Source organism: Arthrobacter sp. TB 23, from assembly GCF_000294595.1.
In the GTDB taxonomy this organism is placed as follows: domain Bacteria; phylum Actinomycetota; class Actinomycetes; order Actinomycetales; family Micrococcaceae; genus Arthrobacter_D.
In genome coordinates this window covers 1-42,824 of the sequence record NZ_ALPM01000052.1, presented here as the reverse complement: position 1 = coordinate 42,824, position 42,824 = coordinate 1, and the positions used below count along the sequence as shown (strand labels likewise).

Sequence of the window (42,824 nt, the reverse complement as noted above, 5' to 3'; positions counted from 1 at the left end):
TTTTTGGTTACAACTTGAACAGTATATACCTGTATTGTGTTGTGTTTTTTGGTTCCTGTTGTTGGTTGGGAACCGCATAGTGGACGAAAGCAGCATATCTTTACACCATCCTTGGTGTGAACGTCTTTTGATGCCGTTCACGGGTGGTGTGTGTGGTGTAAGTTATCGGCTTATTAGTACCGGTCAGCTTCACAAGTCGTTAGTCCTTGCTTCCACGTCCGGCCTATCAACCCAGTGGTCTGGCTGGGGGCCTCTCACACAAATGTGTATGGAAATCTCATCTCGAAGCAGGCTTCCCGCTTAGATGCTTTCAGCGGTTATCCCATCCGAACGTAGCTAATCAGCGGTGCACTTGGCAGTACAACTGACACACCAGAGGTTCGTCCGTCCCGGTCCTCTCGTACTAAGGACAGCCCTTCTCAAATTTCCTGCGCGCGCAGCGGATAGGGACCGAACTGTCTCACGACGTTCTAAACCCAGCTCGCGTACCGCTTTAATGGGCGAACAGCCCAACCCTTGGGACCTACTCCAGCCCCAGGATGCGACGAGCCGACATCGAGGTGCCAAACCATGCCGTCGATATGGACTCTTGGGCAAGATCAGCCTGTTATCCCCGAGGTACCTTTTATCCGTTGAGCGACGGCCATTCCACAATGTACCGCCGGATCACTAGTCCCGACTTTCGTCCCTGCTTGAGATGTCTCTCTCACAGTCAAGCTCCCTTGTGCACTTACACTCGACACCTGATTGCCAACCAGGCTGAGGGAACCTTTGGGCGCCTCCGTTACTTTTTAGGAGGCAACCGCCCCAGTTAAACTACCCATCAGGCACTGTCCCTGACCCGGATTACGGGCCGAAGTTAGATATCCAGTATGACCAGAGTGGTATTTCAACGATGACTCCCCCTGAACTAGCGTCCAGGGTTCACAGTCTCCCACCTATCCTACACAAGCCACACCGAACACCAATACCAAACTATAGTGAAGGTCTCGGGGTCTTTCCGTCCTGCTGCGCGTAACGAGCATCTTTACTCGTAGTGCAATTTCGCCGAGCTTATGGTTGAGACAGCGGGGAAGTCGTTACTCCATTCGTGCAGGTCGGAACTTACCCGACAAGGAATTTCGCTACCTTAGGATGGTTATAGTTACCACCGCCGTTTACTGGGGCTTAAATTCCCAGCTTCGCACCCCGAAGGGCACTAACCGGTCCTCTTAACCTTCCAGCACCGGGCAGGAGTCAGTCCGTATACATCGTCTTGCGACTTCGCACGGACCTGTGTTTTTAGTAAACAGTCGCTTCCCCCTGGTCTCTGCGGCCCCACAACGCTCACAACAGCAAGTGTTGGTCACGGGTGAGGCCCCCCTTCTCCCGAAGTTACGGGGGCATTTTGCCGAGTTCCTTAACCATAATTCTCTCGATCGCCTTAGTATTCTCTACCTGATCACCTGTGTCGGTTTGGGGTACGGGCGGCTAAAACCTCGCGCCGATGCTTTTCTAGGCAGCATAGGATCACCGGATCCCCGCATAACGGGGCCCATCGGGTCTCAGAGACGGTATCCAAACCAGGACCACGGATTTGCCTATGGTCCCTCCTACATCCTTAGACCGGGGCAACCATCGCCCGGCCCGGCTACCTTCCTGCGTCACACCTGTTAATACGCTTACCTCCCAGGATCAGGTCCCGCGCTCCACCAAAAACCACGTCACCCCGAAGGGTGGGCAGTCAGGTATTGGGCGGTTAGTATCCCCTGCTCAGTATGGGCGGTTTTTCGCCGGTACGGGAATATCAACCCGTTGTCCATCGACTACGCCTGTCGGCCTCGCCTTAGGTCCCGACTTACCCAGGGCAGATTAGCTTGACCCTGGAACCCTTGATCATTCGGCGGACGGGTTTCTCACCCGTCTTTCGCTACTCATGCCTGCATTCTCACTCGTGTAGGCTCCACCGCTGGTTTACACCGCGACTTCACCGCCCACACGACGCTCCCCTACCACTCCAGACGCCTGAACTCAGGAGAACAAGTCTCCGGCTTAGCTAATATCTGAAATCCACAACTTCGGCGGTGTACTTGAGCCCCGCTACATTGTCGGCGCGGAATCACTTGACCAGTGAGCTATTACGCACTCTTTCAAGGATGGCTGCTTCTAAGCCAACCTCCTGGTTGTCTTCGCAACTCCACATCCTTTCCCACTTAGCACACGCTTAGGGGCCTTAGTTGGTGGTCTGGGCTGTTTCCCTCTCGACTATGAAGCTTATCCCCCACAGTCTCACTGCTGCGCTCTCACTTACCGGCATTCGGAGTTTGGCTGACGTCAGTAACCTTGTAGGGCCCATTAGCCATCCAGTAGCTCTACCTCCGGTAAGAAACACGCAACGCTGCACCTAAATGCATTTCGGGGAGAACCAGCTATCACGAAGTTTGATTGGCCTTTCACCCCTACCCACAGCTCATCCCCTCCATTTTCAACTGAAGTGGGTTCGGTCCTCCACGACGTCTTACCGTCGCTTCAACCTGGCCATGGGTAGATCACTTCGCTTCGGGTCTAGATCACGCCACTCACTCGCCCTATTCAGACTCGCTTTCGCTACGGCTTCCCCACACGGGTTAACCTCGCGACGTAACACTAACTCGCAGGCTCATTCTTCAAAAGGCACGCCATCACACCACCACCCCCGAAAGGATGGCAACGCTCTGACGGATTGTAGGCACACGGTTTCAGGTACTGTTTCACTCCCCTCCCGGGGTACTTTTCACCTTTCCCTCACGGTACTTGTCCGCTATCGGTCATCAAGGAGTATTTAGGCTTACCAGGTGGTCCTGGCAGATTCGCACGGGATTTCTCGGGCCCCGTACTACTTGGGATACTCTCCAAACGGCAGCACGCATTACGGTTACGGGACTTACACCCTCTCCGGCCGGCCTTTCAAGACCGTTCACCTATACGCCTGCACTCATTTCACTGATCCGGCAGAATCAGAACGGAAAGTCCCGCAACCCCAGTGATGCAACGCCCGCCGGCTATCACACACCACTGGTTTAGCCTCATCCGCGTTCGCTCGCCACTACTAACGGAATCACTATTGTTTTCTCTTCCTGTGGGTACTGAGATGTTTCACTTCCCCACGTTCCCTCCACGCACCCTATGTGTTCAGATGCGGGTCACCCGGTCCATCGCTGGCCAGGCGGGGTTTCCCCATTCGGAAATCCTGGGCTCACAGTCCGGTTATCGACTCCCCCAGGCTTATCGCAGATTCCCACGTCCTTCTTCGGCTCTTGATGCCAAGGCATCCACCGTGTGCCCTTAAAAACTTGACCACAAAAGATCAAAAAACATATCGAGAAAACCATGGCATCAAACTAAAAGTCTGAAACCAAGATTTTTTGAAATTGCTTCTTATTTTTAAGATGCTCTCGTCCACTATGCAGTTCTCAACCAACAACCCCACACCACCAACCAAAACCCCCAAACACGAGGATCCCGCTGCCATGGCAGGGAAAAACCAGAAACCCCAGCACCCCAACCCCCACAAACAACACCCCACCAACCCGACACGCCACAACGACGCACCAAACCAGCAGAACACTTGTCCACGACAATCAGAGCCCTGTTATTTCAGGACCCAACAGTGTGCCATACGATAACCCAATCACCACCAACCAGAACCATTTCCACACCACCAAAAGGCGATCGTACTCTGCAACCAGCCAGCGCCACCAGGCACCTATCCATTGATATTCCACCCTTGAGCAGCCCACCGCGGAACAAACGCCCGCGCAATAGGCCATACTCCTACGAACCCCACACCAACCACACAGGATCGGCGCGTCATTCGAGGTGCTCCTTAGAAAGGAGGTGATCCAGCCGCACCTTCCGGTACGGCTACCTTGTTACGACTTAGTCCCAATCGCCGGTCCCACCTTCGACAGCTCCCTCCCCACAAGGGGGTTAGGCCACCGGCTTCGGGTGTTACCAACTTTCGTGACTTGACGGGCGGTGTGTACAAGGCCCGGGAACGTATTCACCGCAGCGTTGCTGATCTGCGATTACTAGCGACTCCGACTTCATGAGGTCGAGTTGCAGACCTCAATCCGAACTGAGACCGGCTTTTTGGGATTAGCTCCACCTCACAGTATCGCAACCCTTTGTACCGGCCATTGTAGCATGCGTGAAGCCCAAGACATAAGGGGCATGATGATTTGACGTCGTCCCCACCTTCCTCCGAGTTGACCCCGGCAGTCTCCTATGAGTCCCCGCCATAACGCGCTGGCAACATAGAACGAGGGTTGCGCTCGTTGCGGGACTTAACCCAACATCTCACGACACGAGCTGACGACAACCATGCACCACCTGTAAACCGGCCGCAAGCGGCCAACACATCTCTGCGCTGTTCCAGTTCATGTCAAGCCTTGGTAAGGTTCTTCGCGTTGCATCGAATTAATCCGCATGCTCCGCCGCTTGTGCGGGCCCCCGTCAATTCCTTTGAGTTTTAGCCTTGCGGCCGTACTCCCCAGGCGGGGCACTTAATGCGTTAGCTACGGCGCGGAAAACGTGGAATGTCCCCCACACCTAGTGCCCAACGTTTACGGCATGGACTACCAGGGTATCTAATCCTGTTCGCTCCCCATGCTTTCGCTCCTCAGCGTCAGTTAATGCCCAGAGACCTGCCTTCGCCATCGGTGTTCCTCCTGATATCTGCGCATTTCACCGCTACACCAGGAATTCCAGTCTCCCCTACATCACTCTAGTCTGCCCGTACCCACCGCAGATCCGGAGTTAAGCCCCGGACTTTCACGGCAGACGCGACAAACCGCCTACGAGCTCTTTACGCCCAATAATTCCGGATAACGCTTGCGCCCTACGTATTACCGCGGCTGCTGGCACGTAGTTAGCCGGCGCTTCTTCTGCAGGTACCGTCACTTTCGCTTCTTCCCTACTGAAAGAGGTTTACAACCCGAAGGCCTTCATCCCCCACGCGGCGTCGCTGCATCAGGCTTGCGCCCATTGTGCAATATTCCCCACTGCTGCCTCCCGTAGGAGTCTGGGCCGTGTCTCAGTCCCAGTGTGGCCGTCCACCCTCTCAGGCCGGCTACCCGTCGTCGCCTTGGTAGGCCATTACCCCACCAACAAGCTGATAGGCCGCGAGTCCATCCAAAACCGCAATAAAGCTTTCCACCAACATGGCATGCGCCAGAAGGTCATATCCAGTATTAGACCCGGTTTCCCAGGCTTATCCCAGAGTCAAGGGCAGGTTACTCACGTGTTACTCACCCGTTCGCCACTAATCCCCCAGCAAGCTGGGATCATCGTTCGACTTGCATGTGTTAAGCACGCCGCCAGCGTTCATCCTGAGCCAGGATCAAACTCTCCGTAAATGCATTACAGACACGCACCCACCACCAGGAAAAACCAGTAAACAGGCACGCGCAAAATTCGAAACCAGCCAAAAACAACCACACAACACCACCGAGGTAGCATCATGCAGCCAAATTCAACCAATCAATAAAACAATCGGTATCAACAAACATGGCACACTATTGAGTTCTCAAACAACAGACACACCCGGCACCAAACAGAACCAAACAGTTCCATCATCGCTCCGGAGCAACTTTTCAAACTTACCGGCTGATCATTTTCAGGTCAAATCGGCTGATCTTCCAATCCCTGAGCCATACTGCGCTAGAGACGAACCGTAGTTCTGGTGGTTGTCAGCCGGTCAATTCCCTCGACCAGCGCGGATATAAACTCTAGCACCCTTCTGCCGAAGTTGTAAATCGCCCTCGGGGCCGGGTGCAAAATGCCCGGCCCCGCGCGGATCTAAGGCTTTTTTGGAGCCAAATACACGACGCCCAACGGTGGAACCCGCAGGTCAGCATAAGCAGGCTGCCCGCTGCATGGTCCTTCGACAGCTGTTACTCCGCCAAGGTTGCCAACACCTGAACCGCCAAACTCTTCAGCATCCGTGTTGAGCACCTCTTCCCAGTCCCCCGACCAGGGCAGCCCCACCCTGAATCCTTCATGGGGCGCTCCGGCGAAGTTAGCAATGCAAACCAGCGGATTGCCTTGGCCATCCCAGCGGATGAAGGACAGGGTGTTGCGGGCGCCGTCGTTCTCATCAATCCACTGGAACCCCGACGGATCGTTGTCCCGGACATATAGCGCCGGCGTGTTTCGATAGATCCCGTTCAGGGACCGCACCAAATGTTGGACGCCCTTGTGCGCAGGGGTGTCCGAAAGCCACCAGTCGAGACCGTACTGCTCCGACCATTCAGATTCCTGGGCGTACTCAGTGCCCATGAAGATCAGCTGCTTACCGGGGTGCGCCCACTGGAACGCCAGGTAGGCGCGTACGCTGGCGAGCTGCTGCCACCGGTCACCCGGCATCTTCCGCAGCAGCGATCCCTTACCGTGCACAACTTCGTCATGGCTGATCGGCAGCAGGAAGTTCTCGGTGTAGGCATACACCATGGAGAAGGTGGCCTTGCCGTGGTGGTAGCCACGGTTGACCGGGTCTTCAGCCATGTACTCCAACGAGTCATTCATCCAGCCCATGTTCCACTTCAGCCCGAATCCGAGGCCGCCTCCGCTGGTGGCGCGGGTAACCCCGGGGAAGGACGTCGATTCCTCGGCAATCATCACGACACCAGGCACCCGCTTGTAGGCGGTTGCATTGACCTCCTGAAGGAAATCAATCGCTTCAAGGTTTTCCCTGCCGCCCAGACGGTTCGGCGTCCATTGGCCTTCTTCGCGTGAGTAGTCCAAATAGAGCATCGATGCGACGGCGTCCACGCGCAGCCCGTCAATGTGGAATTCCTCTAGCCAGTAGAGGGCATTGGCGACCAGGAAGTTCCGTACTTCACGACGACCGAAGTCGAAGATCAGGGTTCCCCAATCGGGGTGCTCCCCAAGGAAGGGATCGCCGTGCTCGTAAAGGGTCCCGCCGTCGAACTTCGCCAACGCGAACTCATCCTTGGGGAAGTGCGCTGGAACCCAGTCCATGATGACGCCGATCCCGGCCTGGTGCAGTTTATCCACCAGATACTTGAAGTCGTCGGGGTGACCGAAGCGCGACGTCGGCGCATAGTACGAGGTCACCTGGTAACCCCAGGAGCCACCGAAGGGGTGTTCGGCGACAGGCATCATTTCAACGTGGGTGAAGCCCTGCCACTGAACATACTCGGTGAGCTGCTCGGCCAATTCCCGGTAGTCAAGACCCACCCGCCAGGAACCAAGGTGCACCTCGTAGACGCTCATGGGACCGTTGTGCGGATCTGCTGCCGCCCGCGCGGTCATCCATTCATCGTCCTGGAAGGTGTACCTCGACTCGACCACACGCGAGCCGGTGAGGGGCGGGATTTCAGTACCGCGGGCCATCGGGTCGGCCTTCTCACGCCAATGCCCGTCGCTGCCGAGGATCTCGAACTTGTACCGTGACCCCGCGACAGCCCCGGGAATGAAGATCTCCCAGAACCCCGAACTGCCCAGCGCACGCATCGCGTTGATTGAGCCGTCCCACCCATTGAAGTCCGCTTTGACGCGAACGGCCTGGGCATTGGGCGCCCAAACGGCGAAGCTGACGCCATTGATGTCGCCCAGCACGGATGTGTAGTGGCGGACGTGGGCGCCGAGCGCAGTCCACAGCGTTTCGTGCCGCCCCTCCGCCAGGAGGTGCATGTCGATTTCGCCCAGCGTGGGGAGGAACCGGTACGGATCATCGACAATCTGCGGCTCACCGTCGTACGTCACTTCGAGGCGGTAGTCCGGGACGTGCCCGGCGATCTCCGCTGCAAGGGTGCCAACCCAGATGCCGTTGTGTTCATGCTCCAATTCGACGCGACCGCTGCCGGTCACCACGGTGACGCGCTGCGCGAGACGTCGGAGGGTGCGGATAGTGACCAGCCCGTGCCCGTCGAGGTGTGCGCCCAGCACAGCATGCGGCTGGTGGTAGCGGCCCTCCGACACTGGTTGCAGGATGTCAATTGAATGTTCGATCCGCCCCGGTGAAGTGGTGACGGCGTCCGTACCGGCGACCGTGTCAGAACTAAAGACTGGATCAGAACCAACGACGGCGTCGACGGCCACTACCGGGTCCACGGGCCCCGCGGTTAGCGGCGGCGAAACGGCAGATGATGGCGTTTCCTGCGTGGCGCTGGTGGACCCGGTCAGGGCGCGGCGCACGTCACGGACCGGGATGTCGACCCAGTCCGGCCGGTTGCGTAGCTCGTAGACCACTTCGTACAGGGCCTTATCCAGCCACAGTGCGAGGAAGAGCGGATCTGCTGGGTCAACCAGCGTCCCGGTCTGGTCCTGGTAACCAGCCGCGAAAGCGGCACCCGCGGCTGCGGTCCACTGGTCGGCGTCGGCGGTCGCGGCGTCGTTGCCATGGGCTGCTGCCGCACCGGCATACTCGAGCGAACGCATCATCCCGACGACGTCGCGCAGCACCACATCGGGGACGCTGCGCTCCGCGGCGGGACGCAGTGGTTCGCCCTCAAAGTCGAGCACCAGCCAAGACCCGTCAGGTGCGTTGAGAACCTGTCCCAGATGGTAGTCGGCGTGGATGCGCTGAAGATCGGGGAGCGTCTTCACCTTGCGGACCCGCTCAATAACCTTGGCCACCTCGGACTCGAGCGGCCCGACGACGTCGTGTGCTTCCTGCCAGGCCCATTCGATGCGCTGCACCAGGGTCTCGATGAATTCGCCGCGTTCGACGTCGCTTGCTGCCCGGCTTCCGAACGCAGCGGCCAACTGCGCGTGGATACGCCCGGTCACCCGGCCCAGTTCGGACGCCTCCGCAGTGAAATCGGTGTTCGAAGCGGCCGCAACCGAGGCGGTCCGCCAGGCGTCGGTGCTGTTGTCGATGAAATCCCGCAGGACGCTGAGGTGACCGGTCAACCACTGCTTCTCCCCGGCTCCCGTGTCCTCCCAGCTGCCGGTGACCCACCCGAACGTGGTGGGCACATCGACGGATCCGGCATCGGTGAGCTTGGCGCTGACCTGAACGTCGGGGCTTTCCCCCGGTGCCAGCACCCGGAAGAATTTCACGATCATCGAGCCGGCCGGCGTACGCACCACGACAGAGGTGTTTGATTGTTCGCCCTTGAGAACGGTCAGCGGAAGTGGCTTGTCGAACCGTTTAGCCGAGGCGAACGATTCCATCGGGTAACCCCTGGTCCGGCCGTCCTCGGTGACACCGCCCGAGCGCATCAATTCAACCCAGGCCGTCACGAATACCGGGTCATGGGTGGCGTCGTAGATCCAGCGGTGCCCCAATTCGGTGTGCTCCGCCTCGCCGATCAGCGCATCTTCCGCGCCTTTCAAGGGTGCGTCGCGGTAGCTCAACGGGATCTGGACGATGTCCCTCCGGTGGCCGGAATCGACGGCAATCAGGTGAACGTCAAGGCCCACCGCACCGGCTGGATCCTCCAGCCGGATGCCGCCGACCCTTCGAAGTTCAAACTCGCGGCCTCTGGCAGGGAACCACCGCTGATTCGGTAGCCATGAAGTGAGGAGTTCTGGAAAGGTCGGCGTCAGTTTGGGCATTACTTTACGGCCTCCGGGGCTTGAATTATTGGCAGGGCTTCAGTAAGCGGTGAAGCAGTGTTTGAGCTGGCTGAGCGGAGACGGAGCCAGTAGAAATCGTGGCTTCCGAGCGTCAGGGTGAGTGCACCGTCGTCGCCGAAGGTCGGGAACGGCGTGCCACCGAAGAGGTCCCGCAGACCCCGTCCGGCATATTCCGGCAGGTTCAGCTGCGCGGCAACCGGGTGTTGCGACAGGTTGAACACGCACAACAGCACCTCTGGCTGCTCGCCTTCGGCATTATCGACCTCCACCTCACGGATGAAGGCCAGCACCGACTCAGCTTCGGTGGGCACGTTGCGGTACGAACCCAGGCCGAAGGCCGGGCGGGTCCGGCGCACTGCAAGCATCTGGCGCATCCAGTGCAGCAGCGAGCTTGAACTGGCCAGCTGTGCCTCAACGTTGACGTGGTTGTAGTGGTAGACCAGCGACTGGACGACGGGGAGGTAGAGCTTCCCGGGGTCAGCCGTCGAGAACCCGGCGTTACGGTCGGGGTTCCATTGCATGGGGGTCCGCGACGCGTCACGATCCTCAAGCCAGATGTTGTCGCCCATCCCGATTTCATCCCCGTAGTAGAGGAACGGGCTGCCAGGCAGGGACAGCAGCAGTGCGTGAATCAGTTCAACTTCGGCCCGCGAGTTGTCCAGGAGCGGCGACAGACGACGGCGGATACCGACGTTGGCACGCATCCTTGAGTCCGGCGCGTACCAACCGAGCATCGCTTCGCGTTCCTCGTTGGTGACCATTTCGAGGGTGAGCTCGTCATGATTCCTGAGGAAGGTACCCCACTGGGCGCCAGCGGGAATGTTCGGCGTTTCGGCCATCGTCTCGATGATTGGTCCGGCCTTCTGGTCCCGCAGGGCGTAGAAGAGCTTGGGCATGATCGGGAAGTGGAAGCACATGTGGCATTCCGGCCCCTCGGCGTCGCCGAAGTACTCGACAACCTCCTCGGGCAGCTGGTTTGCTTCGGCGACGATGATCCGGCCGGGATAGTTCTCGTCGACCATGGTGCGCAGGTCCTTGAGGAAGGCGTGGGTCTGCGGCAGGTTCTCGCAGTTGGTCCCTTCCTCCTCGAAGAGGTAAGGGATGGCATCCGCGCGGAAACCATCAATGCCCTGGTCCAGCCAGAACTTCACCACGTCGAAGAGCGCTTCGATAACCTTGGGGTTTTCGAAGTTCAGGTCCGGCTGGTGGGAGAAGAACCGGTGCCAGAAGAACTGCCGGCGGACGGGGTCGAAGGTCCAGTTGGACTCCTCGGTATCCACGAAGATGATCCGCGCGTCCTCGTACTTCTCGTCGGTGTCGCTCCAGACGTAGAAGTCGCCGTAGGGGCCGTCGGGGTCGTTTCGGGACTCCTCGAACCAGTGGTGCTTGTCCGAGGTGTGGTTCAGCGGCAGGTCGATGATGACGCGGACGCCGCGGGCGTGTGCCTCGGCGACCAGACGCTTGAAATCACTGATGGTGCCGAACTCATCGAGGACGTTGTAGTAGTCGGCGATGTCGTAGCCACCGTCGCGCAGGGGCGACTTGAAGAACGGTGGCAGCCACAGGCAATCGACGCCAAGCCACTGCAGATAATCCAGTTTGTCGATCAGTCCGGAGAAATCGCCAGAGCCATCGCCGTTCGCATCCGCGAACCCGCGCACCAGAACTTCGTAAAATACGGCCTTGCGGTACCAGTGTGGGTCATGCGCGAGACCGGGTGCGTTGAGTTGAAACGGGTTGGCCACTAGGGCTTCCTCCTGAGGTAAAGGATGTGTGCTGGTTCCACATGCGGATCCAGCCTGACGTAGTTGTGGGTGCCCCAGACCCAACTCTGGCCGGTGATGAGATCGTCCACCCAGAAGGTACCGTCCTCATTGCAGTCCTCGGGATCGAGGGACAGCGCATCGAGGTTCAGGGAGACTGTACTTTCCCTGGCCCCGTGCGGGTCAAGATTCACCACCACGATGATGGTGTCTTTGACTGTACTGTCGCCGCCGACGTTCTCCTTGTGCTTGGAGAACACCAGGGTTTCCGTGTCCGAGCTGTGGTGAATGGTCAGGTTCTCGAGATCGCCCAACGCCGGGTGGTCCCGTCGGATGTGGTTCAGCCTGGTGAGGTACGGCGCCAGACTCCTGCCTTCGGCTTCGGCGCGCTTGAAGTCGCGGGGTCGATACTCGAATTTCTCGTTGTCGATCGACTCCTCGGCACCGGGCCTGGCCACGTGTTCAAACAGTTCGTATCCGGCGTAGACACCCCAGAGTGGGCTGGCCATCGCTGCCAGGGCCGCCCGGATCTTGAAGCCCGCAGGTCCGCCGTACTGAAGGAACTCGGTGAGGATATCGGGGGTGTTGACGAAAAAGTTGGGGCGGAAATATGGCGCGCTGACCTTACTGACTTCGGTGAAATACTCTTCGAGCTCAGTTTTGGTGTTGCGCCAGGTGAAGTAGGTGTAGGACTGCTGGAAGCCGGCACGGCCCAGGGCGTGCATCATCGGCGGGCGGGTGAAAGCCTCGGCGAGGAAAACGACGTCGGGATGCTTCCGGTTGACTTCGCGGATCAGCCATTCCCAGAACACCACCGGTTTGGTGTGCGGGTTGTCGACGCGGAAAATCTTCACCCCGTGGCTGATCCACAGCAGGACGATCCTGAGGACTTCGCGGGAGAGGCCATCGGGATCGTTGTCGAAGTTGATCGGGTAGATGTCCTGGTACTTCTTCGGAGGGTTCTCCGCGTAGGCAATCGACCCATCCACCCGGGTGGTGAACCATTCTGGGTGTGAAGTGACCCAGGGATGGTCAGGGGAAGCCTGAAGCGCCAGGTCCAGCGCAATTTCAAGGTTCAGTTCGTTGGCCCGCGCCACGAAGACGTCGAAGTCATCGAAGGTGCCGAGGTCGGGGTGGATCGCGTCGTGGCCACCTTCAGCGGCGCCGATAGCCCAGGGCGACCCCGGGTCCTCGGGGCCAGCCGTCAGTGTGTTGTTGGGCCCCTTACGGTGGGTGCGCCCGATCGGGTGGATGGGCGGGAGGTAGACGACGTCGAATCCCATGTCAGCGACCGCGGGTAGCCGGTCGGCTGCGGTGACGAAGGTGCCGGAGGTCCACGCGCCCGACCCCGGCTCGTAGGTGGCGCCTTCGGACCGGGGGAAGAACTCGTACCAGGATGCACGTCCCGCAAGTTCGCGTTCGACCTTGATCGGATAAGGCTGGGATACGGTCACCAGGTCACGCAGGGGCTCCCGGCTGATGGCCGCGAGGATAGCCGCCGACTCACCTGCGGCAAGCCGCTCGTCGATCGGGAGCTCAGTGTCGGCGAGGACCCGTGCGGCCTCGGTGAAGACCACCGCGTCCTTCCTCTTACGGGTCGTCGCAGCGTTAGTGAACAGGGCTGCGCCCTCGGCGAGCATCAGCTCGACGTCGACTCCAGCCGCGATCTTCACCTCAGCGTTGTGGTGCCAGGTGCCGTACAGGTCACCCCACCCTTCGATGACGAAGGTGTAGTTGCCGACAGCTGGGGGGCGGAGGAGACCTTCATACCGGTCCAGCCCCTGGCCCACCGGCGCCAAGCGCACCCGCTGGACTTCCTTGCCTTTACCGGAGAGCAGGACCGCTGATACCCCAAGCTGGTCGTGCCCTTCCCGGAAGACTGTAGCGCCCACCGCAATATCTGATCCAGGGATCGCTTTGGAGGGGAAGGCCCCACCATCGACAACCGGAGAAATATTGGTAATTGGAATTCGTCCGTACCGCAGATCAGCCCTGTCTATCGGCTTCCTGGCGGTGCGTCCCTTACGTGGTGGCTCTATTGAAGTCGTCACACGTTAGACGTTAGCGAGTATTTGCCCAGATTGCTAAGGCGCGCGGACGTAACATCAGTGCTTTTTGCAGTCGAGTTGGGCGTCAACGCAAACGTTTACTCTCACTTGCTCTCATCGGAACCCTCCAGCGGTCCTACGCCGGGAAAAATACGCTAGCCTTTCCCGGGTGAAGGCAATCCGCAGATTTACAGTCCGTACCGTCCTCCCTGAAAGCATCGCCCCGTTGGGCAAGCTGGCAGGCAACTTGCGCTGGTCGTGGCATCTTCCGACCACCCGCTTATTCCACGATCTTGACCCAGCAGCCTGGGAGGCAAGCGGCCAGGACCCCGTCGCTTTCCTCGGCTCGGTGACCCGTGAGCAGCTCAGCCAACTCGCCGACAACGAGCGTCTCGTCGCGAGGATCCAGGAACTCGGCGACGACCTGGACCAGTACCTTTCCGAACCCCGCTGGTACCAGTCGCTCGGCGCCGACGCGCCCCGGTCCATCGCCTATTTCTCCCCCGAGTACGGCATCAGCGCCGTCCTCCCCCAGTACTCAGGTGGCCTCGGCATCCTCGCCGGCGACCACCTCAAAGCAGCCTCGGATCTTGGTGTCCCCCTGATCGGCGTCGGACTCCTTTACCAGGCCGGCTACTTCAAGCAGTCGCTGTCCCGCGATGCGTGGCAGCAGGAAACCTACCCGGTCCTCGATCCTGACGGCCTGCCGTTGACCCTGCTCCGCGAGGAGGACGGCACCCCGGCGAAGGTAGTCTTGCCGCTTCCCGCTGGACGCCAGCTGATCGCCCACATCTGGCGGGCCGACATCGGCCGCGTTCCGCTTCTGCTCCTTGACTCCAATGTCGCGGGCAATGACGAGGCCGCCCGCAATGTCACCGACCGGCTGTACGGCGGCGGTGGCGACCAGCGTCTGCAGCAGGAACTTCTGCTGGGCATGGGTGGCGTGAAAGCGCTGCGTATCTTTGAACGGCTGACCGGCACTCCGGCCCCCGAGGTGTTCCACACCAATGAGGGTCACGCCGGGTTCCTCGGCATCGAGCGCATCCGTGAACTGATGGATCCCTCGAGCGCGTCGCCGATGAGCTGGGAGGAAGCGCTCACCGCGGGCCGGTCCTGCACGGTGTTCACCACGCACACCCCGGTCCCCGCGGGAATCGACCGGTTCGAGAAATCCCAGATTGAGCACTTCTTCGACGCCGGTCTGGCACCGTCGGTTCCGACGGCGAAGGTCCTCACCCTTGGGGCCGAGAACTACGTTGACGGCGATCCGAACAAGTTCAACATGGCGGTAATGGGCCTGCGCCTGGCACAGCGCGCCAATGGCGTCGCCAAACTGCATGGCGTGGTCTCCCGTGGCATGTTCTCCGGGCTGTGGCCAGGATTCGACACCAGTGAGGTCCCCATCTCGTCGGTCACCAACGGTGTGCACGTGCCCACCTGGGTTGACCCGCTGATCGCAGACTTCGCCCGGGACCGTTTCGGCGCCGAGTCGGTCCTGGATCCCCAGTGGTCCAAGGTGTACGACGTGGAAGACTCCGATATCTGGGCGCTCCGCCGCCGCCTGCGCTCGAACCTGATCGACGACGTCCGTCAGCGGCTCCGCTCCTCCTGGAAGAAGCGTGGCGCGGCCGACGCCGAGCTGGCATGGACCAACAACGTACTCGATCCTGACGTGCTGACCATTGGTTTTGCCCGCCGGGTACCCACGTACAAGCGGTTGACCTTGATGCTCAGGGACCCGGCTCGACTCAAGGCCTTGCTGCTTCACCCGGACAACCCCATCCAGCTGGTCATCGCTGGCAAGTCCCACCCGGCTGATGAGCAGGGCAAGCGGATGATCCAGGATCTGGTCCGGTTCACTGACGACCCGGAGGTACGGCACCGGATCGTGTTCCTCCCGAACTACGACATCGCCATGGCACGCACCCTGTTCCCCGGCTGCGATGTCTGGTTGAACAACCCGTTGCGTCCGCTGGAGGCCTGCGGCACGTCGGGCATGAAGTCGGCCATCAACGGCGGCCTTAACCTGTCGGTTCTTGACGGCTGGTGGGATGAAATGTACGACGGCGACAACGGCTGGGCCATCCCCACGGCGAACAACGACGCGTCCCCCGAGGAACGCGACGACATTGAAGCCTCGGCCCTGTATGACCTTCTTGAGGAGCAGGTGGCTCCCCGGTTCTACAGCACGGTGCGTTCGGAGGGCGCCGGCGCTGCCGGACCGTCTGAGCTGTCCCATGATGGGGTGCCACACCAGTGGGTGGCCATGATCAAGCACACCATGGCCAACCTTGGCCCGGCCGTATCCGCTGAGCGGATGCTGCAGGACTACGTCAGCCACCTGTACCAGCCCGCCTGGCGTGCCGGTTGCCTGGCGGCTGAGTCGGACTACACGGCGGCCAAGCACACCGCCGCCTGGCGTTCACGGATCAACGACGGTTGGTCGGCTGTCCAGGTGGAGCACGTAGATTCGGTTGGCGTAGCCGAGGATCCACAGATCGGGGACCCGCTGACGGTCAACGCCTACGTCTCGCTTGGCGCGCTATCCCCCGACGACGTCGCCGTCGAGGTGGCTTACGGTCGGGCCCTGGACAATGACGAGCTCAGCGAGGTGGCCCTGGCCGACCTCGACGTGTCCGAGAACCTTGGCGCGGGACGGTACCTGTTCTCGGGTGGCGTCACGATCGACCACTCGGGGTCCTTCGGGTACACGGTGCGGGTGCTGCCCAAGCACGTTAGCCTGGCGTCGAAGTCCGAGCTCGGTCTGGTCGCCAACGCGTAGCAGCCCGCTCGGGCAATCACAGCTTGCAGGCTAACCGCCTGCTTAGCATCAGCGGCAGTCACACCAGAGTTTCCTGGGGTGGCTGCCGCTTTTGCGTGGCCGGCTAGACCCGGTAGACGCTGATCGAGTTGGCGGGGACGACGTCGGTCTCCCCAGAGCCGATTTGCGCCCCGCGCCGACGGTCCTGGTCCGCTGCGGTGGTGTAGCGCAGCTCGAACCTGGTGATGGAGGGAAGCCCGCTCTCCTGGAGTGACTCCCGCCTTGGCAGGGTGATCTTGGCGTCATCCCTGCTGCCGTTGATGACCACCAGGCCATCCAGGATGCCGTTGGGTGAGCCGAGGAGGAGCTGCACGATCCGGGAACCCTCGTCACGCCACTGCTCCTCAGTCATGGTGGTGCCGGCCGGGTTGAACCAGTGCAGGTAGGAGCTGTCGTCGCGGGCCGGATAGCTGTGCGGCTGGTGGGCCAGGAACTCCTTACGGATCCGGAGCAGGGAACGCGTGTGGTCGAGGAGGTGGCGTGCGTCGTCGTCGTGACCCCAATGCAGCCAGGCCAGCTCGTTGTCCTGGCAGTAGGCGTTGTTGTTGCCGCGCTGGGACCGCCCAAACTCGTCGCCGGCCGTGATCATGGGGACGCCGAGGGACAACAGGAGGGTGGCCATCAGGTTGCGGGAGGTCTGGGCCCGCGCCGCAATGATGCCTTCCTGGTCGGTGGGGCCTTCCATGCCGTGGTTGTAGCTGCGGTTGTCGTTGTGGCCGTCACGGTTCTCCTCCCCGTTGGCCTCATTGTGTTTGCGGCTGTACGAGGAGAGGTCAGCGAGGGTAAACCCGTCGTGGGCGGTGATCAGGTTGACGCTGGAAATGGACGTGCGTCCTGAAGGCCCGAACACATCGGCCGATCCACTCAGGCATCCAGCCAGGCGCGCCACCGATCCGGCGGCGCCGCCCGCCGCCAGGCTGGCCTGGTCGGTGAGCCAGAAGTCCCGGACCGTGTCCCGGAACCGGTCATTCCAGTCCGCCCAGCCCTGCGGGAAGTTGCCGGTCTGCCATCCGCCCATGCCAATATCCCAGGGTTCGGCGATGAGCTTCACACCGCGCAGCGCGCGGTCGGCGCCAACAGCGACCAGGAAGGGGTGACGTGGGGTGAAGGTGTGCGTTTCGTCCCGGGCCATCGACACTGCCAGGTCGAAGCGAAATCCGTCCACGTGGAATTCCTCCACCCAGTATCGCAACGAGTCCAGGGCCAGGGCGATGACCCGTGGGTGCGCGAAATTCAGGGTATTGCCGCAACCCGTGGTGTCCAGGTAGCGGCCGTGGTCGCCGTGCCGGTAATACTGCTCGTCGCCCAGTCCACGCCAGCTCAGCGCCGGAAGGTCTGGCGGACCCTCGGCCGTGTGGTTGTACACCACGTCGAGGATGACCTCGAGGCCAGCCTCGTGGAGCAGTTTGACCATGCCCTTGAACTCGTCCTGGACCGCCCGTGGGCCGGCGTTGCGGGCTGCCTCAGTCGCGTAGGAGGGGTGCGGGGCGAAGTACCCGAGGGTGTTGTAGCCCCAGTAGTTGGTCAGCCCGAGGGGCCCCAGATGGGGTTCGTCGATATGGAAGTGGACCGGCAGCAGTTCCACTGCGGTGATCCCTAGGGCCTTGAGGTAGCCGATCATGACCGGGTGTGCCAGGCCAGCATAGGTGCCGCGGAGCTCGACCGGAATGTCTGGGTGCAACTGGGTCAGCCCCTTGACATGCGCCTCATACACCACGGTGTCACGCCAGTGCGTGCGCGGTGGAGCCGAGGAACCCCAGTCGAATCCGCCGTCCTCGACGTAGACCGACCAGTACACCGGCCCATCGACGGTATCGACGGTGTCGATGGCCCGGGCGTAAGGATCCAGCAGCAGCTGACCTGTTTCCGGCTGGCCAGTTCCGGCCGGCCAGAAACCGTATCTCACAGAGTCGGCGAGCCCCTCCACTGCCCCGTGGTGCACCCCGTGGGTGTAATCGGTCAGGGGGACATCGTGCCAGCTGCCGTCCTGCGACTGGAAGTGCACTGCAAGCGCTGACACGCCGGGCGCGTACACCGCAACGTTCAGGTTGTGCGGCGCTCGGGACCGGTGTACGCCCAGGGGAAACTCACTGGACGGAGGGCTGATTTCGAGGGAGACGCTCATGATCTATGAATACCGTCCGTGCGACTGTCAGGCGGAGCGCTGGCGCGAGATCTCGTACAGGCTGATGCCCACAGCCATCGAGGCGTTCAACGATTCCATCGCCGAGTCAATGGGGATTGAAACGATCTGGTCGCAGTTCTCGCGCACCAACCGTGACAGGCCCTTACCTTCGGAGCCGACGACCAGGCACACTGGTTCGCGGCCAAGCGTCAGATCCGGGAGGGAGACGTCGCCGTCGCCGTCGAGGCCCAACACAAAGATGCCCTTCTCTTTGAACGTCTTGAGGGTTGAGTTCAGGTTTCCGGCCTTCGCCACTGGCACACGCACTGCGGCGCCAGCACTGGTCTTCCATGCTGATGCGGTCATCCCCACCGAGCGGCGCTCCGGAACGATGACGCCGTGGCCGCTGAACGCAGAGAGGGACCTGATGATCGCGCCGAGGTTGCGGGGGTCGGTGATGCCGTCCAGGGCGACGAACAACGGTGCGTTGTTGATGTGGCCCTTTTTCCATTTCTGGATGGTCTCGGTGGCCAGATCGACTGCGTCAGCGTATTCGTAGGGTGGGATCTGGAGCATGATGCCCTGGTGCACTGATCCGTCAGCCATCCGGTCCAGTTCGGTCTTGCCGGTTTCCATCAGCGGGATGCCGCGCTCGGTGGCGAGCTTCAGCGATTCGCGGATGCGCTCGTCCATCTCGATCCGGATGGCCACGTGCAATGCCTTGGCTGGGATGCCGGCGCGGAGCGACTCGACCACGGCGTTGCGTCCGGTGACCATCTCCTCGGTGCCCTTGCCGCGTGCGTTGCGGGCCGACCCCGGATTGCGGCTGCCGGAGTGCTTGGCTGCTGAGCGCTCGGCAAGCTGCTTGCTCTTGTGAGCCTTATGGTAAGGCCGGTCCTCCGCTTTTGGGGTGGGACCTTTACCCTCAAGCGCCTTGCGTCCTAGGCCGCCGGTTCCGCCCGAGGGGCCCTTCTTGCTCTTGCGCACAGCGCCGGGACGTCCGTGAGTGGCCATGGGGAAAACACCTTTGGGTAGAAGATTTGTCACCTCAGTTTACGCGGGGAACGCCGCAGACTTCACCGTCACCCGGGAGACGAAGCGATTGGTCAGTTTTTCAGGGTCCAGGCGGCACCGTCGGCGGTGTCCTCGATGACAATGCCAGCACTGGTGAGGGCGTCGCGGATGGCGTCGGCCTGCGCCCAGTCCTTCGTTTCGCGGGCAATCGTTCGCTGCAGCAGTTGCGATGTGATGAGGGTGTCCAGCGCCTTGTGCTCGGGACTGCGTGGGCCCTTGCCGGGGTCCTGAACATCGTCGAGTCCCAGAATTCCGGTCATGGTCATCACATCGACGAACGCCGTTCTGGTGGCTTCGCTGTCCCCGGCGGCCAGGGCAGTGTTACCGGCCCTCACGGTGTCGTGGAGGACCGCGAGTGCCTGGGGCACGTTGAGGTCGTCGTTCATTGCGGCGCTGAAGGCTTCCGGTGCACCGGGGGAAACGAACCCGAGCCCGTTCGGGAACTCCCGGGCGGCGGCCTTCGCCAGGAACCCGTCGATGCGCTCCACGGCGGCGCCCGCTTCCTGCAGGGAGGTGGGACGGTAGTCGAGCACCGACCGGTAGTGCGCCTGCCCCAGGTAGTACCTGACCACGCGGGGGCTGGCCAGTTCGAGCATGTCAGCCGGGCTCACCGTGTTGCCGATCGACTTGGACATCTTCTCGCCCTCGAAAGTGACCATGCCGTTGTGCATCCAGTACCTGGCAAACGTGTGGCCGGCGGCCTGCGACTGGGCCATCTCGTTTTCGTGGTGCGGGAACCGCAGGTCCAGGCCGCCGCCGTGGATGTCGAACTCGGTACCCAGGTACTTGGTGACCATCGCTGAGCATTCAAGGTGCCAGCCCGGCCGACCGGGTCCCCAGGGGCTGGGCCAGGCAGCGGTTTCGGGCTCGCCTTCCTTCCACCCCTTCCACAGGGCGAAGTCGCGCGGATCCCGTTTCCGGTTGACGAACTCAGGCTCGACATCCGTGGCGCTCTGCATGTCGTCGATGTTCTGCCGGGTCAGCGAGCCGTACCCTTTCCAGGATCGAACGTCGAAGTAGACGTCGCCCGACTCGTCGTTCGCCGGGTAGGCATGACCCCGATCGATCAGCAACTGGATCAACGAGTGCATTTCGGGGATGTGACCGGTGGCGCGTGGTTCGTAGGTCGGGCGGCGCACCCCGAGGGTGTCGTACGCCCGCTGGAATTCCAGTTCGTAGCGGTACGCCAGCGCCCACCACTGTTCGCCGCGTAACTGGGGCGGGAGGGCGTCGTCGTGCTCGGATTCCTGGGCGCGGGCCAGGATCTTGTCGTCGATATCGGTGACGTTGCGGACCGTGGTGACCCGGTAGCCGCTCGCGGTCAGCCAGCGGGAGAGCTGGTCGAATGCGATCGCCGACCGGATATGTCCTACGTGGGGCATCCCCTGCACTGTGGCACCGCAGTAGTACAGCCCTACCTCGCCCTGCTTGACGGGGACAAAGTCGCGGGTCTGGGCGGTTGCGGTGTCATAGAATCTCAGGCTCACCGCTCCAGATTAGCCGGTCGCGGTGGCTTGCTTCACCCTGCGGCCGATCTGGTGCCGTCCCCCACCCGGACGACGACGGCGGTCGCCACCGCGGCGATGCCCTCGCCTTTTCCGGTGAATCCGAGCCCGTCGGTGGTGGTTGCCGACACGCTGACGGGTCCGCCCATCGCGGCGCTGAGCACTGCTTCCGCCTCGGCCCGGCGGGGTGAGAACTTGGGCCGGTTCCCCACCAGCTGCACGGCAACGTTGCCGATCTCGAATCCGGCGCGACGCACAATCCGCGCGGCTTCGGTCAGCAGGCTGACCCCCGAAGCGCCGGCGAATTCGGGGCGATCGGTGCCGAAATGGGTGCCGAGGTCACCGACTCCCGCGGCGGAGAAGAGCGCGTCCGCGGCGGCGTGAGCCACGGCGTCGCCGTCGGAATGGCCGCTCAGACCACGTTCGCCGTCCCAGAGCAGACCCGCGAGCCACAGCGGCCGGGGTGCATCCACGGGGGCAAACGCGTGCACGTCAACGCCGATGCCGGTGCGGGGCAGGATCATGGTGTGGTCTTCCCTGTCGGGGTCTGGGCAAGAATTTCCGCGAGGAGGAGGTCCTGGGCAGTGGTCACTTTGAACGCGGCGTCCGCCCCCTCCACCACCCGTACCGGGATGCCCAGCCGTTCCATCAGCGTGGCATCGTCGGTCACTGCTGCCCCCGGTTGCTGGTGGGCGCGACGGAGGGTGTCCAGGTTGAAACCCTGGGGTGTCTGGACTGCGCGGAGAGTGTCGCGGGGTGGGGTGTCGATGACCAATCCGCAGTCGACAGTTTTGATGGTGTCGACCACGGGGATGACGGGAATCACCGCTTCGGCGCCGTCGCGTAATGCGGCGACCACCCGGCGGAAAACTATCGGCGGGGTGAGCGCGCGGGCGGCGTCATGGACCAGGACCAGGCCGATGCCTGATCCCAAACCTGAGAGGCCGGCCGCCACCGAATCGGGTCGTGAAGCGCCCCCGTCAACCACTCGCACGGGAGTCTCGGAGGAGACGCCGACGACGGCGGCGCGGAGCTCAAGGTCTCCGGCTGGGACGACCACGCAGATCTCGGCGGCGATCTCCGCGTCGAGAACCCCCTGGAGTGCGTGCTCGAGGATGCTCCGGCCAGCAAACTTCACCTGGGCTTTGGGAATGCCGCGGCCCAGCCTCTGTCCGGCGCCGCCGGCGACAATGATGACCCCGACCTGCGCGTGGGCGGATTCGAGCTGGGAACTGGTTTCTGACACCTGATTACCCTATGCCAGGACATGAAAAAGGGACCGCCCACCAGGGCGGCCCCTCAACAAACCCGGTTGTTAGACCGATTAGGAAGCTAGAACCTCATCAAGAACGCTTGCGGCCTTCTCTTCGTCGGTTTTCTCTGCGAGTGCCAGCTCGGAGATCAGAATCTGCCGCGCCTTGGCGAGCATCCTCTTCTCCCCTGCGGACAACCCACGGTCATGATCACGGCGCCACAGGTCGCGGACTACTTCCGCAACCTTGATCACGTCACCCGAGGCAAGCTTTTCAAGGTTTGCCTTGTAGCGGCGCGACCAGTTGGTTGGCTCTTCAGTGAACTCGGCCCGCAGCACATCGAACACATGCTGGAGACCCTCTTTGCCCACTACGTCGCGCACCCCAACGAGGTCTACGTTTTCTGCTGGAACTTCAATGGTTAGATCACCCTGCGCCACCTTGAGCTTGAGATACATTTTCTCTTCGCCCTTTATCACGCGCATCTTGATCTCTTCGATCTTCGCTGCGCCGTGGTGAGGATAAACTACTGTTTCGCCGACCTCAAAAACCATGTGGACTTTCCCCTTTCCCGCAGATCAGTTTATCACGAATTCGACACGCCCAAGGCGTGTTTTCGCAGGTCAGCCGGGACTTATGGAAATAGGTGGCTATGATTCGCCCCTTGACGAATGAGGCTTTAAGTGATCCACGTCGCTCTGAAAGAGTTGTCCGGGTGCTGCAGTGCTCCATCATCGGGCCGATTTTCCCGATAGGCTGTAGGGAGAGATTCAACTAGCTGTTCCCCCATGCTGATCGACCACCGTAGGAGTTTGCGCTGTGAAGAGTGACCGAATCAATCCCCTGCAGCACATCCGGGCGAAGCGAAGCCTGGCTGCCGGTGCGGCTCTGGTCGCTGTCCTTGGTGCCACCGGTTGCAGCGTGACGAGCGAGCAGGCCACCACCATCCAGTACGCAGCATCGGATGGAATCGTCGACGAGGTGGGCCCGCTTGAACTCCGCAACATCCTGATCATCACCTCCGAAGAAGGTGAACCGGGCACCATCCTCGGAACGGTGTTCAATCCCTCAGACTCAGCGGTGCAGCTCACCATCGAGGGCGAAAACTCGTCGGTCGACGTCACTGTCCCCGCTGAGGGCAAATGGGTCTTTGAAGACGAGACCACCGATGATGGAGTGCTCGAGGGCGTCAGCGAAATCCCCGGCGCCCTGGTAGATCTGAACTTTGTCGTCAACTCGGAGAGCGTCGAGCTGCGGGTGCCTGTCCTGGACGGGACCCTCGCGGAATACCGGGAGTACGTCCCGGGTGGTTACACCCCTGAGCCCACCCCAACGCCGGAAGAGACCGGCGAAGAGGAAGAGTAACCCTCAGGACTCGTATTTGTAGCCCAGGCCACGCACTGTCACCAGGTGGCTTGGGTTCGACGGGTCGGTTTCGATCTTTCCCCGGAGCCGTTTGACGTGCACGTCGAGGGTCTTGGTGTCGCCGACGTAGTCCGAACCCCAGACCCGATCAATGAGTTGGCCCCTGGTCAGCACCCTGCCCGCATTGCGCAGCAGCATCTCCAACAGTTCGAACTCTTTCAGCGGCATGGATACCGGATCACCGTTGACACTGACCGTGTGCCGTTCAATATCCATCCGCACGGGGCCCGACTGCACGGTGCTGGAAATAAGTTCTTCGGGTTCGGCCTGCCGGCGGAGGACAGCGCGAATCCTTGCCACGAGCTCACGGGACGAATAAGGCTTGGTGACGTAATCATCGGCGCCAAGCTCCAGGCCAACCACCTTGTCAATCTCGGCGTCCTTGGCGGTGAGCATGATGACCGGAACACTTGAACGCTGGCGCAGCTGCCGGCAGACCTCGGTGCCGGACTGGCCTGGTAGCTGCAGGTCAAGCAGCACCAGATCGGCGCCGGCCCGGTCGAATTCGACGATGGCTTCTATCCCGTCTCCCACCACCGCCACCTCGAACCCTTCCCTGCCGAGCAGATAGGACAGGGGGTCACTGAAGGACTCTTCGTCCTCCACGATCAGGATGCGGGTCAAACGCTCACTCCTTGTTCATGGGCGGAGGTTCCGCCCGGCTTCTCATCGGATTTTCCGCCTGGCTTACCCGGCGATTTGTCGCTTCGCCTGTCGCCGGAGACAACACGCTCCTCCGCCGTTTCGGCGTCGGCCTCCATTTCGGGGAGACGGACGGTGAAGGTACTACCCTGGCCGTTCTGGGACCAGACGGTCACCTCGCCACCGTGGTTCGAGACCACATGCTTGACGATACTGAGCCCCAGTCCGGTGCCCCCTGTCTGACGGGATCGGGCTGCGTCGATCCGATAGAACCGCTCGAACACCCGCTCCTGCTCCTCAGCGGTGATGCCGATTCCTTGATCGGTGACCGAGATTTCGGCGAGTCCGTCGCGGGACCGCAGACCGACCCCGACCCGGGTGCGCTCGGGTGAGTACCGGATGGCGTTGTCGATCAGGTTGCGGAAGGCGGTCATCAACAGATCCGGGTCGCCGTAGACGGGCTCGTTGATCCGCCCTCCCACCACAATGTCGATCTGCTTGCTTTCTGCCGGCAGCCGGTTTCGGTCCACCGCCTCGGCGATCACCGTGTTGATATCCACAGGGCGACCGCGCCGCACGACGTCGGCGCCCTGCAGCCGTGAGAGTTCGATGATGTCCTGGACCAGGGCCGACAACCGGGCCGATTCCTTGTGCATTCGGCGGGCGAACCGCCGGACCGCTTCCTGGTCTTCGGCCGCGTCGTCCAGGGCCTCAGCGAGCAGTGAAATGGCGCCAACGGGCGTCTTGAGCTCGTGTGACACGTTGGCCACGAAGTCGTTGCGGATTTCCTCGGTGCGGGTGATTTCCGTGCGGTCATCGGCGAGGATCAGGACGTACTCTTCGCCCAGTGAAGCCACCCGGGCGAGCACGATAATGGTGCCCTGCCCCAGCGGTCCGCGGGGTAGTTCAAGCTGTTTCTGCTCGATCACACCGTCCCGGCGCACCCGTGCCGTCAGTTCGAGCAGCTCGGCGTGGACCACCGTGTGGCCGCGCACCAGGCCGAAGGCGTACGCCGCAGGGCTGGCTCGCACCACACCGTCGATGGCATCCACCACCACATAAGCCCGGCCAATAATCGACAGCACCTCCGCTGCCCCTTCGGGAAGGGTCGGCTCGTCCACGAAGAGCAGGGAACGCCGCTGGATTTCGCTCAGCCTGAAGGCAGCCATGCCGAAGGTGCCCACGGCGACGCCCACCAGCCCAGCGATCAGAATAAGAAGAACGGGATCCACATGCCTAGCTTATGCGCACCTTTGGTGTGGGGTTGAGTCTTCCGGTGGCAATAGGGAAGTGGTTCAACTAACGTTCACTCAAAGGTGCATAACAGTTCATCACCAACTGAGAATGTGCTGTGTGGGACTGTGCATAGACGTACGCAGTCATCTCTATGGAAAGGATGCCTCCCGTGCGGAAGGTTTTTCAGGCAGAGCTTCACCAGATAGGTGAACAGCTCATCGAAATATCGCAGCTGGTTGCGAACGCGATGGACAAGGCAACCATCGCGTTTGAAACCGCTGACACCGAACTTGCCCAGGATGTGATCGCAGCCGACGCACGCATTGATTTCCTCCAGAACGACCTCGACGAGCGCGCGATCGACATTCTCGCCCTGCAGGGCCCGGTTGCGAGCGACCTGCGGATGATCGTGGGGGCGCTTCGAATGAGCGCCTCGCTGGAACGCATGGGGGATCTGGCCCGCCACGTGGCACAGCTTGCCCGGCTCCGGTACCCGGACCACGTAATTCCGGCGGCGATCCGACCCACCTTCGAGGAAATGGCCCAGCTGGATCAGCAGATCGCCATTAAGGTGAAGCATCTGCTGGAGACCCGCAACCTCCAGCTGAGCAACGAAATCTATGCCCACAATGCGCGGATCAACGAACTGCACGCTGGCGTGTTCAAGGCCCTCGCCTCACCCGAATGGGATGTTTCAGCTCCCATCACTGTCGATGTGACCCTGGCCAGCCGGTACTTCGAACGATTCGCCGATCATGGCGTCTCGGTTGCACGTAAGGTCACCTACCTGGTGACCGGTGAATGGCAGCCCAGCGCACCACTGATCTAAAACGACATATCGCCGGGTTAGCCCCCAGGCCTGAACGACGACGGCCGGCCCCGTGAGGGGGACCGGCCGTCGTCGTCGTTGGTTGACTGTTAGTGCTTGCCCTGGTTGGCGACGGCTTCAATCGCTGCGGCTGCGGCGTCAGCGTCGAGGTAGGTGCCGCCAGCCTTGACTGGCACCAGGTTTTCGTCCAGCTCGTAGATCAGCGGGATACCGGTGGGGATGTTCAGCGACGCGATGTCGGCGTCGCTGATGCCGTCGAGGTGCTTCACCAGCGCGCGCAGCGAATTTCCGTGAGCTGCGATGAGGACCGTCTTGCCCGCTTTGATGTCGGGGGCGATGTCAGATTCCCAGTATGGGAGGAACCGGTCGAGGACGTCCTTGAGACATTCGGTGCGGGGAACGGCGTCGCCGAGGTCCGCGTAGCGCGGGTCGTTGGCCTGGGAAAACTCGCTGCTGTCCTCGATGGGCGGCGGCGGGGTGTCATAGGAGCGTCGCCACTCCATGAACTGGGCTTCACCGAACTCGGCGAGCGTCTGCGCCTTGTCCTTGCCCTGCAGGGCTCCGTAGTGGCGTTCGTTGAGCCGCCAGTGGCGTTTGACGTCAATCCAGCTGCGGTCAGCGGCTTCGAGAGCGAGGTTGGCCGTGATGATGGCCCGCTTTTGCCGTGAGGTGTAAACGATGTCGGGGAGAAGCCCGGCCTCGACGAGCAGTTCACCGCCTCGGATGGCTTCGGCACGGCCCTGTTCGGTGAGCGGCACATCAACCCACCCGGTGAAGAGGTTTTTCTCGTTCCACTCACTTTGGCCGTGGCGGAGCAGGATCACTTTGTAGGAAGTCATGGGTTTAGTCTGCCGTATGGGAGGCTCAGGTTCATCCGTCGTGCACTTCTGTTACTGGCGGTGGGTTACCACGGGCCGTAGGGACCGCTGCCACCCCGCACCTCGGAGACGGCCGGTTTCACGTCTGCGAGGTAGACGCACGCCGCAATCACTGCGACGATCTGCAGCAGGCCGAAGAGCCCAGATGCGGTCACGAGGACCGTCAGCACGCCAACGGCGGCAGCTCCACCGGTCATCGCGGTCCAGAAGCCCTTGGTGCGCTTCATCGTGGCCTCAAAGTTCGCGGCGGGCCGCCTCACGCAATCGACAAGCGCCCAGATCTCAATACCAACCGCCACCAACCCGAGCGCCAGGTACAGATAATTCCGAATGTCATAAGCGATGTTCACGGGTCCAGCTTATCGGGTGGAGTCGTCGAGTTCTCCCAGCCCGGCCAGGGCCTGCTCCAGATCCGCCCACAGGTCCTCGGGGTTTTCGATCCCAACCGAGAGCCGCACCAGGGATTCCGGCACGGTCACCGGCTCGCCGGTCTGCCGCCGCCGTCGTTCGATCAATGATTCGACGCCACCCAGGGAAGTTGCTGGCAGCCACAGGCGCACCGCCGAGACCAGGGCCTCGGCTGCTGCCACATCTGCCAGTTCGATGCTGATAATTGAGCCGAAGCCGTTCAGCTGGTCGGCGGCGCGCTGGTGCCCGGGATCTTCGGGTAGTCCGGGGAACCGAACCCTGGTCAGAGCCGGGTGGTACTGGAGTTTGCGCGCAAGGTACAGGGCCGTGGCCTGGGACCGTTCAACCCGGAGGGCCAGCGTACGTAGCCCGCGGAGCGCCAGCCAGACCTCGAACGGTCCGGCAATGGCCCCATACAGGGTGCGGTGCTTGAGCAGTTTCGCCTGCAGATCAGGGTCGGAGGTGGCCAGGGCGCCCAGGACGACGTCGGAGTGACCGGCCAGATACTTGGTCACCGAGTGGAGCACGACGTCGGCGCCGAAGTCCAGGGGCCGGCAAACCAGCGGCGTGTTGAACGTGTTGTCAACCACCACCGTGACTCCAGCCTTTTTCGCGGCGCTGATGATGGTTCGCAGGTCGGCCACTTCGAGCATGGGGTTGGTGGGGCTCTCCAGCCAGAGCAGGTCAGTGCCGGCCAGGGCGGCGAGCACCTGGTCAGTGTCGGCGACGTCAACCGTCTGCACAGTGAACCGGCCGCGCGACGCCTCATCACCGGCGAGGCTGAGCGACCCGGCGTAGGCGTGGCGGGGCATGACAACGTTGCCGTCCGTCGGCACCAGCGACAACGCGGCAGCAGCAGCACCCAGGCCTGAGCTGAACACGAGGGCCGGCAGCGCCGCACCCTCGAGCTTGCCGAGGGCTTCCTCGAACGGGTCCCAGGTGGGGTTGGACATGCGGCCATAGATGCGGTCCCCCGCCGCTGGATCCACCGCCTCGTGGAAGGTAGAGGACAGCACGATCGGCGGGTTCACCGGGGCATCGTGCTCCCGCGGGGGGCGGCCGGCGGCCACCACTATCGTGTCCGGGGCGAGCTGGTGGTGATCGTGGTGGGTCATGGGTTCAGGGTAGTTGGCCGTGGCGACCGGGTGAAATGTGACCCGCTCCCCTGGGCCGGGTGACGGCCGGCAGGACAAGTGTGTCGGTGATCCTCGATAGGCTGGTCGGGTGAGTACACCATCCGCACGCCGCACGTCCGGGCTGTTCATTGCTTTCGAAGGCGGCGACGGCGCCGGCAAGTCCACCCAGGCGGGTCTGCTGGCCACCGCGCTGCAGAAACGCGGCCTTGAAGTGATACGCACCCGGGAACCTGGTGGCACGGTCATTGGGGAGAAACTCCGCTCTCTGGTCCTCGATCACGGTCAGGGCGACATTGATCCCCGGACCGAGGCCCTCATCTTCGCCGCGTCCAGGGCGGCGCACGTCCACCAGACGATCCTGCCCGCACTGGAGCGGGGCGCCGTCGTCGTCTGCGATCGATACATCGACTCCTCGGTGGCCTATCAGGGCGCCGGGCGCGGCCTGGGGACGGATAGCGTGCTGGAGGTCAACTTGTGGGCCGTCGAGGGGTTGCGCCCCGATCTCACGGTGCTGCTCGACGTCGACCCGTTGGAGGGGCGCGGACGCCGGATGCAGAACGGGGCTGAGGACCGGCTGGAATCCGAGCCGGACATTTTCCATGCGCTGATCCGCGGGGCGTTCCTCGAACGGGCGGCCGCCGACCCGGCCCAATATCTGGTGCTGCCGGCCCGGAACCCGGTCACTGACTTGGCGGACGCCATCCTCAAAGCAGTCGAGGAGCATCTGGCGTGAGCGTATGGACCTTCCTGATGGGTCAGGAGCCCGTGGTTGAGCAGCTCAAACGCGCCGCGTCTGCCGGTCAACCGAACCACGCCTGGCTGTTCACCGGTCCACCGGGATCGGGTCGGTCCAACGCCGCACGGGCATTCGCCGCCGCGCTGCTCTGCGACCGGGACGCATTGGACGAACGAGGTTGCGGGGAGTGCCGGGCATGCCGGACCGCCCTGGCAGGCTCGCACGCCGACATCACCAACGTCACCACCGAAAAAGTGACAATCAGCATTGATGAGGCGCGCGAACTGGTTCGTAAAGCACAGGACAAGCCGTCCACCGGCCGCTGGCGGGTCATCATCGTGGAGGACGCCGACCGGATGCAGGAGCGCAGCACCAATGTGCTGTTGAAGGCCATCGAAGAGCCGCCGCCCCGGACTATCTGGTTGCTGTGCGCGCCGAGCCCCGGCGACGTGCTGGTGACCATCAGATCCCGGTGCCGGGCCGTCAACCTGCGACTGCCGCCGGTGCAGGACGTGGCCGACCTGTTGGTCCGCCGCGACGGCATCGATCCGGCGACGGCGGAAGCCGCAGCGCGGGCAGCGCAAAGCCACATCGGCGTGGCCAAACGGCTCGCCACCGACGACGGCGCCCGGGACCGGCGGAACCAGATCGTGAGATTGCCGCTTGATCTGAAGAGCGTCGCCGGGGCAATGAAGGCGGCGGCGGATCTGGTGAAACTAGCCGAGGCCGAGGCGCAGAGCTCCTTCGAGCAGCGGGATGCCCAGGAGAAGGCCGCGCTGCTCGCTACCCTCGGCGCGCCCGAAAGCGGCACCCTGCCGCCGGCTATCCGGGGGCAGGTCAAGCGGTTGGAGGATGACCAGACCCGCAGGGCCAAGCGGTCGAAGAACGACTACTTTGACCGTGCGCTGACCGACCTGACGTCCTTCTACCGGGATGTGCTGATGCTGCAGGTTTCCAGCGGTCGCGATCTGGTGAACGAGCCGCTGCGCCCCGAGCTGGAGGCGTTCGCCCGGTCCGGGACACCTGAGGCGACACTGGTGCGGATTGAGGCCATCAACAAAGTGCGGGACCGGATCGTTAACACCAACGTTGCCCCGTTGCTTGCCATCGAGGCCATGGCAGTCAGCCTCCTCCCCGAAAAGGATTACACCGCGTGAGACGTTTTCCCCACCGTCGTCTGGCCTCAGCCGCCGTCGTCCTCTCCGGCGCGCTGGCGCTGTCCGGCTGCCAGCTGCTCTCCCCCGGGCCGGGCGATGGTCCGGAAACGGGGGTCGAATCAGTGAACCCCGAGGTCGTTGGGGATGTGCCCGCGGACCTTGAAAGCTTCTACACCCAGGAGGTGGCCTGGGAGCTGTGCGAGGAGACGTTCGCCTGCGCCACCGTCAAGGTCCCCCTGGATTACGCCGACCCTGCGCGCGACTCGATCAATATCGCCCTGATTCGCAGCGACGCCACGGGCGAATCCCAGGGTTCGGTGCTGGTCAATCCGGGCGGCCCGGGCGGGTCCGGCGTCAACATCGTCAAGGACGCACTGACGTACGTCACCAGCGACCGGTTGCGGGAGGCTTACGACGTCGTCGGCTTCGACCCCCGCGGGGTGGGGAAATCGTCGGCCGTCGACTGCCAGACCGACGAGGAGCGCGAAGCGGACAGGCTGGAATATCTGGAGCCGGAGATCTCCGACGAGGAAGCGTTTGAGACGCTCACCGCCGAAGCTGAGGACTTCGCCGCACAGTGCGCCGAACGAACCGGTGAACTGCTCGGGTACGTGGACACCGACAGCGCGGCCCGCGACCTGGACATTCTGCGTGCCGCCGTCGGCGACCAAGACCTCAACTACCTTGGGTTCTCCTATGGCACGGCACTTGGTGCTGCCTACGCCGAACTGTTCCCCGCCAACACCGGGCGACTGGTGCTGGACGGCGCAGTGGATCCGTCCTTGAGCAATGAAGAGATCACGCTGGGGCAGGCCCAGGCCTTCGAGACGGCGCTGCGCACCTATGTGGCTGACTGCCAGCTCTCCAGCGACTGCCCCCTTCCCGCCGGAATCGAGGAGGGCGTGGCAGTCATCCAGGACCTGTTCCGGTCGGTCGAGGAAAGCCCGATGACAGCCGCTGACGGCCGCCTGGTCACGATCGGCACCTTCTTCAGCGGCTTCATCCTGCCGTTATATGACAACAACAACTGGACCCTGCTCACCGGCGCGCTCGACCAGGCGCTGCAGGGCGACCCGTCCGCGATGCTGCAACTGGCGGACCTCGGTGCTGAACGCGAAGCAGACGGCAGCTACCTCACCAACAGCAACGCCGCATTCATCGCGATCAACTGCCTCGACTACCCGATGACCAATGACCCCGCGGAGTTGGCGGCCGACGCCGACGAACTAGCCGAGGCTTCGCCGACCTTCGGCCCCTATCTCGCCTACGGCGGGGTGACCTGCGACGCGTGGGAGTACGGGCCGGTGCTCGCGCCCGCTCCGGCGTCGGCCCCTGATGCCGCACCAATGCTGGTCATCGGCACCACCGGAGACCCCGCAACGCCCTACGACTGGTCGCTGGCGCTGGCGGATCAGCTCGAAACCTCAGTCCACGTCACCTGGGACGGCGAAGGTCACACCGCCTACGGTCGGGCCGGCGACTGCATCGAGGACCTCGTGGATGACTATTTCGTTGACGGCACGCTTCCCGAGGACGGCGTCAGCTGCGACTGATGCGCCCACCGTGGCTGCTTTTGACCTGCACGCGGCTGCTCTTATAGAGTTGACGCTTGTGGATTGGGCCGTGCTCACGCGCGTCTCCTGAAGCTTCAGCCTCCTTAGCTCAGTCGGTAGAGCGTCTCACTCGTAATGAGAAGGTCGCCAGTTCGACTCTGGCAGGAGGCTCCACTTCTTTAATCCGGTGAGCAACCCGGACACGCGTTAGCAACCTGGACACCGGTGAGGGAATTTCCCACACCGATGTCCAGGTTGCTTACCGGAGCGCGTGAAGCTAACGCGCCTGGCGGTTAGGCGAAGTCGGCAGTTGCCGGGTCCGCGCCGATACGCCCGTCGGCACCCTTATCGAGGGCGTTGATGGCGTCGATGTCCCCGGCGTCGAGCGTGACATCCAGGGCGTCCCAGTTCTCGACAATCCGAGACTCAGTGACTGACTTCGGGATCACCACGTTGCCGAGCGCGAGGTGCCAGGCCACGACAACCTGTGCCGGTGTGGCGTTGTGCTTGGAGGCGATCTCGACCAGGGCTGGGTCTTCGAGGAGCCCCTTGCCCGAACCCAGCGGCGACCAGGACTCGTGCAGGATGCCCTTCTCCTGATGGAAGGCCTTGAGCTCCGCCTGGTTGAAGAACGGGTGCGTCTCCACCTGGTTGATCACGGGAACGACTCCGGTTGCGTCGATGATCTCCTGAAGAGCCTCGACGGTGAAGTTCGACACCCCGATCGAAGTGACCCGCCCCTGCTTCTGCAGTTCGATCAGCGCCTTCCACGTATCAAGGTACTTACCCTGCTTCGGTTGCAGCCAATGGATCAGGTAAAGATCGAGCTTCTCCAGGCCAAGCTTCTCCATCGAGACGTCGAACGCCTTAAGCGTGCTCTCATAACCCTGGTCGGCGTTCCACAGCTTTGTGGTGATGAAAAGCTCGTCGCGGTCCAGACCGGAGGCAGCAATGGCCCGGCCGACACCCGCTTCGTTCTGGTAGGCGGCCGCCGTATCGATGTGGCGGTACCCGGCCTTGAAGGCGCGCCCGACGACGTCTTCCGCGGTTGCGTCGTCAACCTGCCATACGCCGTAGCCGAGCTGGGGGATGCTAACGCCATCGTGGAATGTGAGATTCGGTGAGGTAGTCATAAATGCCTTTCGCCGTGTGAATGAATGCGATGTCACTAAAGTGAACCGCTATCCACGCCGAATTATTTCGTCAGCACCCTTTTTATTGTCAGACGTTCAGGCTTGCCGCCAATTGACGTTCAGCTTCGGCAATATCTTCTTCGACCAGGTCGGCTCGCCTTTTCACGTTATCCAGGCCAGCAGATGCCAGCCCCCAGCGTTCGCCGTCGAGCCTCGCCATCGCGGCCGCCTCGGCCGTTGTCGCGAGGGAGTTTCCGGCCCTCGAAAGCGCCCTGTGTACTGGCGTGAGCGCGCCCGGGATGTCCAACCCCTGGCTGGGTGATGACGCCTGCGCGGTCACACAAATGGTGTGCACCCGTTCCAGCAGGGGCCCGAGCTCATTGGCCAGTCCGGCCAGCTGGTTATAGACCTCGTCGTCGGCCACGCCTTCAAGAATCTGGTGATACTGGTCCAGGCCGCGGCGGAAGCGGTCATGGGCACGCCGCCAGACGCCCGTGCCGAGCTCGGCATCGTCCTTGCGCCCTTGTCGGGCAGCGGAGAAGAATCCCATGGCGATCAGCGGCGCGCCAGTCTGGCTGGGGAATCGACGAACTCCAGGAGACGGGCCGGAGTGGTGTCTGTTTGAGCAAGACTCTGCTGTTTACTCATGGAATTATCGTCTCACGGTGCGCCACTGGGGAAGGCCCGGATGACTCCCCGTGGAGCTACCCCGGACTTCCTGCAGCCGAGGACCCGGCTAGTCGCCGACGATTTCCTGTGGTGACGACGACCGGTAGCATTGGTTCTCACGACGATCCAGCTCCTCGGTAATCTCCTCGAGTCGCCCCTCGGTCTCAGGGTCCGGTAGCCCATACCTGACGTATTCGGCGTCGAGTTCGCGATGAATCCTGCTGTTCAGGATCATCACCTCGGAGCTCTCCAACTGTGTCAGGTCGTCAGGGAACGCCTCATCGGGAGCGAGGCGGGTGGTGTCGGTCATGGGGGTCCTTCCAAGATGACTAAATACGAGGAGGCGCTGACAAAGCAGCAGGGCCAAACGGGTGACATCACCAGCTGGCCGGACGCAGGGCGGTCCTCACAGACGCGGAATTGCCGAGGGACAAGCCGTCTGAGAGATGCCCGCGGCGCGGGAGGATGTGGGTGTCTTGACCGGGGCCCGAAGGGGCAATCCGTGCAGCGTTAAGGCCATCGAAATCCTGTTTACGAGGAGAGGTTCCCGTGGCTGTCTGCTCAACCTGTCTATGACTATATCCCATCCCGACAAGACTGGGCGGCGCAGCTATTCAACACCGGATCGCCGACCAGAACCCGCCCGAGTCTCGCACCGATTAGAGTTGACTCCGTCAGGTGTGGGGTCGTTGAAGGACGCCAAGAAGTGGAGAACAGCATGTCAGAAGCCCAGCGGGTGGAGTCGGATATTCACAACGTTTTGCTGGACATGGTGATGGATAGCGACGACGTGAGCACTTTTCTCACCGGGCTCACCCAGCTGGCCGCGAAAACGCTGACGTCGAAGGCCTCCGGTGAGGTGCTGTGTGGGCTGACACTCCTCCGCCCCCGCACCATGGGGACGGTCGCCAGTAGCAGCGAGCTCGCCCGGAAGACCGACGAGATTCAGTACGCCTTCGACGACGGTCCGTGCCTGCGGGCCGCACGCGAAAACGTGACGGTCCACGTGCGCGATGTTCCCAATGACACCCGGTTCCCCGATTACCGGGACGCCGTCGCCGAGCACGGCATCCGCTCGGCGTTGGGGATACCCGTCCCCCTGGGCGGCGAGTCGCGGGCTGGTCTCGATTTCTATTCGACCGTGACCAACGCGTTCGACGACGACGCCGTCGCGGCCGCCGAAGCCTTTGCATTGGAAGCCTCCAAGTCCTTGCGGCTTGCGGTGCGGATGGCTCAGCTCAGCGATGCCAGCAAGCACCTCGAAGCCGCCATGCGGTCCCGCACGGTGATCGACCTTGCGGCAGGAATCATCATGGCCCAAAACCGGTGCTCGCAGGACGAGGCGGTTGAGATCCTGAAGTCCGCATCCAGTGCCCGCAACATCAAGTTGCGCGAAGTTGCCAGCGCGGTTGTGGCTTCGGCCAATCAGGCACCAACCACCACCCACTTCGAGAAGTAGCCTCCCGCTACAGAAATACACCGATCGTGCCCGCTGAGCGGGAAGGTCTAGACAGTCGGCGGATTCAAGTGGTCGTTTCATCCATCCCTGCTGATCAGTGGGGAGGAGCCACCGTGAGGAGAACTTTCCCGGTGTGTTCCCCGGAATCAAAGTACTGATGGGCTTCGACCGCACGCTCCAGCGGGAAGGTGCGGTCTACCATCGCCTTGACCTTGCCCGACTCGACAAGCGGCCAGACATGGTCCCGGACCGCCGCCATGATGGCAGTCTTCTCAGCCACTGGACGCCCACGCAGTGTGGTGCCGGCCACCGAAGCGCGCTTCGTCATCAGCGCACCAAGATTCAGCTCGGCCCTGGCACCGCCCTGCAAACCGATGATGACCAGGCGCCCCCCGACGGCGAGCGCCTGAACATTCTGCTCAAGGTACTTGGCGCCCACGACGTCGAGAATCACGTCCGCCCCTCGACCCGACGTGGCTGCGGCTACTTCAGCGACGAAGTCCTGCTCCCGATAGTTGATGCAGGTGACGGCGCCGAGGCCCCGTGCAACCTCGAGCTTTGCCGCCGATCCCGCAGTGACAAGCGGGATAGCCCCGAACGCAAGCGCCAGCTGGACGGCCATGGTTCCAATTCCGCCGGCGCCCCCATGGATCAACACCCGCTCGCCGGCTTGAAGGTGCGCGGTGAGGAACAGGTTCGAGTAGATAGTCGCCGCAACCTCCGGCAGGGCCGCAGCCGCTACCAGATCCATTCCCGACGGCGCACGAAGGACCTGACCGGCGGGGNGACCTGCTCCGCGTACCCGCCGCCGGACAGCAGCGCCACCACCTCATCACCCACCGAAAAACCGGACCCACCGGCGTCGGCAATCCTGCCCGAGACCTCCAGCCCGGGATACTCCGACGCACCCGGCGGCGGAGGGTAGAGTCCTTTGCGCTGCTGGACGTCCGCCCGGTTCAGCCCGGCGGCGACGACGTCGATCAGCAGCTCCCCCGGCCCTGCCTGGGGCGCAGCCACCTGCGACACACTGAGCACCTCTGGTGCGCCTGGTTCGGTGATTACTACTGCTCTCAAAAGGTCCTCCACTGGAACGGTTTTTTGGTTGAACTGGAAGCTACGTGAAAGACTACTCACTTGGGAAGGTTGTCCGAGCGGCCGATGGAGCTGGTCTTGAAAACCAGTGTGCGGTAACCCCGTACCAAGAGTTCGAATCTCTTACCTTCCGCCCGTAGAAAGTGTTGGCCCCGGTTTCATACCGGGGCCAACATTCGTTAACGCCTGACTCGCTTACCCTTCACTTTCCGCAACCTCTCGTTCACGATGGTCTGGTTGGCTCGAACGTGGCCCAAAAGGTCGGCTGGATCACATTCAGCACTTTTTTCGAGCCATCAGGCTCGTGTTCCACACACGGGCGGACTCACTCGCGGCTGTCATCAGCCAAAGTCAAGGAGATCTAGCGGATGAAACATTCGTCATGGAAGGGCGGGCTTGGTGCTGCGCTAACGATGGGGCTGCTCGCCTCGCCGGTAGCCGTGCTTCCCGCCTACGCGGCACCGAACGGCATCGTGATCAACGAGGCCTATGTGAACGGGGGAAGCGCCAATGCCCCGTATCTGAACAAGTTTGTTGAACTCCACAACACCACAGATCAGCCGGTGGACATCAGCGGCTGGTCCCTGCAGTACCGGTCCGCCAGTGGGTCCGCCGCACCAACCGGTGTTGCACCGCTGACCGGCACCATTCCGGCTAATGGCCATTACCTGGTCGGCGGATCCAGCAACGCCGACAACGGTGTCGCGCTGCCTGAGGTGGACGCGACGATAGGCGCCAGCTTCGCCGGGGGCGGCGGCACCCTGATCCTGTCGAATGACTCCGCGGCCCTGAATCCGCTGGCCACCGGTTCGGTGACCGGCAACCCTGCGATCGAAGACCTGTTGGGGTACGGGTCCTCGAACACGTTCGAAACAGCTGTTGCGCCCAAACCCGACAGCAACTCCGACCCCCGGTCATTGAATCGGACAGGCTTCGTCGACACCGACGACAACTCAGCCGACTTCACCCTCAGCGAGGCGGTCACACCGACGAACGCTGACGGCGAGACGGGCAGCTTTGAACCCGAACCGGAGCCAGAACCGCCGGTCGCCGGCGACGTTGTTCCCATCAACGAGATTCAGGGCACCGGAACTGCCACACCGCTGGCGGGTGAAACGGTCACCACCCGGGGCGTTGTTACCGCCGCCTATCCCACCGGTGGCATTGACGGCTACGTGATCCAGACAGAAGGCACCGGCGGCGAAGCGGGTGCCGCCTCTGACGGCATCTTCATTTACTCCCCAGGCACCGTCGCCGACGTCGCGATCGGTGACCATGTGGAGGTTACGGGTGAGGCCGGGGAGAACTTCGGTGTCACCCAGATCGAGGTAGTGGCCGGTGCGGCCACCGTGCTGACCGAGCCAGCCGAGGAGGTCAAGTCCCTCATCACGCCCTGGCCGGCAACCAACGCCGAGCGTGAAGTGCTGGAGAGCATGCTCGTCAGGCCGACCGGCGACTTCACCGTTACGGACAACTATGACCTGAACCGCTACGGCGAAATTGATCTGGCCTTCGGCACCGACGCCCTGGTTCAGCCCACCGAAATTGCCCCTCCCGGCACCCCGGAGAACGCGGCCGTTCAGGCAGACAACAGCGCCCGCGGAGTCACTCTCGACGACGGCGCCACGATCGACTTCGTCCGGAACATGGACCGCGCCCTGCCCTACCTGACGGTCGAGAATCCAGTCCGGGTCAACGGGTCAGCGACCTTTGTCTCCGACGTCATCGTCGACTTCGACTTCGGCGTATGGCGATTCCAGCCGGTGACACACCTCACCCCTGATAATGCCGATGAAGTTCAGCCAGTCACCTTCGCAGGCGAACGGCCGGCCACCCCAGTGGAAGTGGGCGGCGACATCAAGATTGCCTCGTTCAACGTGTTGAACTACTTCAGCACTACCGGTGATGAGCTGGCCGGGTGCACCTACTACAACGACCGCGCTGGCAACCCCATCACGGTCCGGGGCGGCTGTGACGCTCGCGGTGCTGCCAACACTGAAAGTCTTGAGCGCCAGGAAGCCAAGATCGTTGATGCGCTGACCAACCTTGACGCCGACATGGTCTCGCTGGAAGAAATCGAGAACTCGGCGGCCTTCGGCAAGGATCGTGACGAGGCGCTCGCTTCGTTGACCACGGCCCTGAACGAAGTTGAGCCGGGGGTCTGGGACTTCGTCCCCTCCCCCGCCGAGGTGCCCGCCAACGAAGACGTCATCCGCAACGCCTTCATTTACAAGCCCGCCGCGGTAGAGACCGTCGGTGATTCAGTCATCCTCGATGACGACGTCGCGTTCTCGAACGCCCGAAAGCCGCTAGCGCAAGCCTTCCAGGTCGCTGGCGGCGGCGAGTCGACGAAGTTCCTTGCGATCGTGAACCACTTCAAGTCGAAGGGCTCCGGTTCCGGGGAGAATGAAGACCAGGGCGACGGGCAGGGAGCTTCAAACCCTGACCGCGTAAAGCAGGCAGCAGCTCTCGTGGACTTCGCCGACACGATGCAGGCCGAAGCTGGCACCGATAAGGTTTTCCTCACGGGTGACTTCAACTCCTACACGGCTGAAGACCCCATGCAGGTGTTCTACGAGGCCGGGTACATCAACCAGGGCGCCGACACCGGGAAGTACTCCTACGTCTTTGGTGGACAGTCAGGATCACTGGATCACATCCTCGCCTCACCTGAAGCCGATGCAACTGTCACCGGCGTCGACATCTGGAATATCAATGCGGTCGAATCGGTGGCGCTCGAGTACAGCCGGTTCAACTACACCCCGGTGAACTATTACACCGCTGACCAGTACCGCGCCAGCGACCACGATCCAGTAATTGTCGGTCTGGATCTGGACGAAGTCATTGAGTTCACCGATATTGAGGACAACGAACACCAGGACCACATCGAGTGGATGGCAGAAAACGGCCTTTCCACCGGCTGGCTGGAAGCCGATGGCACCCGGACCTACCGCCCGTTGGCAAGCATCAACCGCGACGCGATGGCCGCGTTCCTCTACCGGCTGGCCGGGGAACCTGAGTTCGAACTTCCAAACGAATCACCGTTCAGCGACGTAGCCTTCCCCGCCGATGAAGCTGACCGGGTTGAGCACTTCGACGCGATCATGTGGATGCACGAATCGGGGCTTTCCACTGGCTGGCCAGAGACCGATGGCACCCGGACCTTCCGCCCGGTGACCCCGGTCAACCGGGACGCGATGGCAGCATTCCTGAAGCGCTTCGCCGGGCAGACCTGCCTGAACGAGGAAGCCATCGAGTATGTCGACCCCAGCGGCCCCCCGTTCACGGACGTGCCTGAGGGCATGATGTTCGAGGAGGAAATCTCCTGGATGAAGGACGCCGGGATTTCCGAGGGCTGGGGCGACGGCACCTACCGCCCGGTCACCCCGGTGGCCCGCGACGCGATGGCAGCCTTCGTGAACCGGTTCGACGACACGTTTGGATCCTGCGGCAGGTAAGTCCTGCGGCGCGTTCCGCCCTGGAAAAGTTGGCCCCGGCTTCGAACCGGGGCCAACTTTCGTTAAAGGCTGGCCCCCTGCTCTTCACTTTTAGTCACCTCTCGTTCACGATGGTCTGGTTGGCTCGGTTTGACTCAAAAGGTCAGTTGGATCACATTCAGCATATTTTTCGAGCCACCAGGCCCGTGTTTCACACACAGGCGGACTCACTCGCGGCTGTCAACAGCCAAAGCCAAGGAGAACTAGCGGATGAAACATTCGTCATGGAAGGGCGGGCTTGGTGCCACGCTAGCGGTGGGGCTTCTCGCCTCCCCGATAGCCGCACTACCCGCCTATGCGACGCAACAGACCGACGTCGAAGTCAAAGCCCCCGGCGTCACCACCGAGATCAGTCTTCTCAACATCAACGATTTCCACGGACGCATCGACCGCAACACGGTGAAGTTCGCTGGCACCGTCGAACAGTTGAGGGCTGAGGCCGGCGCGGAGAACACGCTCTTCATCTCGGCCGGTGACAACATTGGGGCGTCGCTGTACGCCTCCTCATCGCAGCGCGACGTTCCAACGATCGATGTGCTCAACGCGCTGGAGTTGCGCGCCTCGGCGGTCGGCAACCACGAATTCGACGGCGGATTCGCGGACCTCACCGAGCGTGTTGAACCAATCGCAAACTTCTCCTATCTGGGCGCCAACGTCTACACCAAGGGCACCCAGGAACCGGCGTTGGATGAGTACGAAGTCTTCACAGTGGATGGCATCGAAGTAGCTGTCATCGGGGCTGTCACCCAGGAAACACCTACCCTGGTGAGCCCCGGCGGCATCGAGACCATCGACTTTGGGGATCCCGTCGAGGCCGTCAACCGTGTGGCGCAGGAGATCGAGGACGGCGACCTGGCCGACGTCATCGTCGCGGAGTACCATGCGGGTGCTGACGGATCGAGCGAAGACTCGGCAGCCCTTCCCGAAGTTATCCCGGGCAGCGAATTCGATGCGATCGTCAATGGGACCACACCACTGGTGGACGCAATCTTTAACGGGCACACCCACTCGTTCTACGCCTCAGACGCTCCAGTTCCCGGCGAGGCCGGCGAAACCCGTCCGATCGTCCAAACAGGTTCTTATGGCGAGTTCATCGGTCAGATCGAGCTGACCGTCGACACCCTCACCGGCGACGTCGTCGAGTATGAGGCCCGCAACGTACCCCGTACAGGGATCGACGACGCCGAGCTGGTCGCCGACTACCCACGGGTGGCAGAGGTCCAGACGATCGTCAACGAAGCGATTGCGACTGCCGACGAGCTCGGCAGCGTTGTCCTCGGGAAGGTCACCGAGGACATCACCACCGCGTTCACCGGTGATTCGCGTGATGACCGCGGATCGGAATCCACGCTGGGCAATCTGGTCGCTGACTCGCTGCTGTCGTCACTGCAGTCGGATCTGCGCGGCGGAGCCGAAATCGGCGTCGCCAACCCCGGTGGGCTCCGTGCCGAGCTGTACTACGACGAGAACGGCGACATCACAGTCGCTGAAGCCAACGCGGTATTGCCCTTCCTGAACAACCTGGCGACCACCACGCTGACCGGCGCCCAGTTCGCCGAACTGCTGGAGCAGCAGTGGCCCCGCGAGGGCGGCGTCCGCACCAACTTCCTGCATCTGGGACTGTCGGACAATGTCACTTACACCTACGATGCCCAGGCGGCCGAAGGCTCCCGGATCACTTCGGTAACCATCGACGGGGCGCCACTTGAGCCAACCCGTGACTACCGGGTTGGCACTTTCAACTTCCTGATCCAGGGCGGCGACGATTTCGTGGTCTTCAACGAAGGCGCCGATACCCTGGACTCGGGTCTGGTTGACCGGGAAGCATGGTTCGACTACATCGAAGCCAACAGCCCGCTCTCACCGACCTTCGACCGCCGCGCGGTGCAGGTTCAGGGCGCACCCACGAACGTGGTTCTCGGCCAGGAGGTCAGCTTCGACGTCTCCAAACTGGACCTGACGTCCCTGGGCAGCCCCACCAACACCAGCATCGTCCTGTCCTACTCCGTCGGCGACGGTGAGCCAGCGGAGATCAGCACGTTCGACGTGACTGACGGAGCAGCACGGATCGCGTTCACCGTTCCCGCCGACGCCCTCGGCGCGACGTTCTACCTGACCGCACCCGACTCCGGCACCGAGGTACGCCTCCCCATTGGCGTCGAAATCGCTGAGTTCACCGACGTCGAAGGCAACGAACACCAGGACCACATCGAGTGGATGGCAGAAAACGGTCTCTCCACCGGCTGGCTGGAAGCCGACGGAACCCGTTCGTACCGTCCACTCGCGAGCATCAACCGCGACGCGATGGCGGCGTTCCTGTACCGCTTGGCCGGGGAACCAGAGTTCGAGCTTCCCGAGGAGTCGCCGTTCAGCGACGTAGCCTTCCCCGCTGACGAAGCGGACCGGGTTGAGCACTTCGAAGCGATCATGTGGATGCACACCTCCGGCCTGTCGACCGGCTGGCCTGAGACCGACGGCACCCGGACCTTCCGTCCGGTGACCCCGGTCAACAGGGACGCGATGGCAGCATTCATGATGCGTCTCGCCAGCGAGGTTTGCCTCGATGCGGAAGCGATGAGCTATGTAAACCCCAAGGGTGCGCCGTTCTCTGACGTACCTGTTGGAACGATGTTCGAGAAGGAGATCTCCTGGCTGAAGGATGCCGGGATCTCCGAGGGCTGGAGAGACGGCACCTACCGTCCAGTCACCCCCGTGGCGCGTGACGCGATGGCAGCATTCGTCAACCGGTTCGACGACGAGGTTGGAGCCTGCGGCAGGTATGCCGCAGGCCTCTAGTCCGACAACCTAGCCAGACCGGCGG

26 protein-coding genes, 2 tRNA genes, 2 rRNA genes and 1 pseudogene are annotated in these 42,824 nt (G+C 62.3%); 11 read left to right on the top strand and 20 right to left on the bottom strand.

Going from position 1 to position 42,824, the window contains the following annotated elements; translation table 11 throughout:
• Positions 1 to 152: 152 nt before the first annotated feature.
• The 5 genes from B384_RS0106835 to B384_RS0106815 all read right to left on the bottom strand — a co-directional run bounded on the left by B384_RS0106835 (position 153) and on the right by B384_RS0106815 (position 13,366).
• Positions 153 to 3,317, bottom strand: a 23S ribosomal RNA gene (locus tag B384_RS0106835).
• Positions 3,318 to 3,848: 531 nt separating this feature from the next.
• Positions 3,849 to 5,375, bottom strand: a 16S ribosomal RNA gene (locus B384_RS0106830).
• The 16S and 23S rRNA genes sit together here, the layout of an rRNA operon.
• Positions 5,376 to 5,817: 442 nt before the next feature.
• Positions 5,818 to 9,543: a 1,4-alpha-glucan branching protein GlgB gene (glgB, locus tag B384_RS0106825; RefSeq protein ID WP_019482374.1), complete on the bottom strand. Its 3,726-nt coding sequence runs from the start codon at positions 9,541 to 9,543 to the stop codon at positions 5,818 to 5,820.
• On the bottom strand, positions 9,543 to 11,309 hold the full coding sequence (gene treS / locus B384_RS0106820) for a maltose alpha-D-glucosyltransferase (protein ID WP_019482373.1): 1,767 nt from the start codon (positions 11,307 to 11,309) through the stop codon (positions 9,543 to 9,545). The genes glgB and treS overlap by 1 nt, the downstream gene beginning before the upstream one ends.
• Positions 11,309 to 13,366 (bottom strand): alpha-1,4-glucan--maltose-1-phosphate maltosyltransferase, encoded by a 2,058-nt coding sequence (locus B384_RS0106815; RefSeq protein WP_050994870.1) that lies wholly within the window; start codon positions 13,364 to 13,366, stop codon positions 11,309 to 11,311. The genes treS and B384_RS0106815 overlap by 1 nt, the downstream gene beginning before the upstream one ends.
• Before the next feature lie 178 nt (positions 13,367 to 13,544).
• On the opposite strand from B384_RS0106815, the gene glgP reads away from it, so the two are divergent.
• Positions 13,545 to 16,157, top strand: coding sequence for an alpha-glucan family phosphorylase (glgP, locus tag B384_RS0106810; protein ID WP_024475702.1), 2,613 nt, complete (start codon positions 13,545 to 13,547; stop codon positions 16,155 to 16,157).
• A 103-nt stretch (positions 16,158 to 16,260) separates the two neighbouring features.
• Here the strand turns inward: glgP and glgX are convergent, their stop codons facing one another.
• The 6 genes from glgX to B384_RS0106780 form a co-directional block, all read right to left on the bottom strand.
• Positions 16,261 to 18,321 carry a glycogen debranching protein GlgX gene (glgX, locus tag B384_RS0106805; protein WP_019482370.1) on the bottom strand — a complete coding sequence of 687 codons (2,061 nt, stop codon included), beginning with the start codon at positions 18,319 to 18,321 and terminating at the stop codon, positions 16,261 to 16,263.
• A 27-nt stretch (positions 18,322 to 18,348) separates the two neighbouring features.
• On the bottom strand, positions 18,349 to 19,335 hold the full coding sequence (rlmB, locus tag B384_RS0106800) for a 23S rRNA (guanosine(2251)-2'-O)-methyltransferase RlmB (RefSeq protein WP_019482369.1): 987 nt from the start codon (positions 19,333 to 19,335) through the stop codon (positions 18,349 to 18,351).
• A 92-nt stretch (positions 19,336 to 19,427) separates the two neighbouring features.
• Positions 19,428 to 20,882 (bottom strand): cysteine--tRNA ligase, encoded by a 1,455-nt coding sequence (gene cysS / locus B384_RS0106795; protein ID WP_019482368.1) that lies wholly within the window; start codon positions 20,880 to 20,882, stop codon positions 19,428 to 19,430.
• Positions 20,883 to 20,914: 32 nt separating this feature from the next.
• Positions 20,915 to 21,424 (bottom strand): 2-C-methyl-D-erythritol 2,4-cyclodiphosphate synthase, encoded by a 510-nt coding sequence (gene ispF, locus B384_RS18055; protein WP_019482367.1) that lies wholly within the window; start codon positions 21,422 to 21,424, stop codon positions 20,915 to 20,917.
• Positions 21,421 to 22,146, bottom strand: a complete 726-nt coding sequence (ispD, locus tag B384_RS0106785; protein WP_019482366.1) for a 2-C-methyl-D-erythritol 4-phosphate cytidylyltransferase — start codon at positions 22,144 to 22,146, stop codon at positions 21,421 to 21,423. The genes ispF and ispD overlap by 4 nt, the downstream gene beginning before the upstream one ends.
• Positions 22,147 to 22,224: 78 nt before the next feature.
• Positions 22,225 to 22,707, bottom strand: a complete 483-nt coding sequence (locus B384_RS0106780) for a CarD family transcriptional regulator (RefSeq protein ID WP_019482365.1) — start codon at positions 22,705 to 22,707, stop codon at positions 22,225 to 22,227.
• 265 nt (positions 22,708 to 22,972) lie between these two features.
• On the opposite strand from B384_RS0106780, the gene B384_RS0106775 reads away from it, so the two are divergent.
• Positions 22,973 to 23,518, top strand: a complete 546-nt coding sequence (locus tag B384_RS0106775) for a hypothetical protein (protein ID WP_019482364.1) — start codon at positions 22,973 to 22,975, stop codon at positions 23,516 to 23,518.
• Positions 23,519 to 23,521: 3 nt separating this feature from the next.
• On the opposite strand, the gene B384_RS0106770 is transcribed toward B384_RS0106775, so the two are convergent.
• Positions 23,522 to 24,202: a response regulator transcription factor gene (locus B384_RS0106770; protein ID WP_019482363.1), complete on the bottom strand. Its 681-nt coding sequence runs from the start codon at positions 24,200 to 24,202 to the stop codon at positions 23,522 to 23,524.
• Positions 24,199 to 25,452, bottom strand: a complete 1,254-nt coding sequence (locus B384_RS0106765; protein ID WP_019482362.1) for a sensor histidine kinase — start codon at positions 25,450 to 25,452, stop codon at positions 24,199 to 24,201. Before B384_RS0106765 ends, B384_RS0106770 begins: the two co-directional genes overlap by 4 nt.
• Before the next feature lie 173 nt (positions 25,453 to 25,625).
• On the opposite strand from B384_RS0106765, the gene phoU reads away from it, so the two are divergent.
• Positions 25,626 to 26,285 (top strand): phosphate signaling complex protein PhoU, encoded by a 660-nt coding sequence (gene phoU / locus B384_RS0106760; RefSeq protein ID WP_019482361.1) that lies wholly within the window; start codon positions 25,626 to 25,628, stop codon positions 26,283 to 26,285.
• Positions 26,286 to 26,374: 89 nt separating this feature from the next.
• On the opposite strand, the gene B384_RS0106755 is transcribed toward phoU, so the two are convergent.
• The 3 genes from B384_RS0106755 to B384_RS0106745 all read right to left on the bottom strand — a co-directional run bounded on the left by B384_RS0106755 (position 26,375) and on the right by B384_RS0106745 (position 28,686).
• Positions 26,375 to 27,124 carry a phosphoglyceromutase gene (locus tag B384_RS0106755; RefSeq protein WP_019482360.1) on the bottom strand — a complete coding sequence of 250 codons (750 nt, stop codon included), beginning with the start codon at positions 27,122 to 27,124 and terminating at the stop codon, positions 26,375 to 26,377.
• 65 nt (positions 27,125 to 27,189) lie between these two features.
• Positions 27,190 to 27,513 carry a DUF2516 family protein gene (locus B384_RS0106750; protein ID WP_019482359.1) on the bottom strand — a complete coding sequence of 108 codons (324 nt, stop codon included), beginning with the start codon at positions 27,511 to 27,513 and terminating at the stop codon, positions 27,190 to 27,192.
• A 9-nt stretch (positions 27,514 to 27,522) separates the two neighbouring features.
• A complete protein-coding gene (locus B384_RS0106745) occupies positions 27,523 to 28,686 on the bottom strand; it encodes a trans-sulfuration enzyme family protein (protein ID WP_019482358.1) in 1,164 nt (387 codons plus the stop codon).
• 109 nt (positions 28,687 to 28,795) lie between these two features.
• On the opposite strand from B384_RS0106745, the gene tmk reads away from it, so the two are divergent.
• From tmk to B384_RS0106725, 4 genes are all read left to right on the top strand, one after another.
• Positions 28,796 to 29,440, top strand: a complete 645-nt coding sequence (tmk, locus tag B384_RS0106740) for a dTMP kinase (RefSeq protein WP_019482357.1) — start codon at positions 28,796 to 28,798, stop codon at positions 29,438 to 29,440.
• Positions 29,437 to 30,600, top strand: coding sequence for a DNA polymerase III subunit delta' (locus B384_RS0106735; RefSeq protein WP_019482356.1), 1,164 nt, complete (start codon positions 29,437 to 29,439; stop codon positions 30,598 to 30,600). The genes tmk and B384_RS0106735 overlap by 4 nt, the downstream gene beginning before the upstream one ends.
• Positions 30,597 to 32,153: an alpha/beta hydrolase gene (locus B384_RS0106730; protein WP_019482355.1), complete on the top strand. Its 1,557-nt coding sequence runs from the start codon at positions 30,597 to 30,599 to the stop codon at positions 32,151 to 32,153. Before B384_RS0106735 ends, B384_RS0106730 begins: the two co-directional genes overlap by 4 nt.
• Before the next feature lie 98 nt (positions 32,154 to 32,251).
• Positions 32,252 to 32,327: transfer RNA gene (locus B384_RS0106725), tRNA-Thr, on the top strand.
• Between the two features lie 119 nt (positions 32,328 to 32,446).
• Here the strand turns inward: B384_RS0106725 and B384_RS0106720 are convergent.
• The 3 genes from B384_RS0106720 to B384_RS18050 form a co-directional block, all read right to left on the bottom strand.
• A complete protein-coding gene (locus tag B384_RS0106720) occupies positions 32,447 to 33,286 on the bottom strand; it encodes an aldo/keto reductase (protein ID WP_019482354.1) in 840 nt (279 codons plus the stop codon).
• A gap of 88 nt (positions 33,287 to 33,374) precedes the next feature.
• On the bottom strand, positions 33,375 to 33,836 hold the full coding sequence (locus B384_RS0106715; protein WP_019482353.1) for a hypothetical protein: 462 nt from the start codon (positions 33,834 to 33,836) through the stop codon (positions 33,375 to 33,377).
• A gap of 186 nt (positions 33,837 to 34,022) precedes the next feature.
• Complete coding sequence (locus tag B384_RS18050) at positions 34,023 to 34,265, bottom strand: hypothetical protein (protein WP_019482352.1); 243 nt, start codon at positions 34,263 to 34,265, stop codon at positions 34,023 to 34,025.
• A gap of 408 nt (positions 34,266 to 34,673) precedes the next feature.
• Here B384_RS18050 and B384_RS0106705 point away from each other — a divergent pair, with 408 nt between their 5' ends.
• Positions 34,674 to 35,414, top strand: coding sequence for a GAF and ANTAR domain-containing protein (locus tag B384_RS0106705; RefSeq protein WP_019482351.1), 741 nt, complete (start codon positions 34,674 to 34,676; stop codon positions 35,412 to 35,414).
• A gap of 94 nt (positions 35,415 to 35,508) precedes the next feature.
• On the opposite strand, the pseudogene B384_RS18045 reads toward B384_RS0106705, so the two are convergent.
• Positions 35,509 to 36,488, bottom strand: a pseudogene (locus B384_RS18045) (NAD(P)H-quinone oxidoreductase).
• 63 nt (positions 36,489 to 36,551) lie between these two features.
• Between B384_RS18045 and B384_RS0106695 the strand changes: the two are divergent.
• The 3 genes from B384_RS0106695 (at position 36,552) to B384_RS18035 (ending at position 42,799) form a co-directional block, all read left to right on the top strand.
• Positions 36,552 to 36,639, top strand: a tRNA-Ser gene (locus tag B384_RS0106695).
• A 235-nt stretch (positions 36,640 to 36,874) separates the two neighbouring features.
• Positions 36,875 to 39,964, top strand: a complete 3,090-nt coding sequence (locus B384_RS18040; protein WP_156809003.1) for an ExeM/NucH family extracellular endonuclease — start codon at positions 36,875 to 36,877, stop codon at positions 39,962 to 39,964.
• A gap of 249 nt (positions 39,965 to 40,213) precedes the next feature.
• Positions 40,214 to 42,799 carry a 5'-nucleotidase C-terminal domain-containing protein gene (locus B384_RS18035; protein WP_019482348.1) on the top strand — a complete coding sequence of 862 codons (2,586 nt, stop codon included), beginning with the start codon at positions 40,214 to 40,216 and terminating at the stop codon, positions 42,797 to 42,799.
• The last annotated feature ends 25 nt before the right edge of the window (positions 42,800 to 42,824 follow it).

What these genes read in the sequence shown, in the direction of transcription:
- glgB (WP_019482374.1), bottom strand. Translation starts at nt 9,543, where the DNA reads ATGCCCAAACTGACGCCGACCTTTCCAGAACTCCTCACTTCATGGCTA.
- glgX (WP_019482370.1), bottom strand. Translation starts at nt 18,321, where the DNA reads ATGAGCGTCTCCCTCGAAATCAGCCCTCCGTCCAGTGAGTTTCCCCTG.
- rlmB (WP_019482369.1), bottom strand. Translation starts at nt 19,335, where the DNA reads ATGGCCACTCACGGACGTCCCGGCGCTGTGCGCAAGAGCAAGAAGGGC.
- ispF (WP_019482367.1), bottom strand. Translation starts at nt 21,424, where the DNA reads ATGATCCTGCCCCGCACCGGCATCGGCGTTGACGTGCACGCGTTTGCC.
- B384_RS0106780 (WP_019482365.1), bottom strand. Translation starts at nt 22,707, where the DNA reads ATGGTTTTTGAGGTCGGCGAAACAGTAGTTTATCCTCACCACGGCGCA.
- B384_RS0106755 (WP_019482360.1), bottom strand. Translation starts at nt 27,124, where the DNA reads ATGACTTCCTACAAAGTGATCCTGCTCCGCCACGGCCAAAGTGAGTGG.
- B384_RS0106745 (WP_019482358.1), bottom strand. Translation starts at nt 28,686, where the DNA reads ATGACCCACCACGATCACCACCAGCTCGCCCCGGACACGATAGTGGTG.
- B384_RS0106720 (WP_019482354.1), bottom strand. Translation starts at nt 33,286, where the DNA reads ATGACTACCTCACCGAATCTCACATTCCACGATGGCGTTAGCATCCCC.
- B384_RS0106715 (WP_019482353.1), bottom strand. Translation starts at nt 33,836, where the DNA reads ATGGGATTCTTCTCCGCTGCCCGACAAGGGCGCAAGGACGATGCCGAG.
- B384_RS18050 (WP_019482352.1), bottom strand. Translation starts at nt 34,265, where the DNA reads ATGACCGACACCACCCGCCTCGCTCCCGATGAGGCGTTCCCTGACGAC.
- B384_RS0106705 (WP_019482351.1), top strand. Translation starts at nt 34,674, where the DNA reads ATGTCAGAAGCCCAGCGGGTGGAGTCGGATATTCACAACGTTTTGCTG.
- B384_RS18040 (WP_156809003.1), top strand. Translation starts at nt 36,875, where the DNA reads ATGAAACATTCGTCATGGAAGGGCGGGCTTGGTGCTGCGCTAACGATG.
- B384_RS18035 (WP_019482348.1), top strand. Translation starts at nt 40,214, where the DNA reads ATGAAACATTCGTCATGGAAGGGCGGGCTTGGTGCCACGCTAGCGGTG.